The sequence below is a fragment of the Burkholderia sp. BCC1996 genome, assembly GCF_905339955.1.
GTDB lineage: Bacteria > Pseudomonadota > Gammaproteobacteria > Burkholderiales > Burkholderiaceae > Burkholderia.
This window is the reverse complement of the sequence record NZ_CAJPHM010000034.1, coordinates 1-57,671: the sequence shown is the minus strand read 5'-3', so window position 1 is coordinate 57,671 and position 57,671 is coordinate 1. Positions and strand designations below refer to the sequence as shown.

The following is a 57,671-nucleotide window of genomic DNA, read 5'->3' as shown; positions in this document are numbered from 1 at the left end:
GGGACGGTATCTGCGCGACTGCGCGGCTAACGAGGAGGGGTTGCTCGTCATCTCCGGGCCGAACGTGTTCACCGGCTACACGCGTGCCGACCAGAACGAGGCCCTATGGCTCGATCTCGGCGACGGCAAGCGCTGGCTCAACACCGGCGACCTCGGCCGCTGCGACATCGACGGTTACTTCTGGCTGACCGGCCGCAAGAAGGAGTTGATCATCCGCGGCGGACACAATATCGACCCGGCGACGATCGAGGAACCGCTGCATCGACACCCGGCAGTCCAGATCGCAGCGGCGATCGGGCGCCCCGATGCCTATGCCGGCGAGTTGCCGGTCGCGTATGTTCAGCTCAAGCCGGGCATGACGGCTAGCGAACACGATCTGGAAGTGTTCATGCAGCAGGAGATCGCGGAACGCGCCGCCCTGCCGAAGCACGTCCGAATCGTCGAGGCGATCCCGCTCACCGGCGTCGGCAAGATATTCAAACCCGAACTCAAGCGCCGCGAGACGAGTGACGCACTCCGCGCGGCATTGGACCAGGGCGGAGCGCCCGGCGCATCAGTCGACGTCTCGACCAGTGATTCCGGCGGAATGTCGGTCTCGGTCGAGCTGAGCAATCCCGGGCTCGAGACTGCCGCGCGCTTCGTGCTGGGGCGTTTTCCGTTTGCGTTCTCGATCTCGTTCGCAGCGGAACCCATTCGGTCGTCCGGACCGGCAGCAACAGATCTGCGGTGACGGAGGCGCGTGACTAGCCGCGACAACACAAATTCCGAGAGCGGCTTGTCACTATCAATAAGGTATCCAAAGCAACTGTAGTTCTTTAATCGGACCGAGACAGAGGAGACGCAAAATGAAATTGAGGCGAACGACGAGTTTCGCAGGTGCGATGGTTTGCATCTGCACGGCTGCACTTGCCGACAACGCAGATGCGCAGACGGCCGGAAGCATCACTACGTCGGTTGGATGGCTGCACGTCGCGCCCCAGGGCGACGCGACGCCCCTGACCGTGCAAAGTGTCGGCGGCGTAACGGTGAATCAGCAAATGGGTGGTACCGGGGCGCATGCCAGCTCGACGGATACGATGGGCATCACCACCGAGTACTACGTCACCGACAACATTGGTGTCGCCATGCTGTTCGGACTGCCACTGACAGTCAATCTGGTCGGTGACGGGACGTTGCAGAAGTACGGAACCCTCGGCACGACAAGGCCGATGCCGCCCGCCATCGAACTTCGATATCACCTGTTTTCAGCTGAATCGAAATTCCGTCCGTACGTAGGACTTGGCGTCAACTACACGTGGTTCACCCAGGTTCGGGCGACCAATCGCCAGTTCGTCACCGACAGCTTCGGGCCGGGCGGCTCGGCGCGCGCGACACTCAGTTCATCGTGGAACCCGGTGTTCGAGCTCGGGGCGAGTTACGCGATGACCAAACACTGGTCGGTCGGTGCTTCCGTCGGCTACATGCCGGTGAAGACCCACCTCACGTTATACGGACAGACCGCGACCGGCACGCAGATCGTTTCCACATCGACGCTCCGACTCAATCCCGTCAACGTTTTCCTGAACGTCGCTTACACGTTCTAGCGGGTGCGCCCCGATGCCAGCCCCCCGCATGGAAGCAACACTTTGGATCGAACGATGAAACGACAGGCTCTCAAGACCATTCTTTTTGCATTGCCCAAGGTTCTGGACCTGACGGCGCGCCGCTTCCCCGCCTATCGCGATCGCCTCAAGGAGCGCAATCTCGTCGCGTGGATCGGACTCATGGATCAAAGCATCGGTCGCGCCATCGAGTTCAGGAATGGCCGCATTCGGTCGCGCGCCGGCAAGCATGCGCGGCCCGATGTGCGCATGGCCTTCAAGGACGTCGCCACCGCCCTGAAGTTCCTTTCCCCGAACCCGGACCAGGGCGAAATCGTCCACGCCGCCAAGAACTTCAAGGTGGTCACCGAGGGCGAGGACGAACTGCTGGTTTGGCTCATGCAGACCCTGAGCATGATGCGCACGGTCGGCCTGACGATGGGCACGCCCATGCGCGACGGCACCCGACGCTACACCACCTGTACCAATGGCGGGCCCCTGTTCGTCTACGTCAAGGATGGCCGCATCGTCCGCGTGACGCCCATCGAGCTGGACGATACGGATGCGTCAAGCTGGGTAATCGAGGCACGCGGACGCCGCTTCAGCCCGCCACGGCGCGGACTGGTCGCGCCCCACGCGTTGACCCTCAAGTCGCTGGTCTACTCCGACAAGCGCATCCTTCACCCGATGAAACGGGTCGACTTCGACCCGGACGGCGAGCGCAATCCGCAGAACCGGGGCAAGTCCGGCTATGTGCGCATCAGCTGGGACGAGGCCCTGGACATCGTCGCCAAGGAGATCAACCGGCAGAAGCGTGTTCACGGCCCCGGTTCCATCACGTTCCCGATGTCGTCCCACCACCAGTGGGGCAACGTCGGCTACTACCTCAGCGCGCTGACGCGCTTCGCCAACCTGATCGGCTTCACCCGGGTCGCCGCGAATCCGGACAGCTGGGAAGGCTGGTACTGGGGCGCCATGCATCATTTCGGAAACTCGATGCGCGTCGGCGTGCCCGCCGGCTACGGCGGCCTCGAGGACGGTCTCAAGGAAGCCGAAATGATCGTCTTCTGGTCCTGCGACCCCGAAAGTACCAACGGAGCCTACGCAGGATTCGAGGGAACCCCGCGCCGCCTGTGGGCCAAGGAGCTCGGCATCGAGTTCGTTCACATCGACCCGCACTGCAATCCCACCGCACAGCTGCTGGGCGGCCGCTGGATCCCGATCCGGCCGCAAACCGATGCCGCGCTGGCGACCGCCATCATGTACGTCTGGACCGTGGAGGGCCTGTACGACAAGGATTACGTCGCGACCCGCACGACCGGTTTCGACGATTGGAAAGCCTACCTGCTGGGCGAAACCGACGGTACCCCCAAGACGCCCGAGTGGCAGGAGAGCGAGACCGGCGTGCCGGCCAAGGACGCCCGTGCGCTTGCGCGCCTGTGGGGGAAGAAGAAGGTGCATCTCGCCGTCGGGATGACCGGCGCGGGATTCGGCGGCGCGGGCCGCGGGGCGACCGGCGCGCAATGGGCGCGCTGCATGATCATGATGATGTCCATGCAGGGCTGGGGCAAGCCGGGGGTGAATTTCGGCTGCCTCGAAATCGGCGTCCCGCACGATCTCCAGTTCTACTTCCCCGGCTACGCGGACGGCGGCATTTCAGGCGACCTGGCGTGGACCGCCAATGCGGTGGACAACTACCAGCGCATGCCGCATATCCTGACCATGAATCCCGTCAAGCAAATGGTGCCGCGACAGCAGATGCCCGATGCGATTCTCAACGGTCACGCCACCGGTTATCTCTGGGACGGCATGTCCCAGGAAGCCCAGTTTGCGCCGTTCACGTACCCGATGCCCGGCTATTCGCCGATCCACATGATCTATCGCTACGGCGGATCCGCGTTCAGTACCGTGACGAATTCCGGACGCTGGACGCAGGCCTACCGGCACTCGAGCATCGAGTTCGTCGTCAATCAGTCGATCTGGATGGAAGGCGAAGCCCAGTTCGCCGACATCATCCTGCCCGCGTGCACTTCGCTGGAGCGTTGGGACATCGGAGAATGGGCGAATTCGGGCGGCTACGCCCACCACGGGTATGGCACGGTCAACCATCGCATGCTGACGCTGCAGCACAAGTGCATCGAACCCCTGGGCGAGTCCCGCTCCGACTACGACATTTTCACTGCCATGCTGACCCGGTTGGGCCTGGGTGGCATTTTCACCGAAGGCTGCGGGGATCTCGACTGGGTCAAGCGCGTCTTCGACTCGTCGGATCTGCCCGATCACATTTCGTGGCGCGAATTTTGCCGCAAGGGCTATTTCGTCGTGCCGCCCGAAAAGCCCGAACTGCGCCATCCCGTGGACATGCGCTGGTATGCGGAAGACAGGAAGAAGGACCTGCCGGAACCTCATCCGCTGCCGTCACAGTTCTCGGAGCGGTTCGGCAAGGGCCTGCAGACGCCGAGCGGCAAGCTGGAGTTCGTGCCCGAGTTGCTGAAGCGGCACACCGCGGACAATCCGGAGCGCCCACCGCTCAACCGATATATCCCCTCCTGGGAGGGGTTGCGCTCGGACCTGGCCCGGCGCTACCCGCTGCAACTGATCGCCACCCACAGCCGGTACAGCTTTCATACCCACGGTGACGGCAAGAATTCTGCCGTGAACGGCATCGACGATCATCGCGCGCTGATCGCGGGGCACCGGTTCTGGCTGCTGAGGCTCAACCCGGCAGACGCCGCTGTTCGATGCATCGCCCATCGCGATCTCGTCAAAGTACACAACGACCGCGGCGCCGTGATCTGTGCGGCCGACGTCTCGCCCCTGGTGAACGCCGGAGTGGTGAAATCCTATGAGGCGAGCGCTGAATTTCAGCTGATCGAAATCGATGGCGAGCAAGTCGAGATCGGCGGCTGCATGAACATGCTGACCCCCGACCGGCCTCAGACCGCCGGCACCAGCAGCATGAGCCCGAATTCCTGCCTGGTGCAGGTCGAGAAATGGCGCGGTGCCGAGGCATTCATGCTCGGTCGCGCAGCGTGAGGAATGTCAAATGAGCAAGTGGAACCTGATCATCAACGTCGGCCGTTGCGAGAACTGCCAGAACTGTGTGATCGCCGCGCGGGACGAGCACGTCGGCAATGACTTCCCCGGCTACGCGGCACCCGCTTCGGCCAGTGCCGAGAGCCCCATCCGCATCCTGCGTCGTGTACAGGGTGCTTCGCACATGATCGAGACCACTTATCTGCCGGTCATGTGCAACCACTGCGACGACGCGCCCTGCATGCGTGTGGGCGGCAGCGCCATTCGCAAGCGCGCCGACGGCATCGTCATCATCGATCCGGACAAGGCGCGAGGCCGAAAGGACATCGTCAAGGCGTGCCCTTACAAGGCGATCGTGTGGAACGAAGAACTGCAACTGCCGCAGATCTGGATCTTCGATGCGCATTTGCTCGACCAGGGCTGGTCTCGCCCGCGTTGTCAGCAGTCGTGCCCCACCGATGTCTTCGAGACGGTCAAGCTCGATGACACGGCGATGGCCGAGAAGGCCAGGCGCGAGGGACTCAAGGTATTGCGACCCAACCTGAGCACGAAACCCCGCGTGTGGTATAGCGGCCTCGAGCGTTGGGAAACGTGCTTCGTCGGCGGAAGTGTCAGTGCCCAGGCAGGAGACGTGGTCGAGTGTGTCACGGATGCGGTTGTCGCCTTATATGCAGGTAATCGGCAGGTAGCCGAAACCGTCTCGGACGGCTTCGGCGATTTCCGGTTCGACGGCCTGGCCAGGGGTAGCGGCCTCTACCGAGTCCATATCCGGCATGCCCTCGGCAATGCCTGGCGCGAGTGCGAATTGGGCGACAGCGCCTACCTGGGCGAGATCAGGCTCAGCCGGTCGACCAACACCGTGGCGATCGAGTGCTCATGATCCGGGCGAAACTGGACGCCGCGGTGACCGACGGTGAGCGAATCAGAAAAAACAAGGCCGGGCAGAACACCCGGCCTTCGCCAACGCCATGCCGCGTGCGCACTGCCCAAACGGCGGCACGCACGCGACCACGCGGTCGTCAGACCGCCATCACCGTCACCGACTTCGTGACGAGATACGGCTCCAGCGCTTCCGGCCCGCCTTCCGACCCGTAGCCTGAATCCTTCACCCCACCGAACGGCATTTCCGGCCACGGCGTCGCCGGCTGGTTGATCCACAGCATCCCGACTTCGAGGCGCTGCGTCAGCAGGTGCACGTTCGCGAACGAACGCGTGAACGCATAGCCGGCCAGCCCGAACGGCAGGCGATTGGCTTCGGCGATCGCATCCTCGAGCTTGTCGAAACCGCGGATCGCCGCGACCGGGCCGAACGGCTCGTTGTTGAACACGTCCGCTTCGAGCGGCACGTTCGCGATCACGGTCGGCGCGAAGAAGTTGCCTTCCGAGCCGATCCGTTCGCCGCCCGTCTCGATGCTCGCGCCGACCTTGCGCGCGTTCTCGACGACCGACGCCATCGCGGTCAGCCGGCGCGGGTTCGCCAGCGCGCCGAGCGTCGTGCCTTCCTCGAGGCCGTTGCCGACCTTCAGCCCCTGCGCATGCGCGACCAGCGCACGCGTGAATTCGTCGCGGATGCTGTTGTGCACGAGGAAACGCGTCGGCGAGATGCACACCTGGCCCGCGTTGCGGAACTTCGCGCCACCGGCGGCCTTCACCGCCAGCGCGACGTCCGCGTCCTCGGCGACGATCACCGGCGCGTGGCCGCCCAGCTCCATCGTCGCGCGCTTCATGTGCTGGCCCGCGAGCGCCGCGAGTTGCTTGCCGACCGGCGTCGAGCCCGTGAACGTCACCTTGCGGATCACCGGATGCGGAATCAGGTACGACGAGATTTCCGCCGGATCGCCGTACACGAGACCGATCACACCGGCCGGCACGCCCGCGTCGACGAACGCGCGCAGCAGCGCGGCCGGCGATGCCGGGGTTTCTTCCGGCGCCTTCACGAGGAACGAGCAGCCGGTCGCGAGCGCGGCGCTCAGCTTGCGCACGACCTGGTTGACCGGGAAATTCCACGGCGTGAACGCCGCGACCGGTCCGACCGGCTCCTTCACGACGGTCTGCTGCGCGCCGAGATTGCGCGGCGGCACGATCCGGCCATACACGCGGCGGCCTTCGTCCGCGAACCATTCGATGATGTCGGCGGCCGACAGCACTTCCACACGCGCTTCCGTCAGCGGCTTGCCCTGCTCCTGCGTCATCAGCTGCGCGATCGTGTCGGCGCGCTCGCGCACCAGCGCGGCCGCCTTGCGCATCGTCGCCGCACGCTCGTGCGCGGGCATCTTGCGCCATGCTTCGAAACCGCGCTGCGCCGCGGCCAGCGCGCGATCGAGATCGGCGATGCCCGCGTGAGCCACCTTGCCGATCGCCTTGCCCGTCGCCGGGTTCACGACGTCGATCGTCTTGCCGCTCGCGGCGTCGACCCACTCGCCGTCGATCAGCAGTTGCGTATCCGTATAAGTCACGTTAGCCATCCAGACACCCCAGTTTTACGTCGATAAAACGCGCGCGGCCGCGAACGGCCGCACGCCGGTTGACAGAAAGAGCTGCGCCACCGGGCGCCCTGCACCCGGCACAATGTTCGACGACGGCGTGCGGCACGCATGCCCGTCGTCGTCCGCCACGGTCGGCCGCGCTCAGCGCGCGGCCGCCGTCGCCTTGCGGAGTTTCGCGACCTCCGCCGCCTGCACGGCCGGCGCGCCGTTGTTCCAGCCGGCGCGCATGAACGTCAGCACGTCGGCGATCTGCTGGTCGTTCAGCTGGTTCGCGAACGCCGGCATCGGGTACGCGGACGGCACGCCACCGATCACGAGCGACTCGCTGCCGTTCAACGTCACGTTGATCAGCGACGCGGCATCGGCCTCGAGCACGTTCGGGTTGCCGGCGAGCGGCGCGAGCAGCGGCGCGTAGCCGCGGCCGTCCGCGCCATGACAATGCAGGCAGTAAGCGTTATACACCTTTGCGCCCGGATCGTTCGCCGGCCGGCCCAACACGACCTGCGTCGCCTTCGGCTCATAACGGTAAGGCGGCGCGCCCGTGCCGCCCGCTGCCGGCAGCGATTTCAGGTAGCGGGACATCGCCGCCAGATCGTCGTCGGTCAGTTCCTGCGTGCTGTGGTTGATCACGCTGACCATCGAGCCGAACGCGGTCGCATGCCGGTTCGCGCCGGTCTTCAGGAATTGCGCGATATCCGCATCGCTCCAGCGGCCCAGCCCGGTATTGTGCTCGCCGGTCAGGTTCGACGCGAACCAGTTGTCGATCGGCGCGCCCGACAGGAACGCCGCACCGCCCTCGTCCAGCGCCTTCTCCTGGAAGCCGACACCGCGCGGCGTATGGCACGATCCGCAGTGCCCGAGCCCCTGCACGAGATACGCGCCGCGGTTCCACATCGCGTCCTTGGCAGGCTTGTCGGCATAAGGCGTCGTATCGAGGAACACCATGTTCCACAACGCGAGCGGCCAGCGCATGTTGAGCGGCCACGGGATGTCGGACGCCCGGTTCGCCTGCTTCACCGGCTCGACGCCGTGCATGAAGTACGCGTACAGCGCCTTCACGTCGTCGTCCTTCAGCTTCGCGTACGACGGATACGGCATCGCCGGATACAGGTTGTGGCCGTCCTTCGCGACGCCCTTGCGCAACGCGTTCGCAAAATCGGCTTCCGTATAGCCGCCGATGCCCGTGTCCGGGTCGGGCGTGATGTTGGTCGTGTAGATCGCGCCCATCGGCGTGACCATCTTCAGGCCGCCGGCGAACGGCGTGCCGCGCGGCGCGGTGTGGCACGCGACGCAATCGCCGGCCTTCGCGAGATACGCGCCGCGTGCGACCAGCGCGCTGTCGGCGGCCGCCGCTTGCGCGGCGTGCGCCGCCGTGCCGGCCATCAGTGCGGACAGCGCGATCAACGACGTGCCGAACGTGCGAGCGGCGCGACTCAGGCGGTTCGGAAGATTCGAGGTGAGGTTTCGCATGGTTCGTGTCCTCCCCTCAAGCCGTCTTCAGCTGGTTGCCGACCGGCAGCTTGCGCAGCCGCGTGCCGGTCGCCGCGAAGATCGCGTTCGACACGGCAGCCGCGGTCGCCGCGGTGCCCGGCTCGCCGATTCCGCCCGGCGCCTCGGCGCTTTTGACGAGATGAACCTCGATCGGCGGCGTCTCGTTGATGCGCATCACCCGGTAGTCGGTGAAGTTGCTCTGCACGACGCGGCCGTCCTCGATCGTGATCTCGCCATACAGCGCGCCCGTGATCCCGAAGATGATGCCGCCCTGCACCTGCGCCTCGATCGTGCTCGGATTCACGGCCATCCCGCAGTCGACCGCGCACACGGCACGCTTGACCTGCACCTCGCCGCCTTCCACCGCGACGTCGATGACGATCGAGAAGAAGCTGCCGAACGCGTGCATCACCGATACGCCGCGCCCTTGCCCCTTCGGCAGCGGCGTGCCCCAGCCGGCCGCCTTCGTCGCGACGTCGAGCACGTTGCGCGCACGCGGCGTCTTGTCGAGCAGCGCGCGGCGGTACTGGACGGGATCGGTCTTGGCCTGCGCCGCGAGTTCGTCGATGAAGCTCTCGACGACGAACGTGCTGCGGGTCGGCCCGACACCGCGCCAGAACGCGGTCGGCACGTGGCGCGGTTCCTGGCGCACGTAGTCGATCAACTGGTTCGGCAGGTCGTACGGCAGGTCGTTGGCAACCTCGACCGCGTCGGGATCGACGCCGTCCTTGAAGGCCGGCGGTGCAAAGCGCGCGAGGATCGACGAACCGACGATCCGGTGCTGCCATGCGACCGGCTTGCCGTTCGCGTCGAGGCCGGCCGAGATCCGGTCGTAGTAATACGGGCGATACATGTCGTGCTGGATGTCTTCCTCGCGCGTCCACACGACCTTCACCGGCGCGTTGACCTGCTTCGCGATCTTCACGGCCTGGCCGATCATGTCCGTTTCGAGCCGTCGGCCGAAACCACCGCCGAGCAGGTGGTTGTGCACTACGATCCGGTCGGGCGCGAGACCCGTGAGCTTCTGCACGGTGTCGACCGCCCGCGTCGGCACCTGCGTGCCGACCCAGATCTCGCAGCCGTCGCCGCGCACGTGCACCGTGCAGTTCACCGGCTCCATCGTTGCGTGCGCAAGGAGCGGCTGTTCGTAGACGGCATCGATGCGCGTCTTCGCGTTCGCGAACGCGCGGCCGACGTCGCCGTCCTTGCGCGCGACCGCGCCCTTCCCGTTCGCGGCGGCCTGCGCGAGATCGGCGACGATGTCCTTCGTCGACACCTTCGCGCCCGCGCCTTCGTTCCACTTCACGACGAGCGCCGACGCACCGCGCTTCGCGGCCCACGTGTGATCGCCGACCACCGCGACCGCGTTGTCCGCGCGCACCACCTGGCGCACGCCGGGGATCTTCTTCGCGGCCGTGTCGTCGACGCTCGCGACCGTGCCGCCGAACACCGGGCTGTTCACGATCACCGCATACAGCATGCCGGGCACGCGCACGTCGAGTCCGAACTGCGCGGTGCCGTCGACCTTCTCCGGCGAATCGAGCCGCTTCACCGGCTTGCCGATCAGCTTGAAATCGGCCGGCTGCTTCAGTGCGACGTCCTTCGGCACCGGCAGCTTCGACGCGGCGTCCGCGAGCTGGCCGTACGATGCGCGCCGGCCGCTCGGCGTGTGCTGTACTTCGCCGTTCGCCGCCCGGCAGGTGGCCGGATCGACGTTCCATTGCTTCGCCGCCGCCGAAACCAGCAGCGTGCGCGCGGTCGCGCCGGCGCGGCGCAGCGGTTCCCAAGCGTACCGCACCGACGTCGAGCCGCCCGTCAGCTGGCCGCCGAGCAGCGGATCGAGGAACAGCTTCTCGTTCGGGGGCGCATGGTCGAGCGTGACGTTCGACAGCGGCACCTCGAGTTCCTCGGCGATCAGCATCGGCAGCGCCGTGTAGACGCCCTGGCCCATTTCGACCTTCGGCATCACCAGCGTGACCTTGCCGGCGCGGTCGATCTGCACGAACGCGTTCGGCGCGAATACACCGGCGCGCGCGCTTTCGTCCGCATCGCCGCCGATCACCGAGCGCCGTGCATCATCGCCCGCCGCCGGCATGCTGAAGCCGAGCAGCAGGCCACCGCCCGCCGCCGCGCCGAGCGCCATGCCCGCCTTGAGAAACGTACGGCGCGACACGCCCGCGCCGGCCCGACCTGCTTCGATCAGTCCTCGCGACATGTCAGCCTCCGCAGAGCCGCCTCAAGGAGGCTGACCGCCCCCTCGGGGGGCAGCGAACAAAGTGAGCGTGGGGGCTGTTTCATCTCATGCCCCCTTCGCGGCGTGTTTGACCGCCGCGCGAATCCGGTTGTAGGTACCACAGCGGCAGATGTTGCCGGCCATCGCCGCGTCGATGTCGGCGTCGCTCGGGTTCGGGTTCGATGCGATCAGCGCGGTGGCCGCCATCACCTGCCCGGACTGGCAGTAGCCGCACTGGACGACGTCGAGCTCGCGCCATGCCTGCTGGACCTTCTGCCCGGCCGGCGTCGCGCCGACGGCTTCGATCGTCGTGATCTTGCGGCCCGCGACGGCCGCGACCGGCAGCACGCACGCGCGTGCGGCGACGCCGTCGAGATGCACGGTGCACGCGCCGCATTGTGCGATCCCGCAGCCGAATTTCGTGCCGGTCAGGCCGACGACGTCGCGCAGGACCCACAGCAGGGGCATGTCGTCGGGGGCGTCGACCGTGCGGTTCTCGCCGTTGATGTTGAGGGTGACCATTCAGCCTCCGGGGGCGGTGTATTGGGGAAGCGGCGCGAACGATGCGCTGCGCCGCGTTGTCGTTGTCGTCGCCGTTGCGTCATGCGTGACGGCTGCCGTACGGTCCCGGGCGAGAACGGGCCGTGACGGGGGGTACCGCGTCGTTACTCGGCCACGTCGATGCCCGACAGCACCTTGATGACGGGCGGCGCCGCGAACCAGTCGGCCGACTTCACGCGAAATTCCGTGAAGTGCGGGCTGGCGAGGTGCGCGTCGAACGCGGCCTGGTCGTCGTAGATCTCGTACAGGTGCAGGTTCGGCGAACCGTCCTGCTCGCGGAACAGGTCGTAGCGCCGGTTGCCCGGCTCGACGCGCGTCTTGGCGACCATGCTGCGCAATTCGGCCTCGGCGGCCTGCGCGTGTTCGGGTTTCGGGAACAGGGAAGCAATCACGTGAAGCGCCATCTTTGTCACTCCTTTCGAAACGGAATCGAGCATGCCACAAGCCGGCGTCTCGCGACGCCAGCGTGCAATCGTCGTGTGTCGTCTTGCGCCGGTGTCAGGCCAGTTCGTCCGGACCCACGCGCACGACGACCTTGCCGAAATTCTTGCCGGCGAGCAAGCCGATCAGCGCGTTCGGCGCATCGGCGAGATCGGGGATGACATCCTCGAGCGCCTTCACCTTGCCCTGCGCGAGCCACTCGCTCATCTCCGTCAGGAACTGCGCGTAGCCCGTCGCGTAATGATCGAAAATGATGAAGCCCTGCATCCGGATGCGCTTGCGCAGGATCGTCCCCATCAGCAGCGGCAGGCGATCGGGGCCGGCCGGCAACGCGGTGTCGTTGTAATGGGCGATCAGCCCGCATACCGGCACGCGCGCATGCTCGTTGAGCAGCGGCCACACCGCATCGAACACGGCGCCGCCGACGTTCTCGAAATAGACGTCGATACCCTTCGGACAGGCTTCCTTCAGCCGGGCGGCGAATTGCGGATCGCGGTGGTCGACGCAATCGTCGAAGCCGAGCGTGCCCTTCACGTACGCGACCTTGTCGGCGCCGCCCGCGACGCCGATCACGCGGCAGCCCTTCAGCTTCGCGATCTGGCCGACCACCGCACCGACCGCCCCGCTCGCGGCGGCGACGACCACGGTTTCGCCGGCCTTCGGCTCGCCGATCTTCAGCAGCCCGGTGTACGCGGTGAACCCCGGCATGCCGAGCACGCCGAGTGCATGCGACGGATGCGCGAAGTCGCGGCCGAGCGGAATGAGACCGCTGCCGTCCGACAGCGAATAGTCCTGCCAGCCACCGCGCGCGACGACCAGGTCGCCTTCGCGATACGCGGGCAGGTTGGACGCCACGACACGGCTGACCGTGCCGCCGACCATCACGTCGCCGAGCTCGACCGGCGGCGCATACGACGGCGCGTCGCTCATCCGGCCGCGCATGTACGGGTCGAGCGACAGCCAGATCGTGCGCAGCAGCACCTGGCCGGCGCCGGGCACCGGTACGTCGCCGGTTTCGAGACGAAAGTCGTTCGGGGTGGGCGCGCCGACCGGGCGCGCGTTCAGGATGATTCTGCGGTTTGCTGCCTTGCCTTGCGGCATGGGAACCTCCGTCAACAGGAAGGGACGTGCACGGGCACGATCGGATCAACGTTGGACAACCGTGATGCGCGAGGCTGCGGCCTTGCCGGCGAATCAGCCGGCGGCCGGGCCGCCGCCTCGCGGGTAAAACAATGTGACTTCAGCGTAAGTAGACCAGTCGTCTAGCGCTCACGCAAAAAACAAGGCGCGCCTGCGCGCGCCCACATTACGACTGCACTCCGTCGGGCTCGAAGGACGGCAGGTTCAGCATCCGCCGTGTTTCGAGCATCGCGCGTTCGAGCGGTTTGCGGTCGCGGTGAATCTTCTCCAGCAGCGTCGCGCCCAGCCACAGCTCGTAAAGGATCGCGGCCGTATGCGCCGGATCGTCGACGCCGCCCAGCGAACCGTCGGCCAACCCGGCCTCGATCCCGCCCGCGAGCCGCTCGATGATCTGGCCGGTGCCGCGCCGCAGGACCGCGCGCATCGCCTCCGACAAATCGGACACTTCCGCACCGAGCTTCACCGCGAGGCACTTGCCTTCCGGATCGTCCGCGCACTGCGTGCGCAGCCAGTTGCCCCAGTACGTCATCAGGCGCTGCGCGCCCGTGCCGGCCGGGTGCTTGAGCAGGTTGTCGAGGTGCTCGAGATAGCCTTCGAAATACGATTCGAGCAGCGCCTCGCCGAACGCCTCCTTCGAGCCGAAGTAATGGTAGAACGAGCCCTTCGGGATACCCGCCGCGGCGAGAATCTCGTTCAGACCGACCGCCGAAAACCCCTTGTGGAGCATGATCGGCTTCGCGATATTCAGGATGTGCTGGCGGACTTCCGCGCCTGAAGATGCATTCATGATGGCGTATCTTAGCAACGATTAGACCGGTCGTCTAGTAACGTCGAGCCGGCAAGTTGAGCGGCACTTTACCCGAATCGCACCGCGTCGCGGACACGTCGTCGCCGCACCGTGGCGCCCACGTCACGCGGGTTTCGGGACGCGCTTCCTCGCGACCGGTTTCGCCGCACGCAGGGTGCCGCCCGCCGGTCGACCCGGCGCCCGGCGCGCGGGGGGACGTGACGCGCGTTCGGCACGCAATGCGTCGAGTTCGCCGACGTACGCGGCATTGGCCGCGCGGGCCCCGTCGAGCTGGCCTTCGAGCATGCCGCAGCGGTGTTGCGTGTCGGCCAGTTGCGCCTGCAGTGCCGCGAGATCCTTGCGGTGCTGCGTATCGCGCTGTTCGGCACGAGCCGTGGCCGCGTCGAATTCCTTCTGAACGCGTGCGGCCGCGAGCCGTTCGCGGTCGATCTCCTGAAGCGCTCGCCTCTCCGCTGCACGCAAGCGTTCCTCGGCCCGGCCCGCGTCGTCGCGCAGCCGGTCGAGTTGCGACGTGAAATCGGCGCGCGCCTGCGCCAGCGCGCGATCGGCGTCCGCGTTGTCGGACTTCAGCCGCTCGATTTCCGCTTGCAGCGCGCGGCGCGATGCTTCGTCGGCCGCCCTCGCCTGCTCGAGTTCCTGGATGCGCACCTGGGCCGCCAGCAACGCGCTCGTGCGGTGCTCCAGCGCGGTTTCGGTGCGGGACAGGTCGGCTTGCAATGCCGCGACCTCCGCTTTCGCCGCGGCCCGCTCGGCTTCGACTTCGGCGCGCAGTGCATCGAGCGCTGCGGCGGCATCGGTACTCGAGCGGCGCCACAACGCGGCGACGAGTTCGCCCGCTGCCGCCTGCAGATCGGCCGGCAAATCCGGATGCTCGATGCGCACCCGGCTCTTTTCCCGCAACTCGGCCCAGAACTCGCCGAGCACCGCCGTCGGCGTGCTCATGCTGCCCTTGCGCACGAGCTGGTAAAGGCGGTTCGCGGTGGGCGTGACGCCGAAACGGAAGAACATCAACGCGCAGACCTCGCGATAGAGCTCGCGGGTCTTCGGGAAATCGGCCCTCAGGCGGTCGATTTCGGCGATCAGGCGGGATTCGTCGGCAACGAGGTCGGACATGACGGTTTGAGTCGGTGGTTTCGTTAATAATATAACGTAAACCGTTAAATATCCAATTGTCACACCCCTGTTGTTTGACATTATTTCTATAATGTTGAGTTTCCATCGGCGGGCTTCGTTATTTCCGTACCTGACTCGCCACCTCGCTGCTCCCGTCGACGTATTGCGTCTTCTGATCCCGGCCGCGCCCGCAACGCCGAAAGCGCCGCTCCCGGTCAACACTCGCCCTCCCGCGTCTTCCGGTTCGCGTCCAAGTCGCCCCACCCGATAAGCATCCGTTAAGAATCCAGCCCGCATAGTGGCGCCCAGTCCTCGCCCGAGGCCTCCGACCCGCGCCGCAACGCATGCATGACGGCGCCTCTTCAAGGAGCGATCCGTGAATCCGCGCCCGCCCGTCGTATCGACGACCCTGCTGAACAAGGTGCCCGCCGTCACCGCCATCTTCTGGATCATCAAGATCCTGTCGACCACCGTCGGCGAAACCGGCGCCGACTATCTTGCCGTCCGCGCCGGGCTCGGCGTGCCCGTCACCGACGCGTTGATGGCCCTGCTGCTCGTCGGCGCGCTCGTGCTGCAGTTCCGCGCGAGAACCTGCGTGCCGTGGCTGTACTGGCTCAACGTGGTGCTGGTCAGCGTCGTCGGCACGCAGATCACCGACGCGCTGACGGACGGGCTGGGCGTCAGCCTGTACGCGAGCACCGCCTGCTTCGCCGTCGCGCTCGCGGCCTTGTTCGCGGCCTGGTACCGGAGCGAGCGGACGTTGTCGATCGAAACCATCGTCACGACGCGACGCGAAGCGTTCTACTGGGCCGCGATCCTGCTGACGTTCGCGCTGGGCACCGCCGCCGGCGATCTGGCCACCGAAGCGCTCGGTCTCGGGTTCCGGCTCGGCATCGTGTCGTTCGGCGCGGCGATCGCGCTGGTGGCCGTCTCGATGCGACTGGGCACGAATCGCGTGCTCGCGTTCTGGCTGGCCTACATCCTCACGCGCCCGCTCGGCGCGTCGCTCGGCGATTTCCTGTCCCAGGCCCGCGAATACGGCGGCATCGGGCTGGGTGCCGCGACGACGAGCGCGGTGTTCCTGACGTCGATCGTGCTGCTGGTCGCATGCACGACGCTCGCCAACCGGCAGGCAAGCGCGCGATGACCGTCGCGTTGCCTTGCCTTGTCGCATACCCCGTCCGACTCTCCAAAGGAAATGACATGCTTACTCGAAAACTGATGTGCGCCACGATCGTCGCGGCACTCGCAGCCGGCCCCATGTCTATGCTGCTCGTCTCGCCCGTCCATGCGGCAACCGCCGCGAAGCTTGGCGACCTGTCGTCGTTCCGCGGCATCGCGACGGACACCCGGAAGCTCGTCGAAGCGGGCAATCTCGCCGGCGCGAAGATACGCATCAAGGATCTGGAGACGAAATGGGACGATGCGGAGCCGTCGCTGAAACCGCGCTCGGCTGCCGACTGGCATGTGATCGACAAGGCGATCGACCGTGCGCTGGCCGCGCTGCGTGCCGACAAGCCCGACGCCGCGACATGCCGTCAGTCGCTGGACGATCTGCTCGCGCTGCTGAAGTAAATCGCCGCGACGGACGCCCGGTCACGCCGCGCGTCCGTTGTCGGCGCCTGCCGCGATCCGCGTCGTGACGATGCGTGCGACATCGACCGCGCGATGACTTGAAGCGCCCGATGCACGCCATCGGCTGCGCATCAAACGAACGAGGCTCGCACCATGCGAGCCTCTTGTTCTCGATGCCGTGATCGCCGCAACGCATACGTCGAGCGCAATCTATGTATCGGCAGACGAATGCGCGCGATATCGACGCAGCGGCTTACGGCACGACATGCCGCCCCAATCAACCCAGCGGCACCACGCTCCCGAGCAGGATCCGCACGAGCGTCGCCTGGCGCGTCACGCCCGTCTTCGAGAAGATCGCGCGCAGGTGCGTGCGCGCCGTGTTCTTGCTGATCCCCGATTCCTCCGCCGCCTCCTCGAGCGTCAGCCCGTTCGTCAGCAGCAGCGCGAGCGACGTCTCGGCGGGTGTCAGGTCGAACAGCTTGCGGATGATTTCCTGCGCGCCCTGCGGCTTGCGGTCGGGGTCGCGCAGGAATAGCGTAACGGCCGGCCGGCGCTTGTTGTCCTCCGACCAGTCGGACAGCAGCACGGTGCGCACCAGCAGCCCGAGGCGCGGCTTGTCGAAGCCGCGCGTGATCGGCATCGCCTCGACGATCGCCGCGGCCGTGCCGTGGTGCCCCATCACCGCGTGGCGGATCAGCCGCTTGAGCGTGCGATTCTCCTGCGCATCGGTCGCCTCGATCGTGCCGCGCGCAATCGTCAGACCGTTGTTCTGCTTCAGGATCTCGTCTGCGACGCCGTTCATGTCGATGATCGTGCCGTTCTCGTCGAGCGTGATCGTGCCGATCTGCATCCGGTTGATCGCGTTGGCATAGATCGACCGCTCGACCTCGGCCGTGTCGAGCCGCGAATGCAGTTCGACCGCCCGCTTCAGGTGCGGCAGCAGCAGCGCGCAGATCGCCTTGTCGCGCGCGGAGAACTGCTTCGACGCATGATTGCGGCACACGCGGAACCGGCACTCGACGCCCGACGGCGTGCGCAGGTCCGCGCCGAGGATGTAGCGCACGTCCTGCGGCTTCAGGAACTGCTTGTACAGTTCGCTCGACAGCCAGCCCGTATCGCCGAACACGTCGTCGACCGTGACCACGCGATCGGCCGGCAGGCCGACGAACGGGTCGAGCGAATAGTAGTAGTTGTTGTACGACGCCTCGCCGTCGCCCGGCACGACCGGGCCGAACTCCGATGCATGCACGGACAGCGGCGCGCGACGGTCGCTCGCGGCCGCGCGCAGGATCAGCGTCACGTAGCTGGCCTGCAGCAGCCGGCGAACCATCTCGAGCGCGCCGGCCCACGGCGGCGTTTCCATCGGCCCCTGGTAGATGCGCGCCATCAGCTCGCTGAAATCAGCGACGCCGATGTCGGCCTCCTCGCTCGTTGACTGGCTCTCTTGCGGGGCCCATCTCGTCTCCATCAGCACGCTCCATCCTCCATGCAACTTGTGTTCGGTGCGATTCATCCGCGCCGCCATGATTAAGACGTGTCTTAATTCCGGCGTCATCGGGACATTCACTGAATGGTGAGCTTTGGCCATCCGGACGCGCGAACCATCGTCCAATCGGATGATGTGGCGCCCTGCCCGCTGCGCTGGAATGCCCGTCAGGCCGTGCCGGCAAGCATCCGGCGCGGGCTCAGGGAAAACCGCGATGCGGGTTTACCTGATTCAGACCGCATCCGATTCAGACAGGAGTTCCAATGCCGCTCGACCCTCAGGCGCAGGCGCTGCTCGCCGCGCTCGCCCAAGTGCCCGCGATCGATTTCGATCGACTGACCGTGCCCGCGTACCGTGCGAGCCTCGCCGGAGGCAGCGCGTTCGCGCCCGGCGACGCGATTGCCGCCGAAGAGGACTGGCAGATCCCGGCGCCGGGTCGTCAGTTATCCGCACGACTGTATCGGCCCGATGCCGACGAGCCGTTGCCGCTGACCGTGTTTTTCCACGGTGGCGGCTTCGTCGCGTGCGGGATCGATTCGCACGCGAACCTGTGCCGCAGTCTTGCCAGGCGGGCGCGCACGCTCGTGCTGTCGGTCGATTACCGGCTCGCGCCCGAAGCGCGCTTCCCGGCAGCCGCGCAGGACGCTTGCGACGCGGTGCGCTGGGCCGCCGCCGGTGCGCGCGATCTCGGCGCGCGCGCCGGGGCGATCGCCGTGGCCGGCGACAGCGCGGGCGGCAACCTGGCCGCGGTCGCCGCGCTGCAGTTGCGCGGCTCGGGCATCGCGATCGCGTACCAGTTGCTGCTGTATCCAGTCGTCGATTGCGCGACCGAGCATCCGTCGTACGAATCGCTCGGCGAAGGCTATTTCCTGACGGCGGACGCGATGCGCTGGTTCAAGCGCCAGTATTTCGACGACGGCGCCGACCGCGCATCGCCGCTCGCGAGCCCGCTCGCCGTGGCGGACCTGTCGGGCGCGGCGCCGGCCACCATCGTCAGCGCGGAATTCGATCCGTTGCGCGACGAGGCCGAAGCGTACGCACTGCGTCTCGCGCAGGCCGGCACGCCGGTCTCGCTCGTGCGCTGGCCGGGCCAGCTGCACGGCTTCGCGAGCATGCTCGGCGCAGTCGACGCGGCCGATCGCGCGCTGACCTTCGGCGCCGACGCGCTGCGCCGCGCCTTCGACGCGACGGAGGCGCAATGACGCTCGCCAGTACGCCGGAAATCGTCGACGAGCTGCGTGCGGGACGGATGGTCCTGCTCGTCGACGAGGAGGACCGCGAAAACGAAGGCGACCTCGTGATCGCGGCCGATCACGTGACGCCCGACGCGATCAACTTCATGGCACGCTTCGGGCGCGGGCTGATCTGCCTGACGCTGACCGCGGAACGCTGCGAGCAACTGCGTCTGCCGCCGATGGCCGATCGCAACGGCACGCCGTTCGGCACCGCGTTCACTGTGAGCATCGAGGCGGCCGAAGGCGTGACGACCGGCATTTCGGCAGCCGATCGCGCGCGGACGATCCGCGCGGCGGTGCGCGCGGGCGCGCGTCCCGACGATCTCGTGCAGCCCGGCCACGTGTTTCCGATCGCCGCGCGCCCGGGCGGCGTGCTGGTGCGCGCGGGACACACGGAGGCCGGCTGCGATCTCGCGGCGCTCGCCGGGCTCACGCCCGCGTCGGTGATCTGCGAGGTGATGAACGACGACGGCACGATGGCGCGGCTGCCCGAGCTGCAGACGTTCGCCGCGCATCACGGGCTGAAGATCGGCACGATCGCGGACCTGATCCATTACCGCCGCGAGCACGAATCGCTCGTCGAGCGTGTCGGCGAACGGCCGCTGCATACGCCGTGGGGCCGGTTCCGCGCGATCGAGTATCGCGACACCGTGCACGATGCGCCGCATCTTGCGCTGGTGCGCGGCGAGCCCGATCCGTCGACACCCGTGCTGACGCGCGTGCATGAATGCCATTCGCTGCTCGACCTGCTCGACGCGGAACCGTCCGCGCATTCGTGGCCGCTGCACGCGGCGCTGCAACGGATCGACGCGGCCGGTTGCGGCGTCGCGGTGCTGCTCGACTGCGACATGCGCGGCGACGCGATGCGAACGCCGGCCGGCCACGCACGCCGCGACGGCCGCGTGACCGGAATCGGCTCGCAGATCCTGCGTGAGCTCGGCGTGCGGCGGCTGAATGTGCTGTCGAGTCCGTTCCGGCTGCCGGCGCTGTCGGGGCACGACCTGGAAATCATGGCGTTCATCCCGCTCGGCGACGACGATCCGGAAAGCGCGCGCTCCGCCGATGCGAGCCCGCTGCGGGCGGCGTGATGATGCCGGGCTGACAGGCGCGTGCCGCGCGTCCTGGCACCGCCCCACGGGTTGCCGCTTGACAGGCTATCGTTTGTTTTTATGAAATACAGTCTCGGGTTTGTATTTTGACGATACATACCATAGACTGTATTTTCCGATTACAAACGATCGCCTGTCATTGCGCGGAGAGCCCATGGCATTCCCTGTCCAGACCTTGAGCCAGTTGCGCCCGATCCTCGTCGGCTTCCGGAAGTCGGCGGGGTTCACGCAGGCGCAGCTCGCTGCCCGCCTCGGCGTGACGCAACAGTCGTACGCGCAGCTCGAAGCCAATCCGTCCGCGGTCAGTATCGAACGTCTTTTCAAGGTGCTGAACGTGCTCGGCGTTCGCCTGGCGCTCGAGCCGGGCACGCCGGACGACGCAGCGGCGCCCGCTGGCACCGCGCCGGCGCCCAAGCGCACGCCGGCCGCGCGCGGTCGCTCGCCCGGTTCGCCCGGTTCGTCCGAGCTGCCGGCTCGCCCGCCGGCCGCTGCGAAGGCCCCATCCGCCGCCACGCGGAAACGGCCCGCCGCCGCCACGCCCGGCAAGCCTCGGGGCACCACAAGGGAGGACTGGTGACGATGGCCCGCCGCCCCCGCCACGACCGCCTCGACCTGTGGATGAACGGCATCCCGGTCGGCTACTGGGAAGTCCGGCGCGGCGTCGAGCGCCTCGTCTACCTGCCGGCGTGGGTCGACGATCCGCAAGGCCGTCCGCTGTCGCTGTCGCTGCCGTTCACGCCGGGCAACCAGCCGCACCAGGGCGCGATCGTCGCCGACTACTTCGACAACCTGCTCCCGGACAGCCAGCCGATCCGCCGCCGCATCGCGCAGCGCTACCGGCTCGGGTCGACGGCGCCGTTCGAACTGCTCGCGTCGATCGGCCGCGATTGCGTCGGGGCGCTGCAGTTGTTGCCTCCGGACGAAGCACCGGTCGACCTCGAATCGATCGACGGCACCGCGCTCGACGATGCGGCCGTGGCCGACGTGCTGCGCCACGCGACCGCCGCGCCGCTGCCCGGCCACGCGGAGCCGGACGGCGAGCTGCGCCTGTCGATCGCCGGCGCGCAGGAAAAAACCGCACTATTGCGCGACGGCAATCGCTGGCTGCTGCCGGCCGGCAGCACGCCGACCACGCATATCTTCAAGCTGCCGCTGGGACGCGTCGGGAACATGCAGGCCGACATGCGCACGTCGGTCGAGAACGAATGGCTGTGTTCGAAGATCGTCGCCGCGTACGGCCTGCCGGTCGCCGCGTGCGACATCGGCCGGTTCGACGACCAGAAGGCGCTGATCGTCGAGCGTTTCGACCGCCGTCCGTCCCGCGACGGCACCTGGATCCTGCGGCTGCCGCAGGAGGACATGTGCCAGGCGACCGGCACGCCGTCGGGCGCCAAATACGAATCCGACGGCGGCCCCGGCATCGCGACGATCATGGGCATCCTCGCGAATTCCGCCGAGGCCGCGCGGGACCGGACGAACTTCTTCGTCACGCAGCTCGTGTTCTGGGTGCTCGCGGCCATCGACGGCCACGCGAAGAATTTCAGCATCGCGCACCTGCCCGGCAACACGTATCGCAGCACGCCGCTGTACGACGTGCTGTCCGCGCATCCGATCATCGGCACGCGCCGCAATCAGCTGCCGCCGCGGCGCGCCCGGCTCGCGATGGCCGTGTGCGGGAAGAATCGCCATTACGTGATCGGCGACATCCAGCCGCGTCACTGGATCGCGCAAGGCGCGCGTGTCGGTCTGACCGAAGACGCCGTACGCGCGGCCATGGCCGATGTGGCGGCACGCACCGAACCGGTGATCGCCGGCGTCGCGTCGCGCATTCCGGCGGATTTCCCGTCAGACGTGGCCGATGCGATCTTCGACGGGATGCGCCGCCAGGCGCGCAAGCTGGGCGCGGCCGACTAGGCGGTGCGGGCGCCCGGGCGGTGGGCGGTGGGCGGCGGATCATCCACGTGGACGATGCGATCCGGCGTCGGCTCCGCACAATGGTCGCCATCCCCATTCCGACGCACGCCCGACATGGAACCTGCCGCCCTCGATACCGCGTTCAGCCCGCTGCAGATCGGCCCGCTGACGCTGCGCAACCGCCTGATCAAATCCGCGACCAACGAAGGGATGACGCCGAACGGCGTGCCGTCGCGTGCGCTCGTCGGGTTTCATGAACGCATCGCCGCGGGCGGCGCCGCGCTGACGACGGTCGCGTACTGCGCGGTCAGCGACGACGGCCGCACGTTCGTCGACCAGGCGCGACTCGATGCGCCCACGGTCCGGCAATTCCGCGCGCTGACCGACGCGGTGCATCGCCACGGCGCGGCGGCGTCCGCGCAGATCACCCACGGCGGCAGCTTCACGTTCCTGCCTTCGCTGTCGACGAAACGTCCGTTGAGTGCGTCGGGCGGGTTCAACAAGGTCGGCGTGATGAGCGGCCGCTTCCTGAAGCAGGCGATGACGCGCGACCAGATGACCGTCATCGCCGACGAATTCGCACGCGCGGCGCGCCACGCGCGCGACGCGGGCTTCGACGCGGTCGAGATCCATATGGGTCACGGTTATCTGCTGAGCCAGTTCCTGTCGCCGCTGTACAACCGTCGCCGCGACGCATACGGCGGCGATGCGGCGCGTCGCGCGACGTTCCCCGTCGAGGTGCTGCGCCGCGTGCTCGATGCGGTCGGCCGCGATCTCGCCGTGGTCTGCAAGATCGGCGTGACCGAAGGCGTGCGTGGCGGCGGAACGCCCGACGACGCATCCGAGATCGCACGGCGGCTCGAGGCCGAGGGCGCGCACCTGCTGGTGCTGAGCGGCGGGATGAACGTCGAGTCGGTGTGGCAGCTGTTCGGCAGCCCGCTGCCCGGCGAGGCGCGCGCGAACGCCGACAACGCGATCGTGCGCACCGCAATGGCGCTGCAGAAGCTCACCGAGCCGAAGATGGGCGCGTTTCGGGAGATGTATTTCCTCGAGCATTCGCGGCAGGTGCGAGCGGCCGTCCGGATGCCGCTCGCCTATCTGGGCGGCGTGCGCTCGCGCGAGAACGTCGCGCTGGCGATGCGCGAAGGATTCGACGCGGTGGCGCTCGCCCGCGCGCTCGTGTTCGAGCCGGGTTTCGTGAACGAACTGCGCGACGGCCCCATCGCGCAATCGGGCTGCACGTCATGCAATCGCTGCGTCGTGTCGATGTACACGCCGGGCGGTACCGCATGCGCGCTCAAGGCGCCGAACGATCCGGCGCCGAACCGTGTGCCGGCCGCGGGCGTGTGAGGTTACGCGGTCGCTGATTCCGCAGTCGCACTCGCGGCCGTGGCCACTACGCGACCACGCCCTCTGTCGCTCACCCGGCGTCGCGGGCGCGGGCCAGCGCCGCGAGGTTCCCTTCCCCGAATCCGTGGTGCCCCTGCCGCTGCACGATCTCGAAGAAGATCTCGCCGGGCCGGCGCTTGACGAAGGTCTGGAAGAACAGGCGCGGCACGCCGTCGTTGCCGATTTCGCCGTCGACCAGCACCGCGCGGCGGCGCAGCGCGTCGAGATCGACGCCGTGCCCCGGCAGCCGCGCATCGACTTCGTCGTAATAGGGCGCCGGCGGTTCGATGAATTCGACGCCGTTCGCGCGCAGCGCATCGACGCTCGCCAGGATGTCGTCGGTCGCCAGCGCAACGTGCTGGACGCCTTCGCCCGGATGGTCCGGCAAATACGCGTGCATCAGTTCGGTGCGGCGCGTGCCTTCCTCGTAGACCGGAATCCGCACCGCGCCGCACGGCGACACCATCACGCGCGACTCTTCCGACACATGCCAGTGCGCGTCGATTTCATGGATTTCGCGGAAGTGCAGCAGGTCGTGATAGAAGTCGAGCCACTCGCGCATGCGCCCCGCGCCGACCGTCTGCGTGAAATGGTCGACCTGCTGCAGGCCCGTGCCCGCGCAATCGAGATCGGTATGCGCGGTCGCGATGTCGATCGGCCGGAAATCGATGTCGAAGATCGAGATGTCGCCGACGCCGCCGCGCTGGCCGTCGCGCCCACGCCAGCGGTCGACGAAATAAAGGTGCGAATCGCCGATCCCCTGGATCGCGGGAATCTTCAGCTCGCCGACCCCGATCCGCTCGCCCTCGAACGCCCACGCGCCGAGCTCGATCGCACGCTCGAACGCGCGCCGTGCGCTGGCCACGCGCAGCCCGATCGCGCACACGCCCATCCCGTATTCCTCTGCATAGCGCGCAGCGAACGAATCGGGCTCGGCGTTGATCAGGAACTGCATCTGCCCTTGCCGGTACAGCGTGACGTTCTTGCTGACATGGCGCGCGATCGCCTTGAATCCGAGCTGCTCGAAGCGTTGCGCGAGCGCGTCCGGCACCGGCGCCGCGAACTCGACGAATTCGAGTCCGGCCATCCCGAGCGGATTGGCGGCCGGATCGGCAACGGGCGGCGTATCGCTGGACAGGGGGTGGGAATTGCCGGGCATTACAGTCTCCGGGGGTATGCGGTCGATGGGGATGACGCCCGGCGCGTGCGGCATGCCCGGCCGATAGGGTGGCCGGGTGTCCGCCCGATTCGGGCAAGGTTTTGATGGTCCCGATTTTAACCAGATCGTTCACGCCGGCACACCCTGGCCGAACGGGATACGAATGCCTCGCCTAGTGCAAACCCGGGATTCGTTCGATAATCGCACATAAAAGATCGATAATCGCGCATTTTGTCCGATCGGCCAATTGCCGTCGCGCGGCGCGCGCCCTATTCTCCGTCCACCCATCGACTTCAATGCAGCATCGGACGCGGCGCCGCCACGATTCCACGATGCGCCATGCCAGGAGACTTCGCCATGACCCCAACCTTCGACACCCTCGATGCCGCCGCCGGCGCCCGCGCGCGCGGCCAGGCCCGCAAGGCCGCAATCGGCAGCTTCGTCGGTGCCGTCGTCGACTGGTACGACTTCCTGCTGTACGGGATCGTCGCCGCACTCGTCTTCAATTCCGAATTCTTTCCGAAGGTCAGCCCGACCATGGGCACGCTCGCGGCGTTCGCGACCTTCGGCGTCGGCTTCCTGTTCCGGCCGCTCGGCGGCGTCGTGTTCGGCCATTACGGCGACCGGCTCGGCCGCAAGCGGATGCTCGTGCTGACCGTGATGCTGATGGGGCTGTCGACCGTCGCGATCGGCCTGCTGCCGAGCTTCGCGACGATCGGCTGGTGGGCGCCCGTGCTGCTGGTGCTGATGCGTGCGATCCAGGGCTTCGCGGTCGGTGGCGAATGGGGCGGCGCAGCGCTGATGGCCGTCGAGAGCGCACCGAAGCAGAAAAAGGCGTTCTACAGCAGCGGCGTGCAGGTCGGCTACGGCGTCGGGCTCGTGCTGGCCACGGGGATCGTGTCGATCCTGAGCCATACGCTCGGAGAGGCCGCGTTCAAGTCGTGGGGCTGGCGCCTGCCGTTCGTGTTCAGCATCGTGCTGGTGCTGATCGGGCTGTGGGTCCGCAAGAGCATGGACGAGTCGCAGGAATTCGTCGAAAAGGTCGAGCACGGCAATCGCAAGCTGCGCCTGCCGGTGCTGGAGGCGCTGACGCGCCATCCGAAGGCGTTCCTGCTGATCGTCGCGCTGCGGCTCGCCGAACTGTTCACGATGTATATCGTCACCGCGTTCGCGCTCAGCTATTCGACGTCGAACCTCGGCATGTCGCGCGACCTGTTCCTGAACATCGGCCTGCTGGTCGGCGCGGTCAGCTGCTTGACGATCCCGTGCTTCGCATGGCTGGCGGATCGCTTCGGCCTGCGCCGCATCTACCTGATCGGCGCGCTGATCGGCCTCGCGTCGGCGGTGCCGTTCTTCGTCGCGCTGGAATCGCGCTCGATCGCGTGGATCGTGGTCTTTTCGATCCTGCTGGCCAATGCGGCGCACGACATGATCGTGAGCGTCCAGCAACCGCTCTTCACCGAGTTGTTCGGTGCGGAATACCGCTACAGCGGCGCGGGCGTCGGTTATCAGTTCGCGAGCGTCGTCGGCGGCGGGTTCACGCCGTTCATCGCGGTGGCGCTGGTCAGCCTGGCCGGCGGTTCGTGGCACCTGGTCGCCGGCTATCTCGCAGTGGGTTGCCTGATCTCGCTGGTGGTCGCCGCGCGGATGCGGGCGGCGGAGTGAGGAAATGACCGGAGGGCCGGCCGCAATACGCGCCGGCCATTTTCACACCGGCTACTATCCCCGGCGAGCCGGACGGGCCCGGCCCTCGCCCAACGTCAAACACGGTCAATCCCGCGCGCAGAAGCCCTTTTTCCCCTCTGAACATTCCACGTCACCCGCCGACCAATGGCATCATATGGGCCTACGTCAGTCACAGATACGCCCCCATATCATGTCGAATCTCATCGTCCACGGCGGCACTCCGCTGCGCGGGGACATCAAGCCGTCCGCGAACAAGAACGCCGTCCTGCCGATCCTGTGCGCCACCCTGTTGACCGATCAGCCGCTGCGCCTCGTCGGCGTACCGGACATCACCGACGTGCGCAAGATCCTCGACATCTTCCGCACGCTCGGCAGCGACGTGTCGGTCGACTTCACGACCGGCATTCTCGAACTCCACCATCGCAACACGACGTTCGACCCGGCCGTTCACCGCCTGCCCGAGGCGATGCGCTCGTCGATCATGCTGATTCCGCCGCTGCTCGCGCGCTTCGGCGTCGCGCGCCTCGAGAACGACGTGAAGGGTTGCACGCTCGGCGTGCGTGAAATCGATCCGCACGTCGAAGTGTTCGAGCGCTTCGGCGCGCACATCCAGCGCACGCCCGATTCGCTGATCGTCCGTGCCGACGGCCCGCTGACGGCCAACGATCACTGGCTCGACTACGCATCGGTGACGACCACCGAAAACTTCGCGCTGTGCGCGACGGCCGCCGGCGGCACCTCCACGCTGATGAATGCGGCGTCCGAGCCGCACGTGCAGGAGTTCTGCCAGTTCCTCGCGATGATCGGCGTCGCGATCGAAGGCATCGGCACGTCGCGCCTGTGCGTGACGGGCGGCGGCAAGCTCGGCGGCGGTGAATTCCGCTTCGCCGAGGATTTCCACGAAATCGCGACGTTCCTCGCACTGGGCGCGATCACCGGCGGCGACATCACGGTGCGCAACTCGTCGCCGGAGCATTTCCCGCTGATCGACCGCACGTTCGCGAAGTTCGGCGTGACCGTCACGCACCGCGACGGCTGGTCCCGTGCCGAACGCGACGGCCCGCTGCGCGTGCGCCGGCCGTTCACGCAGAACATCCTGACCAAGGTCGAAGCCGCGCCGTGGCCGTACCTGCCGGTCGACCTGCTGCCGATCTTCATCGCGCTCGGCGTGCGTGCGGAAGGCAGCGCGATGTTCTGGAACAAGGTCTACGACGGCGCGCTCGGCTGGTCCGGCGAACTGTCGAAATTCGGCGCGCACGTGCTGCTGTCCGATCCGCACCGGCTGATCACGTTCGGCGGCCTGCAGCTGACGCCGGCGCGCGTCGAGAGCCCGTACATCATCCGTGTCGCGATCGCGCTGCTGATGGTGGCCGCGAGCATCGAAGGCCGCTCGGAAATCATGAACGCACTGCCGATCCGCCGCGCGCACCCGCATTTCGTCGAAAACCTGCGTTCGGTCGGTGCGAACGTCGAGTGGACGAGCAGCGAGTAATGGCAATCGGGATGCGGCGGGCGTAACAGGCACGCCGCGTCCGCGCCTTACCGCTTTTTGCATTCGACCGGCGGCGCCGACGCGCCGCTGCCCCTCTTCAGCCATCGGCCGCCGTCGGGTTCGTATCGGCCACGCTCCCGCCTCACTTCCCGTCCCGGCATCGACGTCGTTCGCGTCGACGTGGCAGCATCGATCACACCATTACGGTCACGGCCCTTCGGCCGGGATTGCTCGAGCGCATGAGCTGGATGTCGCCGGCGCAAATGCAAAATTGCATCGCTCGCCGAACGCCAGATTCAGACCTGTCCAATTGCCCAAACACCTGTCGAAGCCATAGGCTGCGTTCCTGCCCAAGCGAATAGCCGCACACACGGCGAACTCGCACCTCAACCGGAATGCAAGCGACATGGAACCTCGATTCACACTGATGCAGATGCGCGAAGTCTGGATCGATGCGTATCGCCACGCCGACGTCGAGCAACTCGATTTCGTGGCAAGCCCGCACTTCTTTATCCAGCACGAAAATCGCTTTCGTCCGAAAGCGCAGTTTCTCGCTCGAATGCGCGCCCTGTCGGCCGAACGGGCGACGGTCACACGTCGTGTTGCATACCGGGATGACGCGATACAGATCGCCGAGCACGCGCAATGGGCAACGATATCCGGCACTGGATTCGTCTGGCACGACGGAACGATGGATTCTCGCTTCGATTTTCTGGAGCTGTGGTGCGTGAGCGACACCCGATGGCGGATTGCCGCGCTTTGTCACGAACACACGTGAGCCCGAGAACCTCGCGCTGCCTGACCGCCCGTCGCGACCAGAACGCCGGACGAGCGCGTGCCCGAAACCGCCGGCGCTCAGACAAACGGATTCCGCAATACTGGGCCACCCTCCACCCGCAAGCCGTCATGCATATCTTCGGTGTACAGGTACTCGCAGCCCTCGATCGAGGCCGTTGCCACGATGCACGGGCTGCAAGGCCGCACAGCTGGCCGAACGGACAGCGCCGGCTCGCCGCATATCGCATTGTCCGCCGCGCCGCGCGATAATCGCCCACTCCCGCACGAACACCGCGCACGACGCGTCCCCGACCATGAAAAAGCCCGACCTCGACCGACGCGACTGGATAGCCGGCCTCGAAAAGGGCCTGATGATCCTCGAGGCATTCGACAGCCAGCACGCGCGGATGACGCCTACCCAGGCCGCCGCCCGCACCGGCCTCACGCGCACGGCCGCGCGACGCTACCTGCTGACGCTCGAATCGCTCGGCTACGTGTACACCGACGGCAAGCTGTACGGCCTCACGCCGCGCGTGCTGCGGGTCGGCTGGTCGTACTTCGATTCGGCGCGCCTGCCGCGCACGGTCCAGCCCTATCTGCAGCAACTGAGCGCGTCGCTGAACGAATCGGCGTACGTGAGCGTGCTCGACGGCTGGGAACTCGTGTTCATCGCCCGCAACGGCGTGTCGCGCGTGATGACGACCGGCTTCGTGCTCGGCGCGCGCGTGCCCGCCCCGCTGACGTCGCCGGGCGTCGTGCTGCTCGCGCATCATCCGGATCGCGAGGCCGTCCGCACGTGGCTCGACGACACCGAACTCGCGCCGTTCACGCCGCACACGATCACCAACAAGGCGCGCCTGCTCGAACAGGTCGACCACGCGCGCGACGCGGGCTTCGCGGTGATCGAGCAGCAATTGCAGGTCGGCGTGCGCGGCATCGCGGTGCCGCTGAAGAACCGTCACGGCGAAGTCGTCGCCGCGCTGAGCACGAACATGCCGATCGGCACGGAGACGACCGACGCGGCCGTGCGGCGCGTGCTGCCGCATCTGCAGGAAACCGCGCTCGCGATGCTCAACGTGCTTTAGGGATTCACGCGAGCCGCGCGCACGACATCCCGCGCACGACATCCGTCACGCCCGTCACCCGATCCGCCACCACCGCGGCAACAGATCGCGCACCTCCCGCCGCCGGTAACGATCGTCGATCAGATGCACGACGCCTTCGTCGTGTTCGGTGCGGATCACGCGCCCGGCCGCCTGCACGACCTTCTGCAGGCCCGGGTACAGATACATGTAGTCGTACCCGTTGCCGAAGCGCGCCTCCATCGCGCGCCGCATCTGTTCGTTGACATCGTTGACCTGCGGCAGCCCGAGCGTCGCGATGAACGCGCCGATCAGCCGCTCGCCGACGAGATCCACGCCTTCCGAGAACGCACCGCCCAGCACCGCGAAGCCGACCCCGCGCCCGCCCGCGTCGAAGCGCGCGAGAAACGCGTCGCGCTCGCTTTCGGCCATGCCGGGCGCCTGGGCCCACACGGGCACGTCCGGATGACGCGTCTGCATCAGCGCGACGATGCGCCCGAGATAGTCGAAGCTGCTGAGGAAACCGAGGTAGTTGCCGGGCCGTGTCGCATACTGCGCGGCGATCAGGTCCACGATCGGTTCGAGCGAACGGTCGCGGTCGCGCCAGCGCGTCGATACGTGGCTCGCGACGCGCACGGTCAGTTGCTCGGCGCGGAACGGCCCGTCGACGTCGAGCCAGCCGGTGTCGGCCGGCAACCCGAGCGTGTCGCGATAGAAATGAAACGGGCTCAACGTGCCGGAAAACAGCACGGTCGCGCGCGCGGCGTCGTAACGCGGCGCGAGAAAGCCGGCCGGAATCACGTTGCGCACGCACAGCGTCGACTGGATGCGGCGCCGGCGCCCGGCCGGTGCGACGCCGTCGAGCCCGGACTGGCGCGGCAGCGGCTCGCCGTGCAGCGTCGCGTCGAAGATCGACGCGCTGTCGAACGCATCGGCGAGCACGCCGAACTGGATCGCCTCGAAATGAAAGCGCAGCAGCGCGTCGCCATTCGCGCGCGGCGCATCGGTCAGGTGTTCGCCGATCGCCGCGACGAGGTTCTGCACGGCCGACACGATCGGCCCCGGAATCTCGGGGTATGCCGCATAGCGCTCGGCCTGTGCGCGATTGAGCGTGCCCCACGCACGCGCGAGCCGGTCGAACGCCTTGCGCAGTGCCGCGGGCGCCGTCTCGCGCGCGGCCGCGAACGCGAACGGGTCGAGCGATGCGCTGTACATCTTGCGGGCGCGATCGAGCAGGTTGTGCGCCTCGTCGACGAGCACGCCGACGCGCCACTGGTTCTGCTGCGCGAGCGTATGCAGCATCGCGCTGCCGTCGTAGTAGTAGTTGTAGTCGCCGATCACCATGTCCGACCAGCGCGCCAGCTCCTGCGCGAGATAGTACGGACAGACGTCGTGCGCGAGCGCCGCCTCGCGCACGGTATCGCGATCGAGCAGCCCCGCGCCGATCGCCGCGTCGCGCGCCGCCGGCAGCCGGTCGTAAAAGCCTTGCGCAAGCGGGCACGATTCGCCGTGACACGCGCGGTCGGGATGCTCGCACGCCTTGTCGCGCGCGACGAGCTCCAGCACGCGCAGCGGCAGCGCCGGCGTGCCGGCGCCGAGCGTGGTCGCCGCTTCCAGCGCGAGCGCGCGGCCAGGCGTCTTCGCCGTCAGGAAGAACACGTGATCGAGCTCGCCCTCGCCGCACGCCTTCAGCAGCGGAAACACCGTGCCGAGCGTCTTGCCGATACCGGTCGGCGCCTGCGCCATCAGGCAGCGCTCGTCGCGCGCCGCCCGATAGACGGACACGGCCAGCTCGCGCTGGCCGCTGCGGAACCGGCCGTGCGGAAACGTCAGCGCGCGCAGCGCCGCATCGCGGGCCGAGCGGTGCGCGGTCTCGCGCTCGGCCCAGCCGACGAAGCACGCGCACTGCTCGGCGAAGAACGCGGCGAGCGCGCTTGCGCCGAGCGTCTCGGTCAGCACGGTCTCGCGCTCCGACACGATGTCGAAATACACGAGCGCGACGTCGATTTCCGCGAGGCCGCGTGCGTCGCACATCAGGTGAGCATAGACCTTCGCCTGCGCCCAGTGCAGCGCGCGATGGTTGGCCGGCATCGCGTCGAGGCTGCCGCGGTAGGTCTTGATCTCCTCGAGCCGGTTCGCGACCGGGTCGTAGCCGTCCGCGCGCCCGCGCACGGTGAGCGTGCCCCACGTGCCGGTCAGCGCGATCTCGGTTTCGTAGCGCGCACCGCGCTTCGACGTGACGGCGCCGTGGCCGGCAATGCCTTCGAGCGCGGTCGGCGCGGGCGTGAAGCGCAGGTCGAGATCGCCGCGCCGCGCGGTGAATTCGCACATCGCCCGCACCGCGACGACGTAGCTCATGCGGACAATCCCGCCGCTTCGGTCTGCTCGACTCCGGCTCCGGCCCATTCGACATCGACGACACGCACCGGCATGCCGTGTGCGATGCAGTACGCGAGCCAGCGCGTCTGGTTGTCCTGCAGCCGGTCGCCGGGGCCCTTCACCTCGATCAATTCATAGCGCCGCTCGCCGGGCCAGAAACGGACGAGATCGGGCAGCCCCGAGCGGTTGCCGCGGATATCCGCGAGCAGGCGCGTGAACCACAGCCGCAGGTGCTCGGGCGGCAGGCAGGCCAGCGCCTCGTCGAGCAGTTCGTCGGTCAGCACGCCCCAGAACACGAACGGCGATTGCAGCCCCGTCTTCGTCGCGAAGTGCCGGCGGATCGTGTCGCGGTACGCGCCCGAGTCGAGTTGCGCGAAACAGGCGGCGAACGCGTCCGTGCGGCGCACGGCGAAATCGGGCGCGTGCAGGTCGGCCGGGCCGCGCTGGAACGGGTGAAAGAACGCGCCTGGCACGGCCGCGAACACGGGCTCCCAGCACAGCAGGCCGAACAGCGAATTGATCAGCGTGTTCTCGACGTAGTGAACCGGCGCATCGGGCTGCGCAAGATGGTCGCGCACCGCGTATTCGACGCTGACGAACGCTTCAGGGCGCATCAGCACGAGCGTCTCGCGCGGCACCTCAGGCGTGCTGCCCGCGCGTTCGACCCGCTGCCCGAGACGGCGCTGCAGGCGCGGCAGCATCCGCTCGACGCGCTGGCGCTCCTCGTCGCTTTCGAAGCCGCCGCGCGCATCGAGCGCGAGCGCGAGCGCATCGGTGTCGCGGCCGCAGCGTTCGAGTACGCGAATGCGCCGGTGCCGGCTGCCCGGCCACGCGCTGCGCGCATACGCGTCGAGCGCGGCAGCCCAGTCGGCGCGGCGCTCGCAGGTCTGCCCGAGCGTGAACAGCAGCTTCGCGCGGCGCGTCGCGAGCCACGGCTGCGCGCAACCGACCGCGTCGATCGCCTGCAGCAGATCGTCGAACGGCTGGTCGTCGGGCCATGCGTCGAGTGCTTCTCGGCAGGTCTGCAGCGCGAGATACGCGTCGACGTCGTCGCGCTGCTGGAACGCGCGCGACGACGGCGCGAACGGCACGCTTTCGTACTGGAACACGCCGAGATCGGCGAGCACGAATTCACTCCAGTCCTGATGCAGATTGCCGAAGAACATCAGCCGCAGGCGGTCGCACAGCGCGCCGACCGTCACGCGCAGCACGCGATCGTCGGCCTGCGCGCACCATGCGTCGAACGGCTGCGCCACGTCGTGCGCGGGCCGCAACCGCTCGAGCCATTCGGGCTTGCGCGCGCCCGCGTGCGCGGCGAGCGACGGGAACACCTTCAGCAGGTCGGCCTTGGTCGACAGCACGAACAACTCGTCGAGCGTGAGCGCGGGTGCCGGATCGACCCAGCCGAGCTCGACGAGCGGCGCGGCCGCGTCGAGCGTGCTGCCGATTTCGTCGTACGCGAGCTTGCTCGCGCGGAAGTCGGTGCCGCTGCGCATCAGCATCCGCACGAGCAACGCACGCGACGCTTTCGGCAGTTGCGCGAAATGCGCGAGAAACGCATGTTCGCTCGCATCGAGCAGGTCGTCGTAACGCTCGCCGAGCCAGGCCAGCGCGCGTTCGAAATTGGTCAGGTAGTAAAACGCCGGGGGCGTCGGCGATGCAGGCGTCACGGGGATCGATCACTGTACGTTTGTACAGGTCGGAATCATATCAAATGTGACGAAAAATGCCGCATGCCGCGCACCACGACGCGGCCGCCCGGCCGTCGCCGATCGCGGTCAGAACTGGTAATTCACCGACATGTCGAACACGCCGTTCGTCGACTGCTGCGTGATCGGGCTGCGCCGCGCGCGGCCGACGAGCTGTTCGATCGCGCCGTCTATCGTCACGAACCAGTGCTTGTTGACGAACCACACCATCGTCACGCCCGCGCCGAACGACTTCATCCCCGCACCCGACGAATAGGCCGGCAGCCCCGAACGCGCGGACGCCCCCGCGGGCACGCCGAACCAGCTGTTCATGTAGCGCGAATCGGCGAACGACACGGTCGGCCCGGCGAACCAGAAGAAGTGTTCGTTGCTGCCCGGCATCGGCATGTACGCGGAGAAATCGCCGACCCAGCCGTTCGAGCCGCCGATGCTGCGCCGCACATCCGCGCGCAGCACGAGCGGAAAGTCCTTCGAGATCACGTAGTCGGCCGCGAGCTTCATCACCGGCGCCGCGTTGATGTTGTCGAGCCCGTTCAGGTGGTCGAGATCGTCGGCCGAGCGGCGTCCGAGGTCATAGCCGACCGACAGGCTCACGCGCCAGTTGGGCCCGCGCAACACGTTCGCGCCGAGCCCGTCGCCCGTCGACAGGAAGAACAGGTCGCGATAGCGCACGTCGAAATTCGGGCCGCCCATCACGCGATAGCGATCGGAACCCGCGTAGCGCGGCTGCAGCGTCATCGCCGCGCCGACGCTGACCTGCCAAGTGGGGACGGTCGGACTGAACAGTTTCTGCAGCGGGACGCCCGCCGAGTATTGCCATTCGCCGAGCGGCGACGGCGTCTGGGCCGACGCGTCGCGGGCACCGGCCGCCGCGAGCGCGGCGAAGGCCGACAGGCCGGACACGAACCGGCGGGTGCCGGGCGACAACAACGGGCGGGCAACGGTCATCAAGGCGGTCTCCGTCGGTTGCACGAAACGAACCTGAGGGAAAGCGCGTCGCAGCCTGGCCGGCTGCAACGGCGAGCAGCCGACGGCGCGAACGTAGCGTGCGCTGAATTGTGAACATCCTACGCTGGCGCACGCGAAGCCGCAAAGCGCCCGTTGAACGCGGGCACTTTGCCGTATTCCGGCATGAGCCGGCGCAGGGTTGCGGAGTCAGAAACGCTCGACGTGATAGTCGCCGGCGAGCGCGGCCGGGCTGCGCTTCGCCATCATGCGCGAGAAGCCGTCCGCGAGACGCCCGAGCGCGAGCTGCTTCTGGCTCGCGTCCCAATGCGTGTAGGTGTCGTAGGCGGTGTCGTCGAACGACACGGTGACGGCGACCGGGCGCCCGCTCGCGCGAAAGCCGATATGCAGCACGCCGCCCGGCAACTCCTCGATGTGGTAACGCAACGAACGCGACTCGAAATAGCGGCCCAGCACCTGGGCGATCGCGCGCTTGTCGGGCGATTGCACGTGAATGTCCATGATGGTCCTCCTTTCTGTGATCGCGCGGCCGGCCGCGGTTCGCTGCCCTCGCCCGGCATCCGCATCGGCGGCGGCTGCGACGGCGGATCGCCTTGCGGCAGGCCCGGTGGCACGGGCGGATCGAACGGATCGTCGTGCTCGGGCAGCGCCGGATCGGGATCGAAGTCCGGCGTCGGCTCCGGACGGTGCAGCATGGATCGTGTACTCATGTCGCTCCTGCGCGGCGGCTCGCGCGTGTCGATGGGTGCGGCGAGCGCGCGCAAGCGGCGTGCCTGCCCGGGTGCGCACCGGTCATGCATCGTAGGCCGCCATCACCAGCCACAGCGTGCGCCCTTCGGCGGCGAGGCGCGCCGCGAGTGCGAATCGATCGGACGGCGCGCATCGCGCGGCGAGCGCCCGCCGTGCGCTTTCCGGCCCCGCGTAGACGGTAGGGTTCAGCTCGCGAACCTCGTCCTTCCCGTCGAACATGCGCCGCTCGGGCCGATGGAGCCGAGATTCGCGCTTCCATGCGTCGAAACGCTCGCGCACCTGACTGAAATCGCCGCCGCACACGTTCGCGTCGTAACGTATTCTTTCCCTGGGTTCATTCATCACGATGTCCTCTCGTCCACGCCGGCGGCGGGCCGGCCACGTGTCCGCCCGCGCGGCCGGCTCGACGGCTGCAAGCGTCATGCCGCCCGCGCTGCGCGGGTACGGTGCTTGCACCCCTGGTACCCATAAGGAGGTTCGATCATGACCGCATCCGCCCCCGGTAGCCGAGACGCCGTGTCACCGGCTGCCAGCCCGCTCTCCCTGGCCACGTCGCGCAAGCCGTCTGACGACAAGACGGAAGAGCGCATCGACGAAGGGCTCGAGGAGACGTTCCCGGCCAGCGATCCGCCCGCCGTCGGCGGTGCGACCCGCATCGACCCCGCCAGGCCGTCCGGCGAACGCGAACGTCGCGCGCCCGACGCCCCGCAACCGCCCCGCGATCACGGCTGACGGCGGCACCCCGGCCTGCGATGCGCGGCAACGTAGCGTCGCCCGGCCGGCCGAACCGGAGTGAAGTGATGAAACGCATCGAACGTGCATGGCACGAAGTCAGCGGCGCCGCAGGCGTCGCGGCGCTCGCCGCGATCGAGAGTGCGCTGGTCCTCGCAATCGTCGTGATGACGGGCGTCGGCCACTGAGCGTCGCTCGCGGCCCGGCCGCGGCTGCCGCCGTGGAAGATGTACAAGCCGGCTGGCAAATTTCTCCGTGGCCCGGCCGCGCAGGCCCGGCCTGTGCCGATTGAACGCGGCACGCGTTCTGCTTCCATGTCGTCTCGTTCACGAAGGAGGCGTTCATGTATCGCGTCAATGAAATCATGTCGCGCGACGTGGTCTGCGTCGCGCCGACCGACACGATTCGCCATGCGGCCGAATTGATGCAGCGCTTCGACATCGGCGTGCTGCCGGTCTGCGATGACACCGGGCTCGTCGCGATCGTGACGGACCGCGACCTCGCAGTGCGAGCGCTGTCGCACGGGCATTCGTCCGACACCCCGGTGAAGGTGGTCGCGTCCGCGCCGGTGCAGTGGTGCGTGGAAGACGACGGCGTCGGCGACGTCCAGCAGCGGATGGCCGACGTGCAGTTGCACCGGATGCCGGTGCTCGACGCCAATCACCAGATCGTCGGCATCGTGTCGCTGGGCGACATCGCGACACGCGCGGGCGGCCCGGCACGCGACGAGCTGGCGAACACGCTCGAGGACGTGTCCCTGCCGCGCCGCCGCTGACCGGCTGCCCTCACCCGTGCGGCCCGCGCGCCGCGTGCGCCGCGCCGCTTCGACCAGGAGAACAGCGATGACAACGGACAGACCGTCGCGCACGCAGGCGCGCATCGTCGGCGACCGCGGCCGTTCGGCCGGCGGGCCGGGGCCGGACGTGATGGCCGCCAGCACGCTGGAAGACGATCGCGTGCTGACGCTGGACGGCGACGACATCGGCAAGATTACGAACATCATGCTCGATATCCGCTCGGGCCGGATCGCGTATGCGGTCGTGTCGTCGGGCGGGTTGCTCGGGATCGGCGACAAGCTGCTCGCGGTGCCGTGGAACGTGCTGACGCTCGACGCCGGGCGCCGCTGTTTCGTGCTGCCCGTTTCGACCGAGCGCGTGCGCGACGCGCCCGGGTTCGAGAAAGACCGCTGGCCGAAAATGGCCGATCCCGCCTGGGCCGAGGGGCTGCACGCGTACTACGGCGCATCGCCGTACTGGCTGATCGAGGAAGGCGAAACGGTACTCGATGCGCCGCCCTTCGAGGCGTCGCCGGACGGCCCGGAAAGCGACACGCGGCCGCACTGACGGACGCGCCGGGGCGCGCGGATCGCCGTGCGGATCAGTGCGCGGCCGCGATCGCACGCTCGAGTGCGCGCGCGGCGCTCAGGTGCGCCTTCAGCGTCGGCAGCGCGTTGGCCGCGAACGCGCGAAGCTCCCGGTCGTGGCCGTCGCGCGCCTCGGCTGAGTAGAGCCTGATCGCCGCGTCGTGCGCGTTCGGTCCCGCCAGCTCGATGTACCCCTTGTCGAACGCATGGCCACTCTTGCTTCGCAGCGCATTCACCGCCGGATCGACCAGCATCCGCGTCTGCACGGGCAAGCCCTTTTGCGCGCCGAGCCGGCGCAATTCCGCGGTCATGCGAACGTGATCGTCGATCATCCGGCGCGCGAAGGCCTTCACGCCCGGATTCGACGACCGGTCGAGCGCGAGCTGGCTCGCCTGCAACTCCGTCTTGCCGACAATGCCGGCCTTGTCGATGAATTCGGCGTCGATGCCGCTCGGCCGCCGCGTCATGTCCGCCTCGTCGGCGGTCGCGCCGGGACTGACGACGCCCGGCGCGACCTGAACGGACGATGCCGGCGGCGCCTGCGCATGCGCCGGCGCGAATGCCGGTACCCGCAACACCGCGAGCACGCCCGATCCCACCAGGCACACGATGCCGGCAACCGCGGTGGCTCGGCGGAGATTCCTGTCGCTCGTTTTCATCCGGACCTCCGTATCGGTCGACGGATCGGCCCTGCCGAACGCGGCAACCGGCCCGTCATGCGGGACGATGCGCGGACGCGGGAAATCGGTCCACGCGCCTTTGCTCCATGCACCCTCGACATACTCGATCGACAATGCGGCGGTTACCCGCAGCGTGCGCTCCGCGAACGTCGTGTCATACGTGACTTCCCGCGGGTCCGCAGCCTGTCGCACACACCGCGCGCACCGTCGATGTTGGGCACGACCCCAATCGCGGTCGCGCGTCGCGCTCGTCGGGCACGCTGCCCGTCGGCTCGGCCTGCCGCCGGTGCTGTCGCGCCTGGCAAGGTTCGATCCCTTCATCGTGCCGCCTTGCGCGGGGTGCGCAGGCCGCCGTGCGTCAGCGATGCCGTCCGGCGGTCGACACGTCGACGATGACGCTGGCCAGCGTCGACATGTCGACCGGCTTGCACAGATACGCGTCGAAGCCGGCGGCCATCACGCGGTTCCGGTCCGCCGCACCCGCATGCGCGGTCACCGCGACGACGGGCAGGCGCCCGCTGCCGTTCGGCAAATGGCGGATGTGGTCGAGCAGCCAGAAGCCGTCGCCGTCCGGCATCGCGAGATCCGACAGCACGACGCTCGGAGGCTGCCGCGCGACCACGTCGAGCGCGTCGTGCCCCGATTGCGCGGTCGACACCTGCGCGCCGAGCGTTTCGAGCGCCGCCGCGAGGCTCGCGCGCGACGTCGCATCGTCATCGACCACCAGCACGCGCTGGCCGTCGAGCGCGACCGCCGTCGACGCACCGCTCGGCCGTAAAGGCTGGCCGTTCGGCACGTCGGCGTCACAGTCCACCGGCAGCATCACGGTCACGGTCGTGCCGCACCCGGTGCCCTCGCTCGCCGCCGTGACCTCGCCGCCGTGGAGCCGTGCGATGTTGCGCACGATCGACAGGCCGAGTCCGAGCCCACGCTTGGGCGAGGCCGACGCGCCTTCCGGCCGGCTGAACGTATCGAACAGATGCGGCAGGCGTTCCGCCGAAATGCCCTGGCCGGTATCGGCGACCGACAGCCGCACGCGCGCGCCGGCCCGGGTCAGAGACACCTTGATGCTGCCGCCCGGCGGCGTGAACTTGATCGCGTTCGACAGCAGGTTCGACAGCATCTGGCGCACCCGCTCGCCGTCCGCGGAGATCACGCAGTTGGACATCGCGCACGCGATCGACAGTTCGAGACCGTTCGCCTCCGCCGTCGCGCCGAGTTCGCGCACCGCCTCCCGCACGACGCGCACGAGATCGACGGGCGCGCGCTCGAGCCGCATCCGCCCCGTCGCGAGCGACGAGGCGTCGAGCAGGTCGCCGACCATCCGCGACAGCGAGCGTGCGCTGCGGTCGATCGCATCGATCGCCTGGTGAGCGAAGCTCTGGCCGTCGGCGCTGCGCATCACCTCGACCCAGCCGTAGATCACGTTCAGCGGCGTGCGCAGTTCATGCGATACGGTGGCGAGCAGTTCGTCCTTCAGCCGGTTCGACTCGTCGGCCTGCACGCGCGCGTCGCGCGCACCGCGTAACGAACGCAGGTTGCGCCGCTCGCTTCGGCGGCGTTCGCGCGCTTCGCGCAGCGTCATCGACATGCCGGTGCAGTTGCCTTGCGCATCGACGATCGGCGCCGCCACGAAGGTCGCGCGAAAGCGGCCGCCGTCGTGGCGCAGGCACAGAATGTCGAGCGGGCCGGTGGGCGGGCGCGCGTTCGCGAACGACGTGGGAACCGGATGCAAGCGCAGCCAGCGCGGCGCGATCAGCGTCGTGACGTCGTGCCCGATCACCGCCGCGGCATCGATGCCGAACAGGCGCCGCGCGGCCGGGTTCCAGCTCGTGATCCGCCGGACGGCGTCGATGCCGACGATCGCGTCGGGCGACGCATCGACCACGCGGCGCAGCAGGATGTCGTCGAGCGAGCGCGCCGCGGGCGCCGGTTCGCGGCGCGGCGGGCGTGCGCCGTTTTCTTCGGCATCCTCGGCGCCGCGCAGCCGATCGTTCGCGAGCAGCGGCTTGACGACCACCACGAGCACGCATTCGACGAAACCGATCGCGACGAAGGCGCCGGCCTGCGCGAGCAGCGCGGGCAGCGTCACCTCGCGCCAGCCCAACGCGCCGATCACGACCGCGCTCGCGGCCGTCGCGGCCAGGCCGCCGCCGAACGACGTCAGCCAGGCCGCAGCCGCAACACCGGCGTAGAAAGGCAGCTGTGCAAACGGTGCATGTACGCCGACGACGTGCATCGCCCACGCCTGCAGCGCGGACGCCACCCCGACGGCCAGCACGACCCATGCGCCCTGCCGGAACAGTTCACGGGTAAGGATCCTCATCGTGTCCCTGCATCGCCCCGGCGACCGTCGCTCGACGGCTCCCGCCTCGGCGGCCGGCATGTGCCGTCGAGCGTTCGGGGGCGAGCCCAAGGGCCGGCGCAACGCGCGTACCCGCGGCACGGCCGCGCGGCGGCTTCGCGGCGCGGCGCGCTGCGCGTGCCGCCGCGCCGCGTCGCTCGGCCGCCCCGCCGCGTTTGCGCGGAACGCGGGTGATGCCGACTTGCGATTTTTCATCGTCGGCTGCAAAAAAGCATCGACACGCGGTGTCGGCTGCCGCCGGTCGGCATCGTGCCCCCGTGATCGCGTATTTCTTCGATCCCCGCACCGGACATTGTAAATTTCTAAATCGCGGCACCTTCCGTGCGGTTTCGCTGTCGATGATAGATATTGCAATGAAGGGAACGTGCGGTGCCGATTTTCAAAACGGCCCGCCGACGCTTATGGCTGAATCCGCAAACCGTCCGAAGCAAGGCGCCGACGCGCGCCGGCTGTCCGGCCGCTCCGCGGCGATGCGCACGCTGCTCGGCCGTATCGAGAAAATCGCTCCGACCCGCGCCAGCGTGATGATTGCCGGCGAAAGCGGGGTCGGCAAGGATATCGTCGCGCGCCGGCTGCACGACCTCAGCGCGCGACGCGACGGGCCGTTCGTGCCCGTCAACTGCGGCGCGATTCCGGCGGACATCGCCGAAGCGCAATTGTTCGGTCACGAAAAAGGCAGCTTCACCGGCGCGATCGCGCAACGGGAGGGTTTTTTCGAAGCCGCGTGCGGCGGCACGCTGCTGCTCGACGAGATCGCGGAGATGCCCGCGTCGCTGCAGGTGAAGCTGCTGCGGGCGCTCGAATCGAACACGATCGTGCGGGTCGGCGGCACCGACTCGATTCCGCTCGACGTGCGCATCCTGTCGGCGACCCGCCACAATCCGGCCGATGCCGTGCGCGACGGCCGGCTGCGCGAGGACCTGTTCTACCGTCTCGCCGCGTTCGCGCTGTATGTGCCGCCGCTGCGCCAGCGCAGCGGCGACGTCGAGGCGATCGCGCATGAGTTCGTCGATGCGCTCAACGCGCGGCACCGCTCGCACAAGCGGCTGACCGACGCGGCGATCGCCGCGCTGCGCGCCTATTCGTGGCCCGGCAACGTGCGCGAGCTGCACAACACGATCGAGCGCGCGTACATCCTCGCGGACGACGGCATCGACGTCGCGTTGCCGAGGCCGGCAGCGCCGCCCGACCACACGTCGGACGACGCGATGGCGCTGCCGCTCGGCGCGACGCTGCACCATGCGCAGCAACGTTTCATCGCGGCCACGCTGCAGCACTTCGACGGCAACAAGCCGCAAGCCGCGAAAGCGCTCGGCATCAGCCTGAAGACGCTCTACAACCGGCTCGCGCTGATGCGCGACGACGGCCGCCCCTGAGCGCCGCCGCGGGCCCTGCGTCAACCGGCGCAGGTCATGCGACCTTGAACTGCCCGACCGTCGTCGCAAGCGCGTTCGCCTGCGTCTGCAGCGCGGTCGCGGCCGCGGTCGACTGTTCGACGAGCGCCGCGTTCTGCTGCACCATTTCGTCGAGCTGGGTGACCGCGCGGTTCACTTCCTGGATGCCGCGCGTCTGCTCGTTCGCCGCGTGCGTGATCTCGGAGATGATCGTCGTCACGTTGGCGACGTTCGACACGATCTCGCGCATCGTCTCGCCGGCCTGGCGCACCTGCCCCGACCCGGCCGACACGCTCGCCACCGTCGATTCGACCAGCACCTTCACCTCGCGCGCGGCCTGCGCGCTGCGTTGCGCGAGACTGCGCACTTCCTGCGCGACGACCGCGAACCCACGGCCCTGCTCGCCGGCACGCGCCGCTTCGACGGCCGCGTTCAGCGCGAGGATGTTGGTCTGGAACGCGATCCCGTCGATCACGCCGATGATGTCGCCGATCCGGCCCGACGCTTCCTCGATCTTCTCCATCGTCGACACGACGTCCGATACGACCACGCCGCCGTGCGACGCGATCCGCGACGCCGCGGCCGCGCGTTCGTCGGCCTGGCCGGCAGCGGCCGCCGACTGGCCGACCGTCGCGGTGATTTCTTCCATCGACGCGGCCGTTTCCTCGAGGCTCGCCGCCGCCGATTCGGTGCGCGACGACAGGTCCTGGTTGCCCGCGGCGATTTCGTTCGCGGCCGTGCGCACCGATTCGCTCGCGTCGCGGATCTGCCGCATCACGTCGTTCAGCTTGTCGACGAAGCTGTTGAACGAGCGCGCGATATCGGCCACCTCGTCGCGGCCGTCGGCCGGCAGGCGCTGCGTCAGGTCGCCCGTGCCCGAGCCGATCGACGCCATCGCCTGACGCACCTGCGACAGGCGGCGGAACGCGGTCGTCGTGATCGCGCCGACGATCAGCGACGCGACGCCGACGATCACCACCAGCGTGATCAGCGACGCGGTCAGCAGCGAGCGCATCCCGGCCGTCGCTTCCGATTTGTCGAGCAGGACCAGCGCGTACCAGTCGGTGCCCGGCACGGCTTGCGCGCGCACCAGCTTCGCGTCGCCGCCGACGTGCACTTCGACCGGCGCGCTCGACGCCGCCAGCGTCGCGGCGCTCATGCCGCCGAGGTCGGGCGACACGTCGGCGACCGGCTTCAGCGTGAGCTTCGCGTCAGGATGCGCGACGACATGGCCGCTGCTGTCGATCAACATCCCGAAGCTCGCGGGCGTCGGGTGGATCGACTTCACGTTCGCGATCACACTGTCCATCGCGACGTCGGCGGCGACGACGCCCTTCAGCGCACCGTCGCGCAGGATCGGCACCGCGAACGTGACGACCAGGTTGCCGGTGCCCGCATCGACGTACGGCGGCGTGACGACCGGCTTGCCGGCCTGGGCGGCCTGCTTGTACCACGGACGGCCGGTCGGGTCGTAGTCGGGCGGGATGCCGGTCGGGTCGGAGAAATGGAACACCTTGTCGGCATAGCCCGCGTAGACGTTCGTGAAGCCGCCCGCCGCGGCCATCTGCTTGAACACCGGCAGCGGATCGGGCGACAGCGCGGCGTCCTGCAACGACGCGATCATCCGGCTTTTCGTCGCGACCCAGTCGCCGATGCCGACCACGTGGCCGCTCGCGACGGAGGTCAGGTTGCGGTCGATCGCGTCGTTGTTGTACGCGCGTGCGATGAAGTAATTGATCAGCGTGGTGGCGACGAGCGCGAACACGACGATGGCGACGCACGCGGCGAGGATGCGGGTGCGGATGGACGAGAACATGGCAACGACTCGGTAAGGGAGCGCGAACGCCCGGTGGACGAATTCACCGGGTAAACGGCATCCGCGCCGCTTACTTGAGGCCGTTGTGTCGATTCGGTCAAATATATGAAGAAAGGCGCGACCGGCAGGCAGGCGCGTTGTCGGCATGCAGGCGTGCAGCGGTGCCGGTGCCGGAGGCGCGCGGCGCTCAGGGGCCTTCCGCTGTCATGAGGCACCGCGGCGCCGGTCGCGCCGATCGTCCCTTACAGACGGCGGCCGGTACGTGTATCCGGCTCGTCGCGCGACGTACTGGCCGGCGTGTCGCGCTCGAGTTCGTCCTGCCTGCGCATCCGTTCGCGCAGGTGGCGGATCGCGAACACGTGGATGTAATCGTGCACGCGGGCATCGGACGACAACGCACGCACTTCATCGTCGAGCATCGTGCGCAACTGATCGGCGCCGATCGCGCGCTCTGCGGCGACGGCCTTCAAGGCATCAAGCAAATTGTCCTGTGACATCGACGGGCTCCTGACGGTCGAGGAACGAAAGGAAAAAATGACGCTACCGGAAGATTAAAGGCTGAACGGCCGCCCGGCGTACGATGCGCCGAAGCGTGGTTGCGCGCGATCAACGGCACCTTGCGTGCCGCCGCGCCGATCCGTCGCCGAACCGGCCCGCGCGCAGGATTCGCGGCGCCCAAGGCCCGCGAACGACTGGAAGGATTGTCACGCCACCCCGAGGCGCGGCACCGTGCGATCGCTCGGACGATGAACCGTCGCGCGATGCCGATGCAGTGTGGGACCTTAGACCCGCGAAAGTCCTGCGTCAAGCGACGCGCGACGGCCGCGATTCGTCTGTTCGAATGCACCGGATCGGGGCGCCGCACATCGCGCCTGCCCGCCTGCCCGCCTCGCGCCGCAGCGGCGGCTCGCCGGTCCGGCGTGTCAGCGGATTCCGATACCTCGCACGCAACGTCTGACAGCGACTTCAGCACGCACCGATTGGCAGCGCGGTCTCCGCGGCGGATACTGATGTCATGAACGAAGCGTTCATACCCGGTCATCGCTCAGCCGGCCCTCGAGCCGGCACGCGGGGTCGGGCGCAGGGAGACCCATCATGATTCATCGCAACTTCCCGGCGCGGGACGGACAGCGGCGCACGCGCATGCTGTCCGCGCCCGCCGTGCCGGCCGTAATCCACCCGCTCGAAGATCTCGACGCGTTGCTCGCACTCGCGCGCGAATCGGGTTTGCTCGTCACGCTCGACGGGCAGATCGGCCGCGAAAAGTACCAGAGCGTCGCGGGATCGGTGCTCGCGCTGCAGCGGTTCGCCGCGGCGCTCCGCGCGCGGGCCGGTGCCGGCGCAACGGTCGTCGTGAGGCAGCGCCGCAAGACGCGCCCCGGCTGGCCGCGACTGCGCAATCGCACGCCTGGCGGACGAGGCCGACTGCATCGCGTGCGTCGCGGTGCATGCGTATGCCGCGACGCGCACCGCCAGCGCGACCTGCGAGCGCCTCGCGCCGCGTAAAGGCCGGAACGCGGGGCCTAAACGCAGCGCCTTTACTCAGCCGATGCCGCACGCGGCCGTGTGAAGGCTGCGGCACCGCGCCGCGCGCGCAGCGCATGCCGCGCTCCGGACCGAATCCGCGATCGCGCGATCGCGTGGCATCACGCGCCGTTCCACACGGCGACATCGACGAAGACAATACCTGCGAGGAAAAGAGTCAGCACGGGGCCAGGAAAGCGGACGGGGTGCAATGCACCCCGTCCGTTATCCAAGGCAGCCGCCGGCTGCCTACCCTCGTGCCAGAGAGTTCGTGATCGGCCGATGCGCGATGCGCAGCGCGGCACGGCTCCGGAAATCGGCTGAATCGCAACGGCGTCGGACAGGCCGGTTCGCGCGGTTCCGGACCGACGTGTCGAATCGCGGCGTCGGGTACGGACGACGGACCATCCGCCGCATGCACACGCACGTCGTGCGACTATCTCATGCAAAACGCGCGACGTTTCTGATGCAGGTCAATGAAAGTCCGCTTCGCATTCGTCGCAGCGCAATCCTCACGCGGCCTCGCGCACGAGCAGCACCGGCACCTGCGCGAGATGCGCGACCCGGCGCGCCACGCTGCCGATCAGCCAGGCCGCAATGCCGCGCCGGCCGTGCGTGCCGACCACCAGCAGTTCCGCATGCCAGTGCACCGCGTCGCGCATCAGCGCATGGGCGACGTCGTCGCTGGTCGGACGGGTCTCGACGATGCCGCGCTTGGTCGGGTTCCCCGTTGCATGGAACAGCGGACCGATCCGCGCCAGCGCATCCTCGCCCTCCGCGCGATACGCATCCTCGAGCGCGCGCACCGGCACGAGATCCGTCAGACGAACCGCGCGATCGACGACATAGGCCGCGTACAGCAGCGTCGTCGGCACCGCGAAGCCGAGCCCGACGCGCACCGCGTGCAGCGACGGCTCGCTGCCGTCGACCGCGAACATCAGGCGCTGCAGCGGCCCGTCCGACGGCCGCGCATAGTCGGCGGGCACGATCAGCAGCGCGCAGCGTGCGCGCGCGGCCAGCGTGTCGGACACCGCCCCCTCGACGAGCCGCAGCAGCCCATGGTGCGGATTGGCGCCGACCACGAGCACGTCGGCGTGCCATGCCGACGTGTCGTTCGCGAGCGCATCGGCCACCGTGCCGCCCGTGAGCGACGTATCGATGATCATCTGCTCGATCCCCACGCCGCTGCCGGCGAACAGTGCCGCGATGCGTTCGAGCGTCGCCTGCGCTTCACGCGTCATCTCCTCGCGCGCGGAGGTCAGCAGCGCATCGACGCGCGGGATGTCCGGCAGAACGAGACGCGGATTGTCGATCGCGCAGACGATGCGCACCTGCATGCCGGGACGCAGCAGCGTGCGCGTGTAGCGCGCGGCGGACAGCGACTCCGGCGTCAGATCGACGGCCAGCGAGATCCGCGTGAGCGGCGGGATGGTCGGGGTGGACTGCATGGCGAAAGCCTCCTTGCGGACGCGTCGTCGCGAACGACGACCGGAGCTTCGCGCGGGCAGCGGCGAACGGCGGACGGACGGCCGACGCGGTCGCGGGGATCGGCGGACGGCCACGCGAAGCGCGGACAAGCGATTCAGACAGCATATGTCGTCCGGCCCGCACGTGCATGATCGCGATCAATACCCGTGCGGGCCGCGATGCGCCGCGCACGCCTGTGCGGCGCGCGGTGCGGCGACTTTCGGCCGCTTGGCTTACGACTTCGTCGACGCGGGCGCGCTCGCCCGGTTCGCATGGAACACCGCGTATGCGATGCCGAGCAGCACGATCCAGACCGGGCCGATCACGAGTGCGACGCGCGTATCCGGCGAGAACGCCATCAGCACGACGACCAGCGCGAGAAACCCGAGTGCGACGAACGAGCCGAGCGGATAGAACGGCACGCGGATCGGCAGGCGCGCGATCCTGTCGGCCGACAGCGTGCGGCGAAAGCGCATCTGCGCGATCAGGATCACGCACCACGTCCAGATCGCGCCGAACGTCGACACCGACGTCAGCCAAGTGAACACGTGCTGCGGCGCGAGATAGTTGAGCAGCACGCCGATCAGCAGCAGCGCGACCGACACGAGCACGCCGTACACCGGCACGCCGTTGCGGTTCACGCGGCCGAGCATGGCCGGCGCCTGGCCCTGCTGCGCGAGGTTGTAGAGCATCCGCGCCGTGCTGAACAGGCCGCTGTTGCACGACGACAGCGCCGCGGTCAACACGACGAAGTTGATGATGCCGGCGGCGGCCGGGATCCCGAGCCGCGAGAACGTCATCACGAACGGGCTGCCCTGCGTGCCGATCTGGTCCCACGGATAGAGCGACATGATCACGAACAGCGCGCCGATGTAGAAGATCAGCACGCGCCAGAACACCGAGTTCACCGCCTTCGTCAGCGACTTCTCCGGATTGCGCGCCTCGCCGGCCGTGAGGCCGAGCATCTCGACGCCGAGATACGCGAACATCACGATCGGCAGCGCGCCGATCACGCCGCCGATGCCGTTCGGCATGAAGCCGCCGTGGGCCCACAGGTTCGAGATGCCCGTCGCGACGCCGCCGTTACCGATGCCGAACGCGATCATGAGGCCGCCGCCGACGATCATCAGCACGATCGTGACGATCTTGATCAGCGCGAACCAGAACTCGAATTCGCCGTACAGCTTGACCGCGATGAAGTTCACCGCGCCCATCGCCGTGAGCGCCGCGAGCGCCCAGACCCAGTTCGGCACGCCGGGGAACCACATGTGCATGTAGACGCCCACCGCGGTGATTTCCGCCATGCAGGTGACGATCCACACGAACCAGTAGGTCCAGCCGGTCAGGTAGCCCGCGAGCGGGCCGAGGTAGTCGCGCGCATAGCGGCTGAAGGCGCCGGCGACCGGATTGGTGATCGCCATTTCGCCGAGTGCGCGCATGATCAGGAAAATCGCGATGCCGCCCAGCAGGTAGGTCAGCAGGATGGCCGGGCCGGCCGTGCGGATCGCGGCGGCCGAGCCGAGGAACAGGCCGACGCCGATCGTCGCGCCGAGCGCCATCAGGTTGATGTGCCGCTCTTCCAGCCCGCGGTGCAGCTGGTCTTCTGGTTGTTTCAAGTCCGTCTCCTGGCAGCCGCGAACGGGCCGCCGTCATTGTCGATGTCAATGCGCGACCGTTCATGCCGATACCGGCAAACCGAAAACGAAAAATCCCCGCCGCCGTTTTCCGGATGAAAAACGCGGCGGATACTGCGTCACTCCGATTGGAATTACCGTTGATTATCGGTATTTTCCGGAACAATCCGGAAAAACGGATCGGGCCTTTCACGGAATACGCCCGTGCGGCCCGTGCGACACGGCTGTGCGCGTGGCGGGCGGCAACGGGATCAATCGCTTTCGGCGCGAACGAACGCGCGTCGAATGTGCGCAATCAAGCGCACGCAATATGCAGGCGGGATTATAAGAATAATCGGAGGTTTCGCGCCAGCCGATTGTCCCGGAAACGGGAAGCGTGAAATCGGAGGCGAAATCGGCATGTGCGCGGCATCCCGCGCACGATTTACTTCGATAACGGCCGGACTGTCGAGCGCCTGCCCCGCCCCGGTCACGATCACGTCCGGGAATGCAGCGACTTCATCTCGCACCGCGCCGAACACCGGTTTCGCGTCGCCAGCGCCATATTCCTTGCGGTACCACCGCGTCAGTCCGAAACGCGCGCAGTCGATCGCGGCCGGCCGGCGCCAACGGCAATGACCGCGCCACCGAGTATCGCCATGCCGATCGAGGTCAGCGTCACGACGAGCGCAACGCGCCCGTGACCGGAGAAGAGCCCCACAAGCAGCCCGGCAAGCGGCTGCGTCGCGTTATTCAGCAGGACGATGACGCCCGTCGTCTTGCCATAGTCCCGAGGGGGAATGATGGCCTGCCGGGCGCTGCGTATGTACACGTTGAACATCTTGTCGAAACCGATGACCAAAAGGAAACCGGCGACGTACATCGCAATCGAGCCGGCCATGCCCATCGCGAGGCCGCCAGCCGCGATCGCGACGAATGCGACGATGCCGAGCCGCTCGCGCGCTACCTCGATACGCGCGACGAACAGCAGGATCGCGACTGTCGCGACGGCACCCGTGACCTGCAGTCCGGCATAGAAACCGCCGGACTGCCGAAACGCACCGGTGACCATCGCAGCCGACGTCGCAAGTGTCGTCCCGATCACGAGGTTTTCCGCCGCTGCGAGCAGGATCAGCCGCAACAGCCCCGGCAGCGTGACGACATGCTTCAGCGCCACACCGAACGGTGCATACCACGGCCCCACCGAGCGTTCCGGAGGCGCAACGCGTGCCGTGCTGGTCCGTTGCCAGACGAATGCCAGCAAATCCGCCGAGACGAACAGCAGCGCCGCGGAAGCGACAGCCCACTCCCAGTCGCGATACCCAAGCAGCGCCGCCGCGACGATCGGTCCAAGCACGACGCCCAACTGATCGGCGAGCTGCGTATAGGACAACACTTGTTCGAAGCGCTGCTGCGGAAAGATCTGCGGCAGCAACACCTCACGAGCGACGAGACCTTGGCTCGTGAGTGCGCCGCATACGGCGGACAATGCGATCAACCATCCGATTCCGCTCCAGGCGACATAGCCGGCGATGCCGATCACGCAAGCGACGGCCCGGCTGGTCTGGCTCGCTCGCAGCACGCGGATCGGTGACACACGGTCGCTCAGTGCGCCACAGACCGGAAAGGCGATGAATCGCGGGAACGCCTCGACGAAAAAGGCGAGCCCGGACCACGTCGCTTTCCGAGTGACCTGAAAGACGACGAGCGGCACGAGAAAGAGCAGCATCTGGTCTGCGAGCCGCGACAAAAAGAAAGAACCCAGAAAGGCCGGCTGATCGACGCGCATCCCGCGTATGCCCCTGCAGATTTATTCCACCTTCACGACGTGTTGGCAAAGGGACGGACTGATCCGCTTGTTTTTCGGGACCACACACGAATTAGGTGCACGCTTCACTTTCCGTCATGAACGGAATCCCGCGCACGACTCACTTCGACAACGTCGCGCGCACCGTATATTCGCCTGCGAGCGCCGCATGTTCCGGCCGCACGAAATACCTCGATGAATCGAGATCGGCCGGCAGCGGCTCGACCGGATAGCCGTGCTTCTCCCACGCGTCGAGGCCGCCCTTCAGCGCCTTGATGTTGTGCAGCATCTTCTTGCGCTGCATCTTCGCGATCAGGCGCTTCGCGGTCGCCTCGTTCGGGCACACGCAATACACGACGATCGGCCGCTTCAGCAGCTCCGGATCCAGCAGGTCCGGCGAATCGAGATCGACCGGCACCGCACCGGCAATCCGGTACGGCTCGCGTTCGCGAATCGCGCGCGGCCGCGCATCGAAGATCAGTGGCGGCTCGTTCGACGTCATCATCTCGACGAGTTGCGGCGGGGAGATGCGCACCTGCGCGAGGTAGCGGCGGAACTGCAAGCGGCGCACCCAGCGATACAACAGGAACGTGATGAAGATCGCGAGGAACGCGTCGAGGATCGTGCCGCCGCTCGCGCGCACCCACAGCACGAACTGGACGATCTGGTCGTGCACGGCCGCGCCGCCGACGAGCCAGAACGCGGCCCACAGCGACGCGCCGGCCAGATCCCAGAACAGGAACACGCCGACGCCGATCGCGGTCGTGCCGAGCAGCGGCGCCGACACGAGGCCGAGGCCCGGCAGGAATTTGGAGAGGACGAGCAGCGGCGCGCCGTATCTTTCGAATACGTTACGCGCGAAGCGCAGCGTCGTGTCGAGCGACAGCGAGAATCGCACGAGCCCGTTCAGCAAGCGCCGGCCGCGCGTGCGGCCCATGAAGAACCACAGCGAATCGGCGAGCATCGCCGCGCCGATCGCCGCCACGAACATGCTCGCCCAGGACGCCTGCCCCATCGCCGCCATCGTACCGCCGAGGATCAGCATCGGCACGGCCGGCACCGGCACGCCGAGCTGCGTGATCAGTACGCTCGCGAACACGGCCCACGGGCCGAGCGACGAGGGAATCGCGATGGGAAAGTGCCACACGGCGGCGCTCCTGGAAGACATGCGGACCGTGCGACGGGGGCGGCCGTCGATACGGCAAGCAGCGATCGCCGCGGCACGTCCGCGGCCGATCCTGCACCACCGTGCATTCTAAACGGGTTTGGCCGCGGCCGCGCGGAACGGCTGCCGTCGAAGGCGGCTCGGTGCGGCCGGCATGGCCGCCGGCACACTCATGCGTCGGAGCGCTGCGCGAGCCCCGCGACGTATTCCGCATACTCGGGGAATGCGGCGGCCAGCGCCGTCGCGTCCGCGAGCTCGAATTCCGCAAACTCGAACCCCGGCGCAACCGTGCAGCCGACGAGCGCGACGTGCTCCGGCGACGCGCAGCGCGCGCCGAACCAGCGCCCGGCCGGCACGACCGCCTGGAATACGGTACCCGGGTGCGTGAGCGGGTTGCCGAGCCGGTGGATCGTCAGGCCGTCGCGCTCGTCGAGCACCCATACTTCGAGCGGATCGCCCGCGTAGAAATGCCAGACCTCGTCGGAACGGATCCGGTGCCACGATGAATACGCGCCGTCGCACAACAGGTAGTAGATCGCGGTCGACGCCGCACGCGACGCGCCGTCGGCCGGACGCACAACCGTATCGGCCGCGCGGTAGGTTTCGCGGAAATAGCCGCCCTCGGGGTGCGGTTGCAGATCGAACTGTTGAATCAGGTCGGCGGCGGAGATCGGCATGGCGGATGACGTCGGTGAAGGAGTGAACCGGACACGCGACGCGCGGCCCGTCCGATCGACGATGCGATCGGCCGACGTCGCGTGCCGCTGCGTCGATCGCCGCGGCCATGCACGCGGCGACCGGGTTGCGCGCGGAACGCGGCGCGCGACGATGAAGCGAACGCCGGTCGATGCTGCCAGAAGTGCGGGCCACGATGCAACCGGCGCGACGTGACACCGCCGTTGCGGCGCAGCGTATGCGCGGCATGGCGATCGATGCAACGGACGAACCCTCGAGCCCGCCATCACGCCGGCGTCCGCGCGGCAGCCCCTGCCCGCCGCCGCTCACGCGTCGGTGCCGTACCGCCCCGTCACGCGGTCGCCGCCGCGGCCGGCTCGTCGTGCCGCACCAGCAGCACGGGCCGGTCGGCCGCGCGCAGCAGCGATTCCGCGACACTGCCGAGCAGCAGCCGGCGCAGGCCGTGGCGCCCGCTCGTCCCCATCACGATCAGATCCGCGCCGACCTCGGCCGCCGTGCGCATCAGCACCGCGGCGATATCCTCGCCGTACGCGTCGATCGCGCGCACGGTGCCCGCCACTTGCCGCTGCGCGAGCGCCGCTTTCGCGTCGTCGAGCACGGGCGTCGCCGCAGCGGTTGCCGCCGCGTCGCCGTCGCGTTCGGCCGCAAAACCCGCATCGACGTCGACGAGCTGCGGCCGGTGCTCGACGACATACGCGCACGTGACCTCGCCGCCGGATGCCGCCGCGATCCGGATTGCCTCGTTCAGCGCGAGACGCGCACTCGGGCTGCCATCGAGCCCGACGAAAATCCGCTTGTACATGGTCCACCCTCCGACCGGGCACCCGTCGCGCATCACGCAAACGGCGTCCCGTCACCGCAAGCCGGCCCGATGCCGGCTCGCCTGCCGAACAGTCTGCCCCACGTGCCGACGCGCCCGTTGACGCGCGTCAAATGCGGCCGGGACGCCCGCTACACCGCCCGGCTATCTCATTTTTAGCTGACCCTATTACAAAAAACGCGTAAAACGCGCACAATTTCATCTTGAAAATAGACGTCGCACGCGGCCGGTGCGAGTTTTTCCCGGTTTTTCCCGGTTTTGCCGCGCTGCCCGCGTGCCACGGGCGGCCCCGACACCAGAATGGCCATCGAATGACCACCGCCAGTGGAACCCCGTCGCGTGACGCCCGAGGGCCCGCGCGTTTCCAGATCATGTTACGCCAGCCGCTCGCGGCTGGCGTCGTTACGCTGTTCGCCGGCGCGGCGCTGTCGCTCGGCGTCGCGCTGCTCGTGCGCGAGCAGTGGCAAGGCGCCGTCCATACGCGCTTCGAACGCCGCACGACGCACGTGACGGCGATGCTGCGCCACGAGCTGCAAGGCAGCGTCGCCGTGCTCGAAAGCGCGCGCGGCGCATTCGCGCTTGCGCCGCAGATCACCGCCGAGCAATGGCGCCGGTATGCCGATACGCTCGATCTCGACAGCGGGCGTTCGCCGATCCGGCAGCTCGGCTATGCGCCGCTGTCGACCGCGACGCGCGGCGCCCTCGCCGGCCACGCGCCGATGCCGGCCGGCCCGCTCGCGGTGGCCACGCTCGTTGCGCCGGCATCGAGCTCGGCCGGCGTGCGCTTCGGCGCGCCGGACCAGGCTCCGCTGGCGCACGCGCTGCGGACCGGCGATATCGCGCTCGGCATCCATCCGGCCGACAACGATACGTCCCGCGATGCGCGCACCCTCACGCTGTTCGTCCCCGCGACGGCTTCGTCGCGCACGGCCGTCGCCCATGACGCCGGCGCCGACGGCGTGCTGTTCGCGGAAGTGAGCCCGAATCGCCTGGTCGAGCGCGCGCTCGACGCGGAACGCGGGCTCGACCTGCGGATGAGCGCGGGCGACGATCCGCACCCGATCGCGAGCGCCGAGACGACGACCGACGAAGCCTCCGCGTCGCCCGACCTGATGCGGCGCACCGACCAGCTGAATTTCGGCGGAACCGTGCTGAAGCTCGCCTATTCCGCGGACGGCCGCCCGAGCGCGACCGGCGCGCAGCGCGCGGCCGGCACGGTGCTCGCCGCGGGGCTGATCGCGTCGTTCGCGTTCGCGGCGCTCGTCCATGCGCTGCTGCGCGGCCGCGCCGGCCACGCCGATACGGGCGCCAGCAGCCGCGGCATCCTGAACGAGGCGCGGATGATGGGCATCATCCGTTCGTCGATGGAAGCGATCATCACGATCGACGAGAAGCAGACGGTGGTGATCTTCAACCCGATGGCCGAACAGGTCTTCGGCGTGTCGGCGATGGAAGCGATCGGCGCGCCGCTGTCGCGCTTCATCCCCGAGCGGTTTCGTGCCGCGCATGCGAAGCACGTCGACCAGTTCGGCGTGACGGGCGTGTCCGAGCGGCAGATGGGCCGCCAGCGCGTGCTGTTCGGGCTGCGCGGCAACGGCGAGGAGTTCCCGATCGAGGCGTCGATCTCGCAGATCCGCGATGCGTCGGGCAAGCTCTATACGGTGATGCTGCGCGACATCACCGAGCGGCAGCGCGCCGAGAATGCGCTGAAGCAGTCGCGCCAGGAACTGCGCGAACTCTCGGCGAACCTGCAGAACGTGCGCGAAGAGGAAAAAACCCGCATCGCGCGCGAACTGCACGACGACCTCGGCCAGCAACTCACCGCGCTGAAGATGGACCTGTCGGTCATCGAGCAGCAACTGCGCACGCCGGGCCATGCGCAACCCGAAGTCGGCGTGCTGTCGCACCTGCAGGGCATGCGCCGGCTGATCGACGCGACCGTCGCGTCGGTGCGGCGCATCGCGGCCGACCTGCGCCCGGTGATGCTCGACGATCTCGGCCTCGTGCCGGCGATCGAGTGGCTCGCGAACGACTTCACGAACCGCTACGGCATCGACGTCGAGCGCCACATCGAAACCGGCGGCCTCACGTTCACCAGCGCGGGGGCGACCACGCTGTTCCGGATCGTCCAGGAAGCGCTGACGAATGTCGCGCGCCATGCGGACGCGACGCGCGTCGCGCTGCGCCTCGACATCGAGGAAGGCTTCTGCGTGCTGCGCGTCGCGGACAACGGCCGCGGCGCGGCACCGGTCGGCACCGCCCACGAGGACAAATCCTTCGGCCTGATCGGCATTCGCGAACGCGCACACATGCTGGGCGGCAGCGTGACGATCGACACCGCGCTCGCGCGCGGCTTCTCGATCACCGTCGCATTCCCGCTCGGTTCCGTACAACAGGAAACCACCCTCACATGATCAAGGTGCTCATCGCCGACGACCATACGCTCGTGCGCGACGGTCTGCGGCACATCCTCCAGAACGCCACCGGATTCGAAGTAGCCGGCGAAGCATGCGACGGAGCGTCGACGATCGCGCTCATCCGGTCGACGCCTGCGCAGGTGCTGGTGCTCGACCTGTCGATGCCGGGCCGCAACGGCGTCGAACTGATCAAGCAGATCAAGGACGAGAAGCCCGCGCTGCGCGTGCTCGTGCTGACCATGCACGCGGAGCAGCAATACGCGGTGCGTGCGTTCCGCGCCGGTGCGTCGGGTTATCTGACCAAGGAAAGCGCGAGCGCCGAACTGGTCGGCGCGGTGACCAAGGTGGCGTCGGGCGGCGTCTACGTGAGCCTCGCGATGGCCGAACAGTTCGCGCAGAGCCTGAACGAGCCGGCCGAGACGCTGCCGCACCAGCGGCTGTCCGATCGCGAGTTCGACGTGTTCCGCCGCATCGCCGCCGGGCAGACGCTGACCGAGATCGCGCAGGCGCTGTGCGTCAGCGCGAAGACGGTCAGCACCTACAAGACCCGGATCCTGGAAAAGATGCAGATGCCGCACGAAGCGGCGCTGGTCCGCTACGCGCTGCGGCACAAGCTGCTCGACGAAACGGACGACGTCTAGGCGAACGGGCCGGCGAACCATGCCGGCCGCGCGACGCGCGCTGCGAGCTGGCCGGACGTCGCGCAGCCGTTACTTCGCCGGCACCGGGCACGCGAGATCGCCTTCCTCGCAGGACAGATAGCCCTTCAGCGTCTCGGTGCGGGTCCTGGTCAGATCGTCGAGGCAAGTCGACACGACCATCGGATAGGCGCTGCCGCCTTCGGCATTCGCGCTGGAGAAGTTGCATTCGGCATCGCGGTAGGCGATCCACGCGCGCTGCGCGTTCACGAGTTTCTCTGCGAGCGGCTTCGCATCGCGCAGGCGCGCGGTGACGGCCTGGTAGGTGCGGTTCAGCTCCGCGTCGGATTTCTTGTACGCGCGATCGGCACATGCCGTCATCGCCGCCTGATCCGTCGCGTCCGCGCAATTTGCCTGTGCGTGGGCAAGGTTCGCCGTCAGCGCCAGCGCGCACAGCAGACCGGTCAAGACACGCATGGATGCTCCTGTTTGTTTTCGTTGAAGTCGTGGAACGTGATGCCGGGTTGGTCGCGCATCGGCCGCTGCGCCACGGCAACACCGATCGCGATGCTAGCGCACGCGCGAATGGTTGTCAGCGGGTGTCGGACTGAAGCGTGGGATTCGTTTGACGGAACGACGGTGCACGCACCGAAATCAATGGTTCAAGCGCCGTTCGGCGGTGCGGACAAAAGCGGTCAGTAACGGTACGCGTAGCCGGTTCCGATGCGTTCCGCCTTCAACGCGCTCACACTACCCGACAGGCCGAGCAGTTTGAGGATCTTTCTGGTGCGACGCCCGCTAATCAATTCGTCCCGGTAGGCCAGCAACACCAGCAGAGCGACAACCAGCGCCGACATTATCAGCACGAACGGCATCAACTCGAAAAACTCGCCCCAAGCGGGCAGTGCGAATGCATAAAGTACGGCTTGTCCAAAAAATAAAAACAAAGTCACCCCGAGGCAAACGTAAAGCATGGACTTGTTGAAAACGGGTTTCAGGCCTTCAGGGCAAGGCGGCCTGAATACGACCAGTCTCGCCTGCGGATTATTGACCGCCATCAGCAATCCGCTTTTATCGAAAACAGCGTCCACATGCCCGCCATTCTCGAACGAGAGAGTGTCGAACCAGCCTTTGAGCGCTCGCCCGCCGACCTCCATCTCGATCCAGTAGCCTTCGGCCGGTTCGGGGCGATTTCGGTCGGAATCGTGCACCGTTGCACTGGCTAGTGCCATACCGCCTTCGCCAATGGACGCAAGCAACACAGGAGCGAGCTCCGTTGCCCTTTCCTCGAACTTGCGCAACTTCGATGGCGAATACTTCTCGATCGAGTAGCGCAAATTTGATACCGTTCCGCTGACCGAATACAAGCGCATCGCTTTCCCGTTGATTGAAGCCGTCTCGTCCATTCCGCAGGAATCTTACTCTACCGATGCAACGTGAAAAGATCCCTGTCAGGCATCGCATTCGACAGGGTTTGGCACGGGACCGACTCCCGCGTCCTCTTGATGATCGAAAGGGGAACGCCGTCGTGCCCCAATGAAAAAACCCGCCCTCGAGCCGAGTGCGGGTTTTTTTAT

The 57,671-nt window shown here is 67.8% G+C and carries 49 protein-coding genes (1 of these 49 running past the window's edge); 22 read left to right on the top strand and 27 right to left on the bottom strand.

The genetic code is table 11. The features are described 5' to 3' along the window. The 4 genes from U4Z64_RS33020 to U4Z64_RS33005 form a co-directional block, all read left to right on the top strand. Positions 1–730, top strand: the 3' portion of a protein-coding gene (locus U4Z64_RS33020) for an acyl-CoA synthetase (protein WP_321822176.1). Its footprint begins 1,265 nt before the window's first position; the window shows 730 of its 1,995 coding nt (coding positions 1,266–1,995); its start codon lies beyond the left edge, outside the window; the stop codon is at positions 728–730. A 115-nt stretch (positions 731–845) separates the two neighbouring features. Next, positions 846–1,583, top strand: coding sequence for an OmpW/AlkL family protein (locus tag U4Z64_RS33015; protein ID WP_044843125.1), 738 nt, complete (start codon positions 846–848; stop codon positions 1,581–1,583). Between the two features lie 54 nt (positions 1,584–1,637). After that, complete coding sequence (locus tag U4Z64_RS33010; RefSeq protein ID WP_321822175.1) at positions 1,638–4,616, top strand: molybdopterin-dependent oxidoreductase; 2,979 nt, start codon at positions 1,638–1,640, stop codon at positions 4,614–4,616. Positions 4,617–4,626: 10 nt separating this feature from the next. Continuing rightward, positions 4,627–5,496, top strand: coding sequence for a 4Fe-4S dicluster domain-containing protein (locus U4Z64_RS33005; protein ID WP_321822174.1), 870 nt, complete (start codon positions 4,627–4,629; stop codon positions 5,494–5,496). 139 nt (positions 5,497–5,635) lie between these two features. On the opposite strand, the gene U4Z64_RS33000 is transcribed toward U4Z64_RS33005, so the two are convergent. From U4Z64_RS33000 to U4Z64_RS32965, 8 genes are all read right to left on the bottom strand, one after another. Next, positions 5,636–7,081: an NAD-dependent succinate-semialdehyde dehydrogenase gene (locus tag U4Z64_RS33000; protein ID WP_321822173.1), complete on the bottom strand. Its 1,446-nt coding sequence runs from the start codon at positions 7,079–7,081 to the stop codon at positions 5,636–5,638. A 162-nt stretch (positions 7,082–7,243) separates the two neighbouring features. After that, positions 7,244–8,572: a cytochrome c gene (locus U4Z64_RS32995; protein WP_321822172.1), complete on the bottom strand. Its 1,329-nt coding sequence runs from the start codon at positions 8,570–8,572 to the stop codon at positions 7,244–7,246. Positions 8,573–8,588: 16 nt separating this feature from the next. Beyond that, positions 8,589–10,808 (bottom strand): xanthine dehydrogenase family protein molybdopterin-binding subunit, encoded by a 2,220-nt coding sequence (locus U4Z64_RS32990; protein WP_321822171.1) that lies wholly within the window; start codon positions 10,806–10,808, stop codon positions 8,589–8,591. 84 nt (positions 10,809–10,892) lie between these two features. Further along, the gene (locus tag U4Z64_RS32985; RefSeq protein ID WP_321795553.1) at positions 10,893–11,348 is read right to left on the bottom strand and encodes a (2Fe-2S)-binding protein; all 456 of its coding nucleotides are present in this window, start codon (positions 11,346–11,348) and stop codon (positions 10,893–10,895) included. Between the two features lie 143 nt (positions 11,349–11,491). Then, positions 11,492–11,791 (bottom strand): putative quinol monooxygenase, encoded by a 300-nt coding sequence (locus U4Z64_RS32980; RefSeq protein WP_321822170.1) that lies wholly within the window; start codon positions 11,789–11,791, stop codon positions 11,492–11,494. Between the two features lie 94 nt (positions 11,792–11,885). Continuing rightward, positions 11,886–12,929 carry an NADP-dependent oxidoreductase gene (locus U4Z64_RS32975; RefSeq protein WP_124519462.1) on the bottom strand — a complete coding sequence of 348 codons (1,044 nt, stop codon included), beginning with the start codon at positions 12,927–12,929 and terminating at the stop codon, positions 11,886–11,888. Positions 12,930–13,134: 205 nt separating this feature from the next. Next, positions 13,135–13,755 carry a TetR/AcrR family transcriptional regulator gene (locus tag U4Z64_RS32970; protein WP_044843116.1) on the bottom strand — a complete coding sequence of 207 codons (621 nt, stop codon included), beginning with the start codon at positions 13,753–13,755 and terminating at the stop codon, positions 13,135–13,137. 123 nt (positions 13,756–13,878) lie between these two features. Beyond that, entirely contained in the window at positions 13,879–14,889 is a 1,011-nt protein-coding gene (locus tag U4Z64_RS32965) for a DNA-binding protein (RefSeq protein ID WP_044843115.1), read from the bottom strand. 409 nt (positions 14,890–15,298) lie between these two features. On the opposite strand from U4Z64_RS32965, the gene U4Z64_RS32960 reads away from it, so the two are divergent. Both U4Z64_RS32960 and U4Z64_RS32955 read left to right on the top strand, forming a co-directional pair. Next, positions 15,299–16,036 (top strand): hypothetical protein, encoded by a 738-nt coding sequence (locus U4Z64_RS32960; RefSeq protein ID WP_321822186.1) that lies wholly within the window; start codon positions 15,299–15,301, stop codon positions 16,034–16,036. A 56-nt stretch (positions 16,037–16,092) separates the two neighbouring features. Then, positions 16,093–16,464 (top strand): histidine kinase, encoded by a 372-nt coding sequence (locus U4Z64_RS32955; protein ID WP_415750615.1) that lies wholly within the window; start codon positions 16,093–16,095, stop codon positions 16,462–16,464. Positions 16,465–16,741: 277 nt separating this feature from the next. On the opposite strand, the gene U4Z64_RS32950 is transcribed toward U4Z64_RS32955, so the two are convergent. Next, positions 16,742–17,932 carry a helix-turn-helix transcriptional regulator gene (locus U4Z64_RS32950; RefSeq protein ID WP_044843154.1) on the bottom strand — a complete coding sequence of 397 codons (1,191 nt, stop codon included), beginning with the start codon at positions 17,930–17,932 and terminating at the stop codon, positions 16,742–16,744. 281 nt (positions 17,933–18,213) lie between these two features. Between U4Z64_RS32950 and U4Z64_RS32945 the strand changes: the two genes are divergently transcribed. From U4Z64_RS32945 to U4Z64_RS32925, 5 genes are all read left to right on the top strand, one after another. After that, positions 18,214–19,152 (top strand): alpha/beta hydrolase, encoded by a 939-nt coding sequence (locus U4Z64_RS32945; RefSeq protein ID WP_321822169.1) that lies wholly within the window; start codon positions 18,214–18,216, stop codon positions 19,150–19,152. Continuing rightward, complete coding sequence (gene ribBA / locus U4Z64_RS32940; RefSeq protein ID WP_321822168.1) at positions 19,149–20,273, top strand: bifunctional 3,4-dihydroxy-2-butanone-4-phosphate synthase/GTP cyclohydrolase II; 1,125 nt, start codon at positions 19,149–19,151, stop codon at positions 20,271–20,273. The genes U4Z64_RS32945 and ribBA overlap by 4 nt, the downstream gene beginning before the upstream one ends. A gap of 175 nt (positions 20,274–20,448) precedes the next feature. After that, positions 20,449–20,871: a helix-turn-helix transcriptional regulator gene (locus U4Z64_RS32935; protein ID WP_321810834.1), complete on the top strand. Its 423-nt coding sequence runs from the start codon at positions 20,449–20,451 to the stop codon at positions 20,869–20,871. 2 nt (positions 20,872–20,873) lie between these two features. After that, on the top strand, positions 20,874–22,208 hold the full coding sequence (locus tag U4Z64_RS32930; RefSeq protein ID WP_257772594.1) for a type II toxin-antitoxin system HipA family toxin: 1,335 nt from the start codon (positions 20,874–20,876) through the stop codon (positions 22,206–22,208). A 114-nt stretch (positions 22,209–22,322) separates the two neighbouring features. Further along, positions 22,323–23,558 (top strand): NADH:flavin oxidoreductase, encoded by a 1,236-nt coding sequence (locus U4Z64_RS32925; RefSeq protein ID WP_321822167.1) that lies wholly within the window; start codon positions 22,323–22,325, stop codon positions 23,556–23,558. Between the two features lie 70 nt (positions 23,559–23,628). Here the strand turns inward: U4Z64_RS32925 and U4Z64_RS32920 are convergent, their stop codons facing one another. Further along, positions 23,629–24,756, bottom strand: a complete 1,128-nt coding sequence (locus U4Z64_RS32920; RefSeq protein ID WP_321822166.1) for a 4-hydroxyphenylpyruvate dioxygenase family protein — start codon at positions 24,754–24,756, stop codon at positions 23,629–23,631. Positions 24,757–25,113: 357 nt separating this feature from the next. On the opposite strand from U4Z64_RS32920, the gene shiA reads away from it, so the two are divergent. The 4 genes from shiA to U4Z64_RS32900 all read left to right on the top strand — a co-directional run bounded on the left by shiA (position 25,114) and on the right by U4Z64_RS32900 (position 29,796). Beyond that, complete coding sequence (gene shiA, locus U4Z64_RS32915; protein WP_321822165.1) at positions 25,114–26,421, top strand: shikimate transporter; 1,308 nt, start codon at positions 25,114–25,116, stop codon at positions 26,419–26,421. 211 nt (positions 26,422–26,632) lie between these two features. Beyond that, on the top strand, positions 26,633–27,934 hold the full coding sequence (locus U4Z64_RS32910; protein ID WP_044843107.1) for a UDP-N-acetylglucosamine 1-carboxyvinyltransferase: 1,302 nt from the start codon (positions 26,633–26,635) through the stop codon (positions 27,932–27,934). Positions 27,935–28,340: 406 nt separating this feature from the next. Continuing rightward, on the top strand, positions 28,341–28,712 hold the full coding sequence (locus tag U4Z64_RS32905; RefSeq protein ID WP_124519472.1) for a DUF4440 domain-containing protein: 372 nt from the start codon (positions 28,341–28,343) through the stop codon (positions 28,710–28,712). Positions 28,713–29,025: 313 nt separating this feature from the next. Then, positions 29,026–29,796 carry an IclR family transcriptional regulator domain-containing protein gene (locus U4Z64_RS32900; RefSeq protein ID WP_044843104.1) on the top strand — a complete coding sequence of 257 codons (771 nt, stop codon included), beginning with the start codon at positions 29,026–29,028 and terminating at the stop codon, positions 29,794–29,796. Between the two features lie 54 nt (positions 29,797–29,850). Here U4Z64_RS32900 and U4Z64_RS32895 read toward each other — a convergent pair whose 3' ends face one another. The 5 genes from U4Z64_RS32895 to U4Z64_RS32875 form a co-directional block, all read right to left on the bottom strand. Beyond that, a complete protein-coding gene (locus U4Z64_RS32895) occupies positions 29,851–32,151 on the bottom strand; it encodes an ATP-dependent DNA helicase (RefSeq protein WP_321822164.1) in 2,301 nt (766 codons plus the stop codon). Next, positions 32,148–33,842, bottom strand: coding sequence for a VRR-NUC domain-containing protein (locus tag U4Z64_RS32890; RefSeq protein ID WP_321822163.1), 1,695 nt, complete (start codon positions 33,840–33,842; stop codon positions 32,148–32,150). Before U4Z64_RS32890 ends, U4Z64_RS32895 begins: the two co-directional genes overlap by 4 nt. A 108-nt stretch (positions 33,843–33,950) precedes the next feature. Beyond that, on the bottom strand, positions 33,951–34,829 hold the full coding sequence (locus U4Z64_RS32885) for a MipA/OmpV family protein (RefSeq protein ID WP_321822162.1): 879 nt from the start codon (positions 34,827–34,829) through the stop codon (positions 33,951–33,953). Positions 34,830–35,036: 207 nt separating this feature from the next. Then, positions 35,037–35,348 carry a hypothetical protein gene (locus U4Z64_RS32880; RefSeq protein ID WP_044843100.1) on the bottom strand — a complete coding sequence of 104 codons (312 nt, stop codon included), beginning with the start codon at positions 35,346–35,348 and terminating at the stop codon, positions 35,037–35,039. A 291-nt stretch (positions 35,349–35,639) separates the two neighbouring features. Beyond that, positions 35,640–35,939, bottom strand: a complete 300-nt coding sequence (locus tag U4Z64_RS32875; protein WP_321822161.1) for a hypothetical protein — start codon at positions 35,937–35,939, stop codon at positions 35,640–35,642. Between the two features lie 141 nt (positions 35,940–36,080). On the opposite strand from U4Z64_RS32875, the gene U4Z64_RS32870 reads away from it, so the two are divergent. From U4Z64_RS32870 to U4Z64_RS32860, 3 genes are all read left to right on the top strand, one after another. Further along, positions 36,081–36,329, top strand: coding sequence for a hypothetical protein (locus U4Z64_RS32870; RefSeq protein ID WP_044843098.1), 249 nt, complete (start codon positions 36,081–36,083; stop codon positions 36,327–36,329). Positions 36,330–36,672: 343 nt separating this feature from the next. Continuing rightward, on the top strand, positions 36,673–37,104 hold the full coding sequence (locus tag U4Z64_RS32865) for a CBS domain-containing protein (RefSeq protein WP_044843097.1): 432 nt from the start codon (positions 36,673–36,675) through the stop codon (positions 37,102–37,104). A 67-nt stretch (positions 37,105–37,171) separates the two neighbouring features. Continuing rightward, a complete protein-coding gene (locus tag U4Z64_RS32860) occupies positions 37,172–37,672 on the top strand; it encodes a PRC-barrel domain-containing protein (RefSeq protein WP_321822160.1) in 501 nt (166 codons plus the stop codon). Positions 37,673–37,706: 34 nt separating this feature from the next. Here the strand turns inward: U4Z64_RS32860 and U4Z64_RS32855 are convergent, their stop codons facing one another. Continuing rightward, a complete protein-coding gene (locus U4Z64_RS32855) occupies positions 37,707–38,351 on the bottom strand; it encodes a DUF4142 domain-containing protein (RefSeq protein WP_321796001.1) in 645 nt (214 codons plus the stop codon). Between the two features lie 379 nt (positions 38,352–38,730). Next, positions 38,731–40,698, bottom strand: coding sequence for an ATP-binding protein (locus U4Z64_RS32850; RefSeq protein ID WP_321822159.1), 1,968 nt, complete (start codon positions 40,696–40,698; stop codon positions 38,731–38,733). Positions 40,699–41,075: 377 nt separating this feature from the next. Here U4Z64_RS32850 and U4Z64_RS32845 point away from each other — a divergent pair, with 377 nt between their 5' ends. Next, on the top strand, positions 41,076–42,113 hold the full coding sequence (locus U4Z64_RS32845; RefSeq protein WP_321810904.1) for a sigma-54 dependent transcriptional regulator: 1,038 nt from the start codon (positions 41,076–41,078) through the stop codon (positions 42,111–42,113). A gap of 34 nt (positions 42,114–42,147) precedes the next feature. Here U4Z64_RS32845 and U4Z64_RS32840 read toward each other — a convergent pair whose 3' ends face one another. Further along, a complete protein-coding gene (locus tag U4Z64_RS32840; protein WP_321822158.1) occupies positions 42,148–43,947 on the bottom strand; it encodes a methyl-accepting chemotaxis protein in 1,800 nt (599 codons plus the stop codon). Between the two features lie 242 nt (positions 43,948–44,189). Continuing rightward, positions 44,190–44,444, bottom strand: a complete 255-nt coding sequence (locus U4Z64_RS32835) for a DUF3562 domain-containing protein (protein ID WP_044843091.1) — start codon at positions 44,442–44,444, stop codon at positions 44,190–44,192. A gap of 598 nt (positions 44,445–45,042) precedes the next feature. Here U4Z64_RS32835 and U4Z64_RS32830 point away from each other — a divergent pair. After that, entirely contained in the window at positions 45,043–45,453 is a 411-nt protein-coding gene (locus U4Z64_RS32830; RefSeq protein WP_321810847.1) for a hypothetical protein, read from the top strand. 530 nt (positions 45,454–45,983) lie between these two features. Here U4Z64_RS32830 and U4Z64_RS32825 read toward each other — a convergent pair. From U4Z64_RS32825 to U4Z64_RS32800, 6 genes are all read right to left on the bottom strand, one after another. Continuing rightward, positions 45,984–46,919 carry a universal stress protein gene (locus U4Z64_RS32825; RefSeq protein ID WP_321822157.1) on the bottom strand — a complete coding sequence of 312 codons (936 nt, stop codon included), beginning with the start codon at positions 46,917–46,919 and terminating at the stop codon, positions 45,984–45,986. 252 nt (positions 46,920–47,171) lie between these two features. Then, on the bottom strand, positions 47,172–48,554 hold the full coding sequence (locus U4Z64_RS32820) for an amino acid permease (protein ID WP_321822156.1): 1,383 nt from the start codon (positions 48,552–48,554) through the stop codon (positions 47,172–47,174). A 583-nt stretch (positions 48,555–49,137) separates the two neighbouring features. Continuing rightward, positions 49,138–50,340: an MFS transporter gene (locus U4Z64_RS32815; RefSeq protein ID WP_321822155.1), complete on the bottom strand. Its 1,203-nt coding sequence runs from the start codon at positions 50,338–50,340 to the stop codon at positions 49,138–49,140. Between the two features lie 139 nt (positions 50,341–50,479). Beyond that, complete coding sequence (locus U4Z64_RS32810) at positions 50,480–51,505, bottom strand: DedA family protein/thiosulfate sulfurtransferase GlpE (RefSeq protein WP_044843086.1); 1,026 nt, start codon at positions 51,503–51,505, stop codon at positions 50,480–50,482. A 188-nt stretch (positions 51,506–51,693) separates the two neighbouring features. After that, positions 51,694–52,200 (bottom strand): cupin domain-containing protein, encoded by a 507-nt coding sequence (locus tag U4Z64_RS32805; protein ID WP_124519479.1) that lies wholly within the window; start codon positions 52,198–52,200, stop codon positions 51,694–51,696. Between the two features lie 350 nt (positions 52,201–52,550). Continuing rightward, complete coding sequence (locus tag U4Z64_RS32800; protein ID WP_044843084.1) at positions 52,551–53,021, bottom strand: universal stress protein; 471 nt, start codon at positions 53,019–53,021, stop codon at positions 52,551–52,553. A 389-nt stretch (positions 53,022–53,410) separates the two neighbouring features. On the opposite strand from U4Z64_RS32800, the gene U4Z64_RS32795 reads away from it, so the two are divergent. Together U4Z64_RS32795 and U4Z64_RS32790 are read left to right on the top strand one after the other, a co-directional pair. After that, positions 53,411–55,453, top strand: coding sequence for a PAS domain S-box protein (locus U4Z64_RS32795; protein ID WP_321822154.1), 2,043 nt, complete (start codon positions 53,411–53,413; stop codon positions 55,451–55,453). Then, on the top strand, positions 55,450–56,097 hold the full coding sequence (locus U4Z64_RS32790) for a response regulator transcription factor (protein ID WP_124484860.1): 648 nt from the start codon (positions 55,450–55,452) through the stop codon (positions 56,095–56,097). The genes U4Z64_RS32795 and U4Z64_RS32790 overlap by 4 nt, the downstream gene beginning before the upstream one ends. A 69-nt stretch (positions 56,098–56,166) precedes the next feature. Here U4Z64_RS32790 and U4Z64_RS32785 read toward each other — a convergent pair whose 3' ends face one another. Beyond that, positions 56,167–56,571, bottom strand: coding sequence for a lysozyme inhibitor LprI family protein (locus tag U4Z64_RS32785; RefSeq protein WP_124519481.1), 405 nt, complete (start codon positions 56,569–56,571; stop codon positions 56,167–56,169). Between the two features lie 218 nt (positions 56,572–56,789). Next, positions 56,790–57,500 (bottom strand): hypothetical protein, encoded by a 711-nt coding sequence (locus U4Z64_RS32780; protein ID WP_321822153.1) that lies wholly within the window; start codon positions 57,498–57,500, stop codon positions 56,790–56,792. Positions 57,501–57,671: the final 171 nt, after the last annotated feature.

Bases quoted from the DNA above. Each gene is read 5' to 3' on its own strand.
- U4Z64_RS33015 (WP_044843125.1), top strand. From the start codon at position 846: ATGAAATTGAGGCGAACGACGAGTTTCGCAGGTGCGATGGTTTGCATC.
- U4Z64_RS33010 (WP_321822175.1), top strand. From the start codon at position 1,638: ATGAAACGACAGGCTCTCAAGACCATTCTTTTTGCATTGCCCAAGGTT.
- U4Z64_RS33005 (WP_321822174.1), top strand. From the start codon at position 4,627: ATGAGCAAGTGGAACCTGATCATCAACGTCGGCCGTTGCGAGAACTGC.
- U4Z64_RS33000 (WP_321822173.1), bottom strand. From the start codon at position 7,081: ATGGCTAACGTGACTTATACGGATACGCAACTGCTGATCGACGGCGAG.
- U4Z64_RS32995 (WP_321822172.1), bottom strand. From the start codon at position 8,572: ATGCGAAACCTCACCTCGAATCTTCCGAACCGCCTGAGTCGCGCCGCT.
- U4Z64_RS32990 (WP_321822171.1), bottom strand. From the start codon at position 10,808: ATGTCGCGAGGACTGATCGAAGCAGGTCGGGCCGGCGCGGGCGTGTCG.
- U4Z64_RS32985 (WP_321795553.1), bottom strand. From the start codon at position 11,348: ATGGTCACCCTCAACATCAACGGCGAGAACCGCACGGTCGACGCCCCC.
- U4Z64_RS32980 (WP_321822170.1), bottom strand. From the start codon at position 11,791: ATGGCGCTTCACGTGATTGCTTCCCTGTTCCCGAAACCCGAACACGCG.
- U4Z64_RS32975 (WP_124519462.1), bottom strand. From the start codon at position 12,929: ATGCCGCAAGGCAAGGCAGCAAACCGCAGAATCATCCTGAACGCGCGC.
- U4Z64_RS32970 (WP_044843116.1), bottom strand. From the start codon at position 13,755: ATGAATGCATCTTCAGGCGCGGAAGTCCGCCAGCACATCCTGAATATC.
- U4Z64_RS32965 (WP_044843115.1), bottom strand. From the start codon at position 14,889: ATGTCCGACCTCGTTGCCGACGAATCCCGCCTGATCGCCGAAATCGAC.
- U4Z64_RS32955 (WP_415750615.1), top strand. From the start codon at position 16,093: ATGCTTACTCGAAAACTGATGTGCGCCACGATCGTCGCGGCACTCGCA.
- U4Z64_RS32950 (WP_044843154.1), bottom strand. From the start codon at position 17,932: ATGGAGACGAGATGGGCCCCGCAAGAGAGCCAGTCAACGAGCGAGGAG.
- U4Z64_RS32945 (WP_321822169.1), top strand. From the start codon at position 18,214: ATGCCGCTCGACCCTCAGGCGCAGGCGCTGCTCGCCGCGCTCGCCCAA.
- ribBA (WP_321822168.1), top strand. From the start codon at position 19,149: ATGACGCTCGCCAGTACGCCGGAAATCGTCGACGAGCTGCGTGCGGGA.
- U4Z64_RS32935 (WP_321810834.1), top strand. From the start codon at position 20,449: ATGGCATTCCCTGTCCAGACCTTGAGCCAGTTGCGCCCGATCCTCGTC.
- U4Z64_RS32930 (WP_257772594.1), top strand. From the start codon at position 20,874: ATGGCCCGCCGCCCCCGCCACGACCGCCTCGACCTGTGGATGAACGGC.
- U4Z64_RS32925 (WP_321822167.1), top strand. From the start codon at position 22,323: ATGGAACCTGCCGCCCTCGATACCGCGTTCAGCCCGCTGCAGATCGGC.
- U4Z64_RS32920 (WP_321822166.1), bottom strand. From the start codon at position 24,756: ATGCCCGGCAATTCCCACCCCCTGTCCAGCGATACGCCGCCCGTTGCC.
- shiA (WP_321822165.1), top strand. From the start codon at position 25,114: ATGACCCCAACCTTCGACACCCTCGATGCCGCCGCCGGCGCCCGCGCG.
- U4Z64_RS32910 (WP_044843107.1), top strand. From the start codon at position 26,633: ATGTCGAATCTCATCGTCCACGGCGGCACTCCGCTGCGCGGGGACATC.
- U4Z64_RS32905 (WP_124519472.1), top strand. From the start codon at position 28,341: ATGGAACCTCGATTCACACTGATGCAGATGCGCGAAGTCTGGATCGAT.
- U4Z64_RS32900 (WP_044843104.1), top strand. From the start codon at position 29,026: ATGAAAAAGCCCGACCTCGACCGACGCGACTGGATAGCCGGCCTCGAA.
- U4Z64_RS32895 (WP_321822164.1), bottom strand. From the start codon at position 32,151: ATGAGCTACGTCGTCGCGGTGCGGGCGATGTGCGAATTCACCGCGCGG.
- U4Z64_RS32885 (WP_321822162.1), bottom strand. From the start codon at position 34,829: ATGACCGTTGCCCGCCCGTTGTTGTCGCCCGGCACCCGCCGGTTCGTG.
- U4Z64_RS32880 (WP_044843100.1), bottom strand. From the start codon at position 35,348: ATGGACATTCACGTGCAATCGCCCGACAAGCGCGCGATCGCCCAGGTG.
- U4Z64_RS32875 (WP_321822161.1), bottom strand. From the start codon at position 35,939: ATGAATGAACCCAGGGAAAGAATACGTTACGACGCGAACGTGTGCGGC.
- U4Z64_RS32870 (WP_044843098.1), top strand. From the start codon at position 36,081: ATGACCGCATCCGCCCCCGGTAGCCGAGACGCCGTGTCACCGGCTGCC.
- U4Z64_RS32865 (WP_044843097.1), top strand. From the start codon at position 36,673: ATGTATCGCGTCAATGAAATCATGTCGCGCGACGTGGTCTGCGTCGCG.
- U4Z64_RS32860 (WP_321822160.1), top strand. From the start codon at position 37,172: ATGACAACGGACAGACCGTCGCGCACGCAGGCGCGCATCGTCGGCGAC.
- U4Z64_RS32855 (WP_321796001.1), bottom strand. From the start codon at position 38,351: ATGAAAACGAGCGACAGGAATCTCCGCCGAGCCACCGCGGTTGCCGGC.
- U4Z64_RS32850 (WP_321822159.1), bottom strand. From the start codon at position 40,698: ATGAGGATCCTTACCCGTGAACTGTTCCGGCAGGGCGCATGGGTCGTG.
- U4Z64_RS32845 (WP_321810904.1), top strand. From the start codon at position 41,076: ATGATAGATATTGCAATGAAGGGAACGTGCGGTGCCGATTTTCAAAAC.
- U4Z64_RS32840 (WP_321822158.1), bottom strand. From the start codon at position 43,947: ATGTTCTCGTCCATCCGCACCCGCATCCTCGCCGCGTGCGTCGCCATC.
- U4Z64_RS32835 (WP_044843091.1), bottom strand. From the start codon at position 44,444: ATGTCACAGGACAATTTGCTTGATGCCTTGAAGGCCGTCGCCGCAGAG.
- U4Z64_RS32830 (WP_321810847.1), top strand. From the start codon at position 45,043: ATGATTCATCGCAACTTCCCGGCGCGGGACGGACAGCGGCGCACGCGC.
- U4Z64_RS32825 (WP_321822157.1), bottom strand. From the start codon at position 46,919: ATGCAGTCCACCCCGACCATCCCGCCGCTCACGCGGATCTCGCTGGCC.
- U4Z64_RS32815 (WP_321822155.1), bottom strand. From the start codon at position 50,340: ATGCGCGTCGATCAGCCGGCCTTTCTGGGTTCTTTCTTTTTGTCGCGG.
- U4Z64_RS32805 (WP_124519479.1), bottom strand. From the start codon at position 52,200: ATGCCGATCTCCGCCGCCGACCTGATTCAACAGTTCGATCTGCAACCG.
- U4Z64_RS32800 (WP_044843084.1), bottom strand. From the start codon at position 53,021: ATGTACAAGCGGATTTTCGTCGGGCTCGATGGCAGCCCGAGTGCGCGT.
- U4Z64_RS32795 (WP_321822154.1), top strand. From the start codon at position 53,411: ATGTTACGCCAGCCGCTCGCGGCTGGCGTCGTTACGCTGTTCGCCGGC.
- U4Z64_RS32790 (WP_124484860.1), top strand. From the start codon at position 55,450: ATGATCAAGGTGCTCATCGCCGACGACCATACGCTCGTGCGCGACGGT.
- U4Z64_RS32785 (WP_124519481.1), bottom strand. From the start codon at position 56,571: ATGCGTGTCTTGACCGGTCTGCTGTGCGCGCTGGCGCTGACGGCGAAC.
- U4Z64_RS32780 (WP_321822153.1), bottom strand. From the start codon at position 57,500: ATGGACGAGACGGCTTCAATCAACGGGAAAGCGATGCGCTTGTATTCG.